The organism is Albimonas sp., assembly GCF_055129145.1.
Genome location: NZ_JBSRTQ010000017.1, coordinates 1 through 47,755 on the forward strand (window position 1 = coordinate 1; position 47,755 = coordinate 47,755).

Annotated in this window: 41 protein-coding genes; 21 read left to right on the forward strand and 20 right to left on the reverse strand. The window is 71.7% G+C overall.

The window, feature by feature from the left end; translation table 11 throughout:
• Nucleotides 1-65 precede the first annotated feature (65 nt).
• Nucleotides 66-3,764, reverse strand: a complete 3,699-nt coding sequence (putA, locus tag ACTB72_RS04895) for a bifunctional proline dehydrogenase/L-glutamate gamma-semialdehyde dehydrogenase PutA (protein WP_463035863.1) — start codon at nucleotides 3,762-3,764, stop codon at nucleotides 66-68.
• A 156-nt stretch (nucleotides 3,765-3,920) separates the two neighbouring features.
• Between putA and ACTB72_RS04900 the strand changes: the two genes are divergently transcribed.
• Nucleotides 3,921-4,391 (forward strand): Lrp/AsnC family transcriptional regulator, encoded by a 471-nt coding sequence (locus ACTB72_RS04900; protein ID WP_463035864.1) that lies wholly within the window; start codon nucleotides 3,921-3,923, stop codon nucleotides 4,389-4,391.
• A gap of 1,637 nt (nucleotides 4,392-6,028) precedes the next feature.
• On the opposite strand, the gene ACTB72_RS04905 is transcribed toward ACTB72_RS04900, so the two are convergent.
• Complete coding sequence (locus ACTB72_RS04905; RefSeq protein WP_463035865.1) at nucleotides 6,029-6,808, reverse strand: FadR/GntR family transcriptional regulator; 780 nt, start codon at nucleotides 6,806-6,808, stop codon at nucleotides 6,029-6,031.
• A 152-nt stretch (nucleotides 6,809-6,960) separates the two neighbouring features.
• On the opposite strand from ACTB72_RS04905, the gene ACTB72_RS04910 reads away from it, so the two are divergent.
• The 11 genes from ACTB72_RS04910 to ACTB72_RS04960 all read left to right on the forward strand — a co-directional run bounded on the left by ACTB72_RS04910 (nucleotide 6,961) and on the right by ACTB72_RS04960 (nucleotide 16,983).
• Nucleotides 6,961-8,133 (forward strand): acyl-CoA dehydrogenase family protein, encoded by a 1,173-nt coding sequence (locus tag ACTB72_RS04910; RefSeq protein ID WP_463035866.1) that lies wholly within the window; start codon nucleotides 6,961-6,963, stop codon nucleotides 8,131-8,133.
• Nucleotides 8,134-8,368: 235 nt separating this feature from the next.
• Nucleotides 8,369-9,217 carry an enoyl-CoA hydratase gene (locus tag ACTB72_RS04915; RefSeq protein WP_463035867.1) on the forward strand — a complete coding sequence of 283 codons (849 nt, stop codon included), beginning with the start codon at nucleotides 8,369-8,371 and terminating at the stop codon, nucleotides 9,215-9,217.
• A gap of 87 nt (nucleotides 9,218-9,304) precedes the next feature.
• On the forward strand, nucleotides 9,305-10,108 hold the full coding sequence (locus ACTB72_RS04920; protein ID WP_463035868.1) for an enoyl-CoA hydratase/isomerase family protein: 804 nt from the start codon (nucleotides 9,305-9,307) through the stop codon (nucleotides 10,106-10,108).
• A 20-nt stretch (nucleotides 10,109-10,128) separates the two neighbouring features.
• Nucleotides 10,129-10,827 carry a GntR family transcriptional regulator gene (locus ACTB72_RS04925; RefSeq protein ID WP_463035869.1) on the forward strand — a complete coding sequence of 233 codons (699 nt, stop codon included), beginning with the start codon at nucleotides 10,129-10,131 and terminating at the stop codon, nucleotides 10,825-10,827.
• Between the two features lie 367 nt (nucleotides 10,828-11,194).
• Complete coding sequence (locus tag ACTB72_RS04930; protein WP_463035870.1) at nucleotides 11,195-11,725, forward strand: hypothetical protein; 531 nt, start codon at nucleotides 11,195-11,197, stop codon at nucleotides 11,723-11,725.
• A complete protein-coding gene (locus ACTB72_RS04935; protein WP_463035871.1) occupies nucleotides 11,698-12,060 on the forward strand; it encodes a hydantoinase/oxoprolinase family protein in 363 nt (120 codons plus the stop codon). Before ACTB72_RS04930 ends, ACTB72_RS04935 begins: the two co-directional genes overlap by 28 nt.
• A gap of 467 nt (nucleotides 12,061-12,527) precedes the next feature.
• Entirely contained in the window at nucleotides 12,528-12,797 is a 270-nt protein-coding gene (locus tag ACTB72_RS04940) for a hypothetical protein (protein WP_463035872.1), read from the forward strand.
• A 130-nt stretch (nucleotides 12,798-12,927) separates the two neighbouring features.
• Entirely contained in the window at nucleotides 12,928-14,124 is a 1,197-nt protein-coding gene (locus tag ACTB72_RS04945) for an acyl-CoA dehydrogenase family protein (RefSeq protein ID WP_463035873.1), read from the forward strand.
• A 10-nt stretch (nucleotides 14,125-14,134) separates the two neighbouring features.
• On the forward strand, nucleotides 14,135-15,304 hold the full coding sequence (locus ACTB72_RS04950) for an acyl-CoA dehydrogenase family protein (protein ID WP_463035874.1): 1,170 nt from the start codon (nucleotides 14,135-14,137) through the stop codon (nucleotides 15,302-15,304).
• Complete coding sequence (locus ACTB72_RS04955) at nucleotides 15,301-16,137, forward strand: enoyl-CoA hydratase (RefSeq protein WP_463035875.1); 837 nt, start codon at nucleotides 15,301-15,303, stop codon at nucleotides 16,135-16,137. Before ACTB72_RS04950 ends, ACTB72_RS04955 begins: the two co-directional genes overlap by 4 nt.
• Nucleotides 16,138-16,164: 27 nt before the next feature.
• A complete protein-coding gene (locus tag ACTB72_RS04960; RefSeq protein ID WP_463035876.1) occupies nucleotides 16,165-16,983 on the forward strand; it encodes an enoyl-CoA hydratase-related protein in 819 nt (272 codons plus the stop codon).
• A 9-nt stretch (nucleotides 16,984-16,992) separates the two neighbouring features.
• Here ACTB72_RS04960 and ACTB72_RS04965 read toward each other — a convergent pair whose 3' ends face one another.
• The 8 genes from ACTB72_RS04965 to ACTB72_RS05000 all read right to left on the reverse strand — a co-directional run bounded on the left by ACTB72_RS04965 (nucleotide 16,993) and on the right by ACTB72_RS05000 (nucleotide 25,091).
• Entirely contained in the window at nucleotides 16,993-17,616 is a 624-nt protein-coding gene (locus ACTB72_RS04965) for a ferric reductase-like transmembrane domain-containing protein (RefSeq protein ID WP_463035877.1), read from the reverse strand.
• Nucleotides 17,617-17,621: 5 nt separating this feature from the next.
• On the reverse strand, nucleotides 17,622-18,101 hold the full coding sequence (locus ACTB72_RS04970; RefSeq protein ID WP_463035878.1) for a twin-arginine translocation signal domain-containing protein: 480 nt from the start codon (nucleotides 18,099-18,101) through the stop codon (nucleotides 17,622-17,624).
• A 241-nt stretch (nucleotides 18,102-18,342) separates the two neighbouring features.
• The gene (locus tag ACTB72_RS04975; RefSeq protein WP_463035879.1) at nucleotides 18,343-18,711 is read right to left on the reverse strand and encodes an AtuA-related protein; all 369 of its coding nucleotides are present in this window, start codon (nucleotides 18,709-18,711) and stop codon (nucleotides 18,343-18,345) included.
• Between the two features lies 1 nt (nucleotide 18,712).
• Nucleotides 18,713-20,062 carry an acyclic terpene utilization AtuA family protein gene (locus tag ACTB72_RS04980; RefSeq protein ID WP_463035880.1) on the reverse strand — a complete coding sequence of 450 codons (1,350 nt, stop codon included), beginning with the start codon at nucleotides 20,060-20,062 and terminating at the stop codon, nucleotides 18,713-18,715.
• Between the two features lie 219 nt (nucleotides 20,063-20,281).
• Nucleotides 20,282-21,067, reverse strand: a complete 786-nt coding sequence (locus tag ACTB72_RS04985) for an IclR family transcriptional regulator (RefSeq protein ID WP_463035881.1) — start codon at nucleotides 21,065-21,067, stop codon at nucleotides 20,282-20,284.
• Nucleotides 21,064-21,840 (reverse strand): IclR family transcriptional regulator, encoded by a 777-nt coding sequence (locus ACTB72_RS04990; RefSeq protein ID WP_463035882.1) that lies wholly within the window; start codon nucleotides 21,838-21,840, stop codon nucleotides 21,064-21,066. The genes ACTB72_RS04985 and ACTB72_RS04990 overlap by 4 nt, the downstream gene beginning before the upstream one ends.
• A gap of 273 nt (nucleotides 21,841-22,113) precedes the next feature.
• Nucleotides 22,114-23,907, reverse strand: a complete 1,794-nt coding sequence (locus ACTB72_RS04995; protein WP_463035883.1) for a gamma-glutamyltransferase family protein — start codon at nucleotides 23,905-23,907, stop codon at nucleotides 22,114-22,116.
• 248 nt (nucleotides 23,908-24,155) lie between these two features.
• Nucleotides 24,156-25,091, reverse strand: a complete 936-nt coding sequence (locus ACTB72_RS05000) for an acetamidase/formamidase family protein (RefSeq protein ID WP_463035884.1) — start codon at nucleotides 25,089-25,091, stop codon at nucleotides 24,156-24,158.
• 147 nt (nucleotides 25,092-25,238) lie between these two features.
• On the opposite strand from ACTB72_RS05000, the gene ACTB72_RS05005 reads away from it, so the two are divergent.
• Nucleotides 25,239-26,630, forward strand: coding sequence for an amidase (locus ACTB72_RS05005; protein ID WP_463035885.1), 1,392 nt, complete (start codon nucleotides 25,239-25,241; stop codon nucleotides 26,628-26,630).
• A gap of 12 nt (nucleotides 26,631-26,642) precedes the next feature.
• On the forward strand, nucleotides 26,643-27,602 hold the full coding sequence (locus ACTB72_RS05010) for a Gfo/Idh/MocA family protein (RefSeq protein ID WP_463035886.1): 960 nt from the start codon (nucleotides 26,643-26,645) through the stop codon (nucleotides 27,600-27,602).
• Between the two features lie 84 nt (nucleotides 27,603-27,686).
• Here the strand turns inward: ACTB72_RS05010 and ACTB72_RS05015 are convergent, their stop codons facing one another.
• Nucleotides 27,687-28,430, reverse strand: a complete 744-nt coding sequence (locus tag ACTB72_RS05015; protein WP_463035887.1) for a CoA-transferase — start codon at nucleotides 28,428-28,430, stop codon at nucleotides 27,687-27,689.
• Between the two features lie 8 nt (nucleotides 28,431-28,438).
• Nucleotides 28,439-29,281, reverse strand: coding sequence for a CoA transferase subunit A (locus tag ACTB72_RS05020; RefSeq protein WP_463035888.1), 843 nt, complete (start codon nucleotides 29,279-29,281; stop codon nucleotides 28,439-28,441).
• Between the two features lie 283 nt (nucleotides 29,282-29,564).
• On the opposite strand from ACTB72_RS05020, the gene ACTB72_RS05025 reads away from it, so the two are divergent.
• From ACTB72_RS05025 to ACTB72_RS05045, 5 genes are all read left to right on the forward strand, one after another.
• On the forward strand, nucleotides 29,565-31,478 hold the full coding sequence (locus ACTB72_RS05025; RefSeq protein WP_463035889.1) for a flavin-containing monooxygenase: 1,914 nt from the start codon (nucleotides 29,565-29,567) through the stop codon (nucleotides 31,476-31,478).
• Between the two features lie 201 nt (nucleotides 31,479-31,679).
• Nucleotides 31,680-32,378, forward strand: coding sequence for a CDP-alcohol phosphatidyltransferase family protein (locus tag ACTB72_RS05030; protein WP_463035890.1), 699 nt, complete (start codon nucleotides 31,680-31,682; stop codon nucleotides 32,376-32,378).
• Between the two features lie 133 nt (nucleotides 32,379-32,511).
• Nucleotides 32,512-32,775 carry a hypothetical protein gene (locus ACTB72_RS05035; protein WP_463035891.1) on the forward strand — a complete coding sequence of 88 codons (264 nt, stop codon included), beginning with the start codon at nucleotides 32,512-32,514 and terminating at the stop codon, nucleotides 32,773-32,775.
• On the forward strand, nucleotides 32,724-33,914 hold the full coding sequence (gene grrM / locus ACTB72_RS05040; protein WP_463035892.1) for a cyclophane-forming radical SAM/SPASM peptide maturase GrrM/OscB: 1,191 nt from the start codon (nucleotides 32,724-32,726) through the stop codon (nucleotides 33,912-33,914). The genes ACTB72_RS05035 and grrM overlap by 52 nt, the downstream gene beginning before the upstream one ends.
• Nucleotides 33,911-36,790 carry a hypothetical protein gene (locus ACTB72_RS05045; RefSeq protein ID WP_463035893.1) on the forward strand — a complete coding sequence of 960 codons (2,880 nt, stop codon included), beginning with the start codon at nucleotides 33,911-33,913 and terminating at the stop codon, nucleotides 36,788-36,790. The genes grrM and ACTB72_RS05045 overlap by 4 nt, the downstream gene beginning before the upstream one ends.
• 66 nt (nucleotides 36,791-36,856) lie before the next feature.
• Here the strand turns inward: ACTB72_RS05045 and ACTB72_RS05050 are convergent, their stop codons facing one another.
• From ACTB72_RS05050 to ACTB72_RS05085, 8 genes are all read right to left on the reverse strand, one after another.
• Nucleotides 36,857-37,252: a Na+/H+ antiporter subunit G gene (locus ACTB72_RS05050; protein ID WP_463035894.1), complete on the reverse strand. Its 396-nt coding sequence runs from the start codon at nucleotides 37,250-37,252 to the stop codon at nucleotides 36,857-36,859.
• Nucleotides 37,249-37,536, reverse strand: a complete 288-nt coding sequence (locus ACTB72_RS05055; RefSeq protein WP_463035895.1) for a K+/H+ antiporter subunit F — start codon at nucleotides 37,534-37,536, stop codon at nucleotides 37,249-37,251. Before ACTB72_RS05055 ends, ACTB72_RS05050 begins: the two co-directional genes overlap by 4 nt.
• Nucleotides 37,533-38,033, reverse strand: coding sequence for a Na+/H+ antiporter subunit E (locus tag ACTB72_RS05060; protein WP_463035896.1), 501 nt, complete (start codon nucleotides 38,031-38,033; stop codon nucleotides 37,533-37,535). The genes ACTB72_RS05055 and ACTB72_RS05060 overlap by 4 nt, the downstream gene beginning before the upstream one ends.
• Before the next feature lies 1 nt (nucleotide 38,034).
• Nucleotides 38,035-39,573 (reverse strand): monovalent cation/H+ antiporter subunit D, encoded by a 1,539-nt coding sequence (locus ACTB72_RS05065; protein WP_463035897.1) that lies wholly within the window; start codon nucleotides 39,571-39,573, stop codon nucleotides 38,035-38,037.
• Nucleotides 39,570-39,950 carry a Na+/H+ antiporter subunit C gene (locus tag ACTB72_RS05070; protein WP_463035898.1) on the reverse strand — a complete coding sequence of 127 codons (381 nt, stop codon included), beginning with the start codon at nucleotides 39,948-39,950 and terminating at the stop codon, nucleotides 39,570-39,572. Before ACTB72_RS05070 ends, ACTB72_RS05065 begins: the two co-directional genes overlap by 4 nt.
• Nucleotide 39,951: 1 nt before the next feature.
• Complete coding sequence (locus ACTB72_RS05075) at nucleotides 39,952-42,828, reverse strand: monovalent cation/H+ antiporter subunit A (protein ID WP_463035899.1); 2,877 nt, start codon at nucleotides 42,826-42,828, stop codon at nucleotides 39,952-39,954.
• Between the two features lie 308 nt (nucleotides 42,829-43,136).
• The gene (locus ACTB72_RS05080) at nucleotides 43,137-44,147 is read right to left on the reverse strand and encodes an NADPH:quinone oxidoreductase family protein (RefSeq protein WP_463035900.1); all 1,011 of its coding nucleotides are present in this window, start codon (nucleotides 44,145-44,147) and stop codon (nucleotides 43,137-43,139) included.
• Nucleotides 44,148-44,157: 10 nt separating this feature from the next.
• Nucleotides 44,158-45,720, reverse strand: coding sequence for an AMP-binding protein (locus tag ACTB72_RS05085; protein ID WP_463035901.1), 1,563 nt, complete (start codon nucleotides 45,718-45,720; stop codon nucleotides 44,158-44,160).
• 163 nt (nucleotides 45,721-45,883) lie between these two features.
• Here ACTB72_RS05085 and ACTB72_RS05090 point away from each other — a divergent pair, with 163 nt between their 5' ends.
• Nucleotides 45,884-47,020: a metallophosphoesterase family protein gene (locus ACTB72_RS05090; RefSeq protein ID WP_463035902.1), complete on the forward strand. Its 1,137-nt coding sequence runs from the start codon at nucleotides 45,884-45,886 to the stop codon at nucleotides 47,018-47,020.
• Nucleotides 47,017-47,755 (forward strand): AAA family ATPase (locus tag ACTB72_RS05095; protein ID WP_463035903.1); only part of this gene is annotated, 739 nt, incomplete at its 3' end. The genes ACTB72_RS05090 and ACTB72_RS05095, both read left to right, overlap by 4 nt.

The following is a 47,755-nucleotide window of genomic DNA, read 5'->3' on the forward strand; positions in this document are numbered from 1 at the left end:
CCAGGCCGCGCCTGCGTAGGGCGGGTGCGAACCCGCCGCGGCGGCGCCTGCGCCCGTCCCCGCCGCTACCCGATCGCCATCAAACTCGCGTTGCCGCCCGCCGCGGCGGTGTTGATCGAGGTCGAGACCTCCTCCAGCAGCCATTCCGGCCGGATCGCCTCGGGCTCGCCCGCCAGCGCCTCCGCCGTCACCGCGTGCAGGGTGACGATGGCGCCCGGCAGCAGGGCGAGCGCCTCCGCCGCGCGGCGCACCGCCTCGTCCGCCCCCCGCTCGATCAACGCCACGTCGCAGGGCCCGGCCTCGACCGGCGAGGCGGCGAAGGCGACCCGCGCCGCGACCGCCGCCGGCAACCCGTCGAGCGCGCCCCGCAAGCCCGGCTCCGCCACCACGCGGACCGCGTTGCCCGCCGCGAGCCCGGCGCCGACCAGCCGCAGCAGCCCCGCCGGACTATCGGCCAGGACCATCACCCGCCCGCGCGGATGCAGGGCGTAGAGGTTGCGCTCCCCCACCGGGCCGGGCAGCTCCACTTCGGCCCCGGGCGCGAGCCGCGCGAGATCGGCCCGCGCGAGGGCCGCGGCCTCGGGCGCCCGACGCTCCAGCCAGCGCGCATAGGCGAGCGCGACGGGGTCGTCCTGCGCCTCCGACACCTTCGCCCCCTCCACCCCGGCGATCCCCGCGCCACGCATCAGACGCGGCAGATACATCGGCCCGCCCGCTTTCGGCCCGGTGCCCGACAGGCCGCGCCCACCAAACGGCTGCACGCCGACCACCGCGCCGATGGTGTTGCGGTTCACGTAGACATTGCCGACCCGCACGCGGCTGCGCACCTGCGCCACCATCCCGTCGAGCCGGGTGTGCAGGCCGAAGGTCAGCCCGTAGCCGAGCGCCTCCAGCCCCGCGAGCAGGTTGTTCAGCCCCGTCCGGGGGAAGCGCACGACGTGCAGGACCGGGCCGAAGACCTCGGCCCCCATCTCGTCGAGCCCCGCGATCTCGATCAGCGCCGGCGGCGCGTAGCAGCCGAAGGCGGCGTCGTCCGACGCCGCGATCCGCGTCACCTTGCGCCCCGCCGCCGCCATCCGCGCCACATGCGCCTCGATGCCTTCGCGGGCCGCGTCCGAGATCACCGGCCCCACATCGGTGCGCAGGAAATCGGCCCGCCCGACCCGCAGCTCGGCCATCGCGCCGCGCAGCATGTTCAGGGTGCGCTCCGCCGTCTCCTCCTGCAGGCAGAGCACGCGGAGCGCCGAGCAGCGCTGCCCGGCGCTGTCGAAGGCCGAGGCCAGCACATCCGCCACCACCTGTTCGGGCAGCGCGGTGGAATCGACGATCATCGCGTTCTGGCCGCCGGTCTCGGCCACCAGCGGGATCGGCGCGCCATCCGCCCCCAGACGCCCGGCGAGCGACCGCTGGATCAGCCGCGCCACCTCGGTCGAGCCGGTGAACATCACGGCCGCGGTCTGCACGCCGTCGACCAGCGCCGCCCCCACCGCGCCGTCGCCGGGCAGCAGCTGCAGGGCCGCGACGGGGACGCCGGCGGCGTGAAGAATCCGCACCGCCTCGGCGGCGATCAGCGGCGTCTCCTCAGCGGGTTTCGCCAGCACCGGATTGCCCGCGGCCAGCGCCGCGGCGACCTGGCCGGTGAAGATCGCCAGGGGAAAATTCCACGGGCTGATGCAGACCACGGGGCCGAGCGGCGTGGCGCCCGCCGCCTTCGCCCGCGCCTCGGCGGCGTAGAAGCGCAGGAAATCCACCGCCTCGCGCACTTCGGCGATGCCGTTCGACATGGTCTTGCCGGCCTCGCGCGCCAGAAGGCCGAGCAGCGAGGGCATGGCGGCCTGCATCGCGTCCGCCGCCCGCTCCAGCGCCTCGGCCCGGGTCTCCGCCCCACCCCAGTCGGCGGAGGCGAGGCCCAGCGCGCGGCTCGCCTCCTCCGCGGTCGCCTCGACCACCTCGCCCACGATATCGCGCCGGTCGCCGGGGTTTTTGGACGCGCGCGCCGCCCCCGCCCCCGCCGAGCCGTCCACCAGCACCGGGGCCGCGCGCCAGACCCGGCCACCCTCCGCCGCCAGCACCGCCGACAACGCCGCCAGCTCGGCCGGGCAGGTCAGATCCCAGCCTTGCGAATTCTCCCGCGCCCCCAGGATCGCCCCCGGCGCCGCGATCCGCTCATGCGGGGCGCCCGGGTCGGCCATGGCGCGCACCCCCTCCACCGGATCCGCCACCAGGTCGTCCAGCGACACCGCCTCGTCCGAAATCCGGTTCACGAAGGAGGAATTCGCCCCGTTCTCCAACAACCGCCGCACCAGATAGGCGAGCAGCGTCTCATGGCTGCCGACGGGCGCGTAGATGCGGCACGGCCGGTTCAGCTTCTCCCGCCCCACCACCTCGTCATAGAGCGGCTCGCCCATGCCATGCAGGCACTGGAACTCGTAATCGTCCTGCGGCGCGTCCACCCCGGCCATGTGATGGATCGCGGCGAGCGTCTGGGCGTTGTGGGTGGCGAATTGCGGATAGACCGCGTCCCGCGCCGCCAACAGCCGCCGCGCGCAGGCGAGATAGGACACATCCGTATGCGCCTTGCGGGTGAACACCGGATAATCCGGGAGCCCGTCGAGCTGCGCCCGCTTGATCTCCGCATCCCAATAGGCGCCCTTGACCAGCCGCACCATGATCCGTCGCCCGGACCGGCGCGCGAGGTCGATGACGTAGTCGATCACCTCCGGACACCGCCGCCCATAGGCCTGCACCACGAAGCCGAGCCCCTGCCAGCCCTTCAGGCGGGGATCGAAGGCCAGCCCCTCCAGCAGATCGAGCGACAGATCCAGCCGGTCCGCCTCCTCCGCGTCGATGTTCAGCCCGATGTCGAGCCGCGCCGCCCGCGCCGCGAGATCCGCCAGCCGGGGCGAGAGCTCGCGCGCCACACGGCCGGCCTGCGCGCGGGAATAGCGCGGGTGCAGCGCGGAAAGCTTGATCGACACCCCCGGCCCCGCCACCGGCCCCGCGCCCCCCGAGGCCGCGCCGATCGCGTCGATCGCGGTTTCGTAGTCGCGCAGATAGCGCGCCGCATCGGCCGCGGTCATCGCCGCCTCGCCCAGCATGTCGTAGGAATGGCGGTAGCCGCGTTTTTCGGGGGCGCGGGCGCGCTTCAGGGCCTCGTCGATGGTCTCGCCGGCCACGAAACGCTCGCCCATCATCCGCATGGCGAGATCGACCGCCGCGCGGATCACGGGTTCGCCCACCCGCCCGATCACCCGCGTCAGCGCGTCGGCGAGCCCCCCGTCGTTGACCGTCGAGACCAGTCGCCCGGTGATGACCAAGCCCCAGGTGGCGGCGTTGACGAAGGCCGAGCGGCCGGCGCCCAGATGCGCGCGCCAGTCGCCTTCCGCGATCTTGTCGCGGATCAGGGCGTCGCGGGTGGCGGCATCCGGCACGCGCAGCAGGGACTCCGCCAGGCACATCAGCGCCACGCCCTCCTGGCTCGACAACGCGTATTCGTGCACCAGCCCGTCAACGCCCGAGCCGCCGCCCCTGGCCCGCATCGCGCGCACCAGGCCCAGCGCCGTGGCGCGGATGGCGGGGGCGAGCGCGCCGGCCTCCGCCTCCGGCAGCAGCGCTGCGACGCAGGACCGCTCGTCCCGGCGCGTGGCCGCCCGGATCGCGGCGCGCCGGGCCTGATCGCCGCGCGCCCCGAAGGCGATGGGGGCGAGATCGGCCAGCATGGCCGGGGCGGGCCGGGCTTCGAAAGCGGTCTGGGGCGCGGACATGCCGGAACTCCTGCGGGTGCGGTCAGGGCGGCGCGCGACCAGGATCGGAGCGCCGCCGTAAGGAGAACTTACCATGTCCGCCCCCGGACGTCGGACTTGATTTGCATGCCCATGCAGGCGATCAGACTTCGAACAGCCTCCAGGAAAGGCGAGATGATGACCGAAAGCGACGCCGACAGGGAACTCGACCCTTTCGACCGCCGTATCGCCGAAGTGCTGGCCGAGGAGGGCCGCTTGCCGGTCACCGCGCTCGCCGCCCGCGTCGGCCTCTCCAAGACCCCGACCCAGGTCCGCCTGCGCCGGCTGATCGAGCGCGGCTACATCACCGGCTTTCGCGCCATGCTCGCGCCCGGCAAGTTCGGCCTCGACCATATCGCCTTCGCCGAAGTCCGCCTTTCGGACACGCGAGAGGCGGCGCTGGAGGCGTTCAACGCCGCCGTCGCCCGGATCCGCGAGGTCGAGGAATGCCACATGATCGCGGGCGGCTTCGACTATCTGCTGAAGGTCCGCACCCGCGACATCGGCCGCTACCGGCGGGTGCTGGGCGAGCGCATCTCCGCCCTGCCCCATGTCGCCAGCACCTCGACCTTCGTGGTGATGCAGTCGGTGAAGGACCGCGGGCTCTGAGGGACGACGGACGCGGCGCGGTCGGCCGGCCGTGATTTCCGAAACGGCGGATATGGCGCGCGATCTCGTCCCGCTCGCGCCACAGCGCGCCCCCTTCGCCGGGATCAAGGGAGTCGCAGGCATCGCGCAGCGCATCGATGGCCTCGATCCGATGGGCGCATCCGACGGCAGCAGCGTCTCCGACACATCGCCGCGCACCGAGCCGATCACCGCCAGCGGGGTCCGCTCGCCCTCCGCGCGTCGCGGCGTCGGCCGCCGATCCCGGGACTCGCAAGGCCAGCGTCACGAAGGCGCCCTGCGCCGCGCCATCGACGCCGGCCCGGTCGAAAGGGTGCTTCGGCACGAAACGCGCCGAGCGGGTCAGCCCCTGCCAGCGCCACGCCGGAGGCGCTGTTCCGCTTGCCGCTGCGCATCCCACGACGACCCTCCCCGTGCGTTGAGCTCAGCGCCACGCCCGGAGAGCCCGCATTCGGGCTCCATTCGTGGCTGGCGTGGCGAAGCTGCAGCCCCTCGCCCGGCCGGCCGCTCGGAAATCTCGGCAAGGCGGTCCGCCGGATGCCGCAGACCTCCTTATCGTCCCGCGTCCGCAATCGTCCTCGCTCTTGAACGGCGCCCGCAGTTCGATGACGTCGAGCGGCGTGGAGACATTCCTCGCGACGTCCAGACGAACCCCGTTGAGCGGCACGTGGCCGACGTCGGTCTCCGGCGGGAGGCGCAGCGCCTGGGGCGGCGCGAGGCGGAGGGTCAGCACCGGATCCTGGCCCGGAAACTCCTCCCGCCTGCAGGCGTGCGGAAGGTCCGGCGAGGGGCAGGTCAGGCCGTTGGTCTCGACGACGCGCCGAAGCGGGCGGGGGCCTGAGCGCGGATGGCCCGGCATTCGAGGTCAGGACCATCAGATCGGCGCCGGCGAAGATCCTGCCCGCCAGCCTCGAGGCGTCCGGGGGTGAGTTCGTCGAACCCAGACGGGATCGTGTCGGCGCGGCGCGACCGAGCGACCGCGGCTCCCCGAGCTTGAGCCACGCCGCTTCGCCGCCGCCGATGGCGAGTCCGACGCCCGCCACGCTGACCGGAACATCGGCCGAAGGCTTGCGCATCTCGGGCAGGATACCCCCGGGGGCCTTGATCCCCCGGCCTTGCGAAATGGATCGACGGCTCGGAAGCGCTTGGATCGGGGCATGGCTTGGGATGCAAGGTCGCCGGGGCGAACAGGCGCCCGTCGCAGCGCCCAGGCCGACCATGCACTGAGATCCCCCCGGACCACGCCATGGGGGCAGGCGGCTGACGACTGCGATATCGGCCTTGTCCCGCACGGCCCGGGCGCCTCGCGCCATGTCTTCGGCCTGCGCGCCGCGCTGGCAGGTCTCGACCAGATCGCAGGGCCGACTGCTCCTCGCGCGAGCGCCTGTCATGACCCGGCGTGTCGAAAACCCGGACATTGGCATACGAACATCACGTTATGCGGGGTCCTCCCATGCGCAGCCAAACTGGCGGAAGCGACGTGGATGAAAGCCGGGCCAAAGCCGATTTCAACTGGGGAGACCCGCCAGGGCCCAGAGAAAGGCCACGCAACAGCGTCGCGACCGACGAGGTCGAAGATCCATGGCCGCCGCGACGCCGGGCGCGCGGTTCCCGTCCCCTCAATCGTCGACGGAGGGCGGGTCGCGGCGGTCCATCGGCATCTCGGCGTCCTCACGCCCCCGCGCCGTCTCGCGATAGGCGCGGATATGGCGTTCCATCCGGCGGAAGGCCGCGGCGCCGTCCTGTTCGGCGATGGCGCGGTTGATCGCCCGATGCGCGGCGTTCGCCTCCGCCCGCAATTCCGGCCGGGCCAGCCCCTCGTCCGAGGTCGAGGCCATCATCCCCCCCGACATCGCCTGCAAAAGCGCGCCGAGCAGCTCGTTGCGGCTCGCGCGCGCCACCGTCTCGTGCCAGCGCAGGTTGAGCCGCGCGAAGCTCGGCTGGTCGAGGCCGGGCGCTTCCATCCCTTCGGCCAGCACTTCCAGATAGGCGAGCTCCGGCGCGCTCCGCCCCGCCGCCGCCAGCCGGGCGAGCGACGGCTCGATGGTCTCGCGCGCCTCCTGGATCACCCGCAGCGGCAGGCGGCGGGAGCGCACGAACCCGTCCACCACCCGCGCCATCGACCGGTCGTCAGGCACGGTCACCACCGCCCCGCCGCCGCGCCCGGGGCGCGGACGCACCAGGCCCTCGACCTCCAGCACACGCAGCGCCTCGCGCACCGAGCCGCGCGAGAGCCCCGAGTCCTCGGCCAGCGCGCGTTCGGGCGGCAGGGTGTCGCCGGCCTCGATCTCCCCGTCCAGGATCGCGGCCCGCAGCCGGTCGGCCAGCAGATCGCCCGAGCGGCGGGTCTCGATGATCTCCACCAGCGGTTTGCGGCGAGGGATGCGGGGCGGCTCCAAGCGGGGTCCTTTTCTCGGCGACGCCCCTTCCCGGGGCAGGTCTTTCCAGACAGTTAACAGCGCATCTCAAAATGGTCCAACCCTTTGACAGTTGGTCCGCAGGGGTTAATGCTTCGCTGAAATCAGGCGATCATCCTCGGGAGGGAGACGGCATGACGGGCATCGGCGAGGGGGGCGAAGACCTCCAGGCGATCCGCGAGGGCGTGGCCGCGGTCTGCGCGCGCTTCGGCGACGACTACTGGGGCAGGTGCGACGACACCGCCACCTTCCCCCACGAATTCCACCGCGCGATGGCCGAGGGCGGCTGGCTCGGCGTCACCATGCCCGAGGCCTATGGCGGCGCCGGCCTCGGCGTCGTCGCCGCCGGCGCGGTGATGCACGAGGTGGCGCGCCATGGCGGCGGCATGGCCGCGGCCTCCTCGATCCACATCAACATGTTCGGCCCCCATCCGCTGGTGGTCCACGGGACGGAAGCGCAGAAATCCCGCTGGATCCCCCGACTGGTCACGGGCGAGGATCAGGTCTGCTTCGGCGTGACCGAGCCCGACGCCGGCCTCGACACCACCAACATCAAGACCTTCGCCAAGAAGGTCGACGGCGGTTATTCGATCACCGGGCGCAAGATCTGGACCTCCACCGCGCAGGTGGCCAACAAGATCCTGATCCTGACCCGCACCACCAAACGCGAGGACTGCAAGAAGCCGACCGAGGGCATCACCGTCTTCTACACCGACCTCGATCGCACCAAGGTCGAGGTCAAGCGGATCCCCAAGCATGGCCGCGCTGCGGTGGACAGCAACCTCACCTATTACGACGAGCTCTTCGTCCCTGACGATCACCGCATCGGCGAAGAGGGGCGTGGCTTCTATTATCTTCTCGACAGCCTCAACCCCGAAAGAATCCTGATCGCGATGGAGGCGATCGGCATCGGCCAGGACGCGCTGGCCCGCGCCTCGAAATACGCCCGCGAGCGGGTCGTGTTCGGCCGGCCCATCGGCCAGAATCAGGCGATCCAGCATCCGCTCGCGGAATGCTGGGCCAAGCTGGAAGCGGCGATGCTGATGGCCGAGAAAGCCGCCGCGCTCTACGACGCCGGAAAGCCCTGCGGGGCGGAGGCGAACGGCGCCAAGCTGCTCGGCGCCCGGGCCGGCTACGACGCCTGCCTTCAGGCGGTGATGACCCATGGCGGCATGGGCTACGCCAAGGAATATGTGGTGGAGCGGCTGCTGCGCGAGGTGCTCATCAACCGCATCGCCCCCGTCTCCGAACAGATGATCCTGTCCTTCATCGCCGAGCGGGTGCTGGGTCAGCCGAAGTCCTACTGAAGCCGGGGGCGGGGAGACCTGCCCGTCCGCGCCCCGGCCCGACCGCCGCGCGGGCGCCCCGCGCCCACCGGCGCTCCGGCCGTCGCGCGGCTCCCACCCCCTGCCTCCGCGCGCCATCAGCCCGCTGCTATCCGTCCCTCGCCGCCCCGCGGGGGCTGGATTCGAATACCTGACCTGTGATCTGATATTTTTCAAACGGGCCGCCCCCGCGCGGCGGCCGTTCCGGGAGGACCGCATGACGCCCAAGGATTTCACCGCCGAGCTCGCCTCCGTCGAACCCCAGCCCGAGGCCGACGGCTACACGCCCCGCATCGTGGCGAGCGTCGAGGACGGCATCGGCTGGATGACCTTTTCCAACCCGCGCCGCCGCAATGCCGTCAGCCTCGGCATGTGGCGCCAGATCCCCGTGGTCTGCGCGGCCTTCGACGCCGACCCCGAGGTCCGCGTCGTGGCGCTGCGGGGCGAGGGGGAGGCGTCCTTCGTCTCGGGCGCCGACATCACCGAATTCGACCGGGTCCGCTCCACCCCCGAGGACGTGGCGAGCTACGACGTGGCCGGCAAGGTGGCCGGCGCCGCGATCCTGAACCTGCGAAAACCCACCGTCGCGGTGATCCGCACCTGGTGCATCGGCGGCGGGCTCGCCACCGCGCTCAACTGCGACCTGCGCTTCGCCGCCGCCAACACCCGTTTCGCGGTGCCCGCCGCGCGCCTCGGCCTCGGCTACCGCTACGCCGGAATCCGCACCCTGGTGGATATCGTCGGCGCGGCGGCCGCCCGCGAGATCTTCTTCACCGCCCGCCAATACGACGCCGAGGAGGCACTGCGCATGGGCCTGATCTCCCGCGTCGCCCCGGTGGAGGGGTTCGAGACGGAGGCGAAGGCCTATCTCGCCCAGATCGCCGGCAACGCGCCGCTGACGGTCCACGCCGCCAAGCTCGCGATCAACGTCGCGCTGCAGGACAAGGCCGAACGGGATCTGGCGGAGGTCGACGCGGCCGTCGCCGCCTGCTTCGCCTCGGACGATTACGAGGAAGGCCGCCGCGCCTTCCGCGAAAAGCGCAAACCGGAATTCAAGGGGCGCTAGGCGCCCGGCAAACCGGATGACCGGGGACCGGCGCCGCCTTCGGTTTCGTCAGGCGCCGACCCTTTCCTCTTCTCCCGGAGTTTCCCCTTGAGCGACGCCACCCGCACCCTTCCCGACCCCGCCCTCGCCGACCCCGTCCTCGAAGCCGGCGTTCCGACGCTGGAGATCTCGGGCCGCATCGCCACGATCACCCTGCGCCGCCCGACCCGCGCCAACGTGCTGCACCCCGAGGATCTCGAGGCGCTCGACGCCCATATCCGGGCGGTGGACGCGACCCCCGAAGTCCTCGCCCTGGTGCTGCGGGCCGAAGGCAAATTCTTCTGCTCGGGCTTCGACATCGGGCGCATCGGCGCCGACCGGAAGGTGGATTTCGGGGCGACCGTCGACCGGCTCGCCGCCGCGCGCCCCGTCACCATCGCCGCCATCCAGGGCGGGGTCTATGGCGGGGCCACGGACCTGGCGCTCGCCTGCGACTTCCGGGTCGGGGCGGAGGGGATCGACATGTTTCTGCCCGCCGCCCGCCTCGGCCTGGTGTTCTACCGCGGCGGGCTCGAGCGCTATGTGCGCCGGCTGGGCGTCGACGCCGCCAAGCGGATTTTCCTGACCTGCGAGCGGCTGGACGCGGCGGAGATGAAGCGCATCGGCTACCTCACCGACCTGGTGGCGGCGGACGCGCTGGAGGGTCGCGTGGCCGAACTGGCCGAGACGCTGGGCGCTTTCGCACCCATCGCGCTGATCGCGATGAAAAAACACCTCAACGCCATCGCCGACGGCGTGTTCGACGCGGCCGATCACAAGGCGGATGCGGCGCGGGCGGGGGCGTCGTCGGACCTGCGCGAAGGGCAGAGCGCGTGGAAGGAGAAACGCGCGCCCCGCTTCACCGGAAGCTGACCCCCGGAGACCCAAGCCTCATGGACGACCTGCTCTCGCGTTCGCCCCAGGCGCCGGCCAGCATCCAGGACCGGGTGCGGCTGGCGGTGGAGGCGGAGATCCTGTCGGGCGCCCGCCCGCCGGGCAGCGTCATCGACGACCGCGACCTCTCGCGCCGCTTCGAGGTCTCACGCACCCCGGTGCGCGAGGCGCTGCAGCGGCTGGCGGCCGAAGGGCTGGTCGACATCGCGCCGCGCGCCGGGATCTTCGTGCATCGGGCAAGCGGGGGGGAGCTGATCGCGCTGCTGGAGGCGCTGTGCGAGACGGAAGCCACCCTCGCCCGGCTCGCCGCCCGGCGCGCAGGGGCCGAGCAGGCCGGGGCGATGGGCGCAGCGCTCGACGGCGGGCGAGCCAGCGCCGCAGCCGGGGACCGCGAGGCCTATGCGTCGGCGAATGCCCGGTTTCACGAGGCGATCTATGCGGCGGGGGGCAACCTCGTGCTGGTGAGCCACGCGCGCGGGGTCCGCAAACGGCTCGCGGCCTACCGGCGCAGGACCTTCGACCTGCCGGGACGGCTGCTGCGCTCGGCCGAGGAGCACGCGCCGGTCGCCGCCGCCATCGTGGCGGGGGACGAGGCGGCGGCGGATGCGGCGATGCGCGCCCATATCGGGGCGGGGGGCGAGGCGATGGCGGCCCTGGTGCTCGCGGCCGAACAGGACGCGGCGCGGCGACAGGGCTGAAGGTCTCGCAACGGCGGGACCGTCGGCGAGGGAGAGAGAGCGGAGGGCGGCGATGCTGCGCGCCCGGCCGATGCCGACGGCGCCGGGATGGATGCGGATCGCCGGCCGGGGCGGTCGGCTGGGCGCCGGATTGCGGTGGGGCGCCTTACGTTCGCGTCTGACGTTCGCGCAAAGCACGGTCGAACCCGGGCCTCCGGAGCTCCGCCCCAGACGCTGACGCGCTGCGGAACTTGAAATATGCCGCTGGGACTTCGGCCGGGCGCGAAGTCCGGAAAGGCGCGGCTGCGCGCCCGGCGGGCGATGCGGCGGCGCGGCCCGCGGACGGATCGAGGCGCTGGGGCTGGCGGGCGCGCGGCTGGGTTTCGAGATGGGCGAGATCGGGCTGATCCTGCACGCGCCCCCCATCGCCACCAATGCCGTCCTGACCGACGACCTGCCCGAGGGCGCCCGGATCGCAACCGCCAGCTTCGAGGACGTGCTGGAGATCGGACGCCATGCGCGCACCGACATGGACGCGGCGGCGGCGAAACTGGCTGCGACCGGCGTCCCCGCCTGCGCCATCGCCTGCCTCAACGCCGGCGTCAATCCCGACCACGAACGCGCCATGGCCGCACGCCTGCGCGTCCCGGTCCCGGGCCCCGCCATCTCCTGCTCGCACGAGGTCTCGCCCGAGATCCACGAGCTCGAGCGGACCGCCGCCACCGCGCTCAACGCCCTGCCGATGCCGGTGATCGCGGCCTATGGCGCGAACCTCCGCCGCCGGCTGGCGGATGCCGGGATCGGAGCGCCGGCGGAACGGCTGGCGGGGCGGCTCGACCTCGCGGACGTGGTCGGCGCGGACATGGGGGAACGTCCTGCGACGTCTCGGTCGTGGCCGAGGGGCGGCGCACGGTGGTGACGCAAGGCGAGATCGACGGACTGCCGGTGCGCGCCCCGAGGGTGGAGATGCGGGCGGCGGCGCGGGCGGCGCTGGAGGAGAAGGCCGCGGCCCCGCTGGGGATGGACGCCGACCGGGCGAGGGCGGGGGCGCTGGCGGTGCTGAACGCAACGCTGACGACGGCGATAAAGTTCGCGCTGTTCCAGCGGGGGCTCGATCCGCGGGACTTCGCGCCGATGTCTTTCGGCGGGGCCGGCGGCCTCCATGCCTGCGAGGTGGCGGATGGGATGGGGATGACGACGGCGGCCTTGCCGCACGACCCCTCGACCTCTCTCGGCCCACGGCATCCTGCATGACCTCTCGGTCGCCGCGATCACGCCGCCGACCGGGGACGCCGCCCCCCGGATTGCGGAGATGGCGGCGCGGGGCCATGCGGCGTTGGACGTCGACGCCCTGCCCGCCAACCGCCGCGCGTCGGCGCTTTCGGCCGACCTGCGCTATCGCGGCCAGGCGTTCGAACTGGCGACCCTGCGCCTAACCGCCGCCGTCGCGCTGGACCAGGCTGCCGCCGCCGTAGCCCTGGACGAGCCGCATCCTCCGCCTGCTCGCCTGGAGGGCGGGGGGCGGGAGGCGGGGCGCAAGATGCGGGCATCGGGCGCCTCGCAGCAGGCTTTCGTCGGCTTCCTCGGGGGGTTCCGGCGTCCATCGCCTTCGCCGAGGTGCAGCCGGCGCTGGCCCTTCCTGGGCCCTGGATTGCGCCATCACCGGGGCGCGGTCGGGCTGCAGGGCCAAGTGGCGCGAAAGCGCCAGGTTCATCTCGCCGATGCCGATCGCCTTCGGGCTGGCCGGGCAACTGGCGAACCTGCACTGGTGGAGCGGGTTGGCCCCCGCGGTTCAGACGTTCCTTCAGGACAAGCCGGCCGGGCCGGAGAGCTCGATCTTCGACCTCGCGGCCACGGAGACCTCGGCGTCCATCGTCTCCCCCGCCGAGGCGTCGGCCAGCGCGTCCGCGGCGGCTGCAGCCCCGCCGCGCCGCTTCCTGCCAGCAGCGCGGCCATGCCTGATGCTCCAGTGGCTTCGCGCGTCCTGCTGAGGTGGAACGCGAAGCGGCGCCGACAACCGGGGCCGGTGGTTCGCGCAAGTTGCGCGCCCCCCCGCCGGCTATGCTGCGCCCGACCTCATCCCCGCGCGCCCGCCGCGCCCGGCCCGCAGGAGCCCCGCCGATGTTCATCAACTCCATCGCCCGCGACCCCGACCTCGAGTGCTTCCGTCAGGAGGTCCGCGACTTCTGCCGGACCGAGATCAGCCCCGAGCTGCGCCGCATCCTCGACCTCGGGCAGCACGTCCCAAAGGACATGCACGACGCCTGGCTGAAGGCGCTGGGGCGCAAGGGCTGGCTCGCCGGCAACTGGCCCAAGGAGCATGGCGGCCTGGGCTGGAGCGCCGAGCAGTCGGCGATCTTCCGCGACGAGACCGACGGCGCCGGCGCGCCCTGGCTCTCGCCCTTCGGGGTCACCATGGTCGGTCCGGTGATCTACACCTTCGGCTCGGCGGAGCAGAAGGCGCGCCACCTGCCCGGGATCGTGAAGAACGAGACCTGGTGGTGTCAGGGCTATTCGGAGCCGGGCTCGGGCTCCGACCTCGCCAGCCTCAAGACCCGCGCGGTGCGCGACGGCGACGATTACGTAGTGAACGGTCAGAAAATCTGGACCACGCTCGCCCATTGGGCTGACTGGATCTTTTGCCTGGTGCGCACCGATCCGGATGTGAAGAAACAGGCCGGGATCTCGTTCCTGCTGATCGACATGAAGACCCCCGGCATCACCGTGCGCCCGCTGATCACGCTCGATCTGGGCCATCACCTCAACGAAGTGTTCTTCGAGAATGTGCGCGTGCCGGCCGAGAACCTGGTGGGCGAGGAGAACAAGGGCTGGGACTACGCCAAGTTCCTGCTGGCCAACGAACGCGTCGGCGTGGCCGAGATCGGAAAATTCGGACGCTATCTCAGCCAGCTGCGCGACCTTCTTGGCAAGACGCATGAGGGCGGGCGGCCGCTCTCCCAGGACCTCGGCTTCCGCCGCAAGCTGGCCGAGCTGGAGATGAGCCTCTCCACCCTCAAGGCCATGCATTCCGACGCTCTGGCGGCGGGGACGCCCGGCCTGATCTCGGCCGCGGCGCTGAAGCTGCGCGGCTCGGAGCTGCAGCAGGCGATCCTTCAGACCATGACCGACGTGCTCGGCCGCCACGGGCTCGCCTACCAGGCCGACGCGCTGATGGCGGGCTGGAACGGCGAGCTGGTGGGCCCGGAGGAGAGCGCCGGAATCCTCGCCGAACATCTGCACCGCCGCGCCGCGACCATCTATGGCGGGTCTTCCGAGATCCAGCGCAACATCATCGCCAAGGGCGCCCTGGGGCTCTGAGGAAACCAACATGACCGCTTTTTCCGCCGAGGAGCGTCAGCTCCTGCACGACAGCGCCACCAAGTATTTCACCGACCGCTACGGGGCCGCGCGCGCGCGGGAGCTGACCCGCGACGAGGGACCCGACGGGTTCGGGCGGACCGAATGGAAGAGCTACGCCGACCAGGGCTGGCTTGGCCTGATGCTGCCTGAAGACGCCGGGGGCTCCGAAGGGGGCCTGACCGAGGCTGCGATCCTGTTCGCCGCCGCCGGCGCCGAACTGGCGGCCGAACCGCTGATCCCCTGCATGGTGCTCGGCGCCGGCGCGGTGACGGGGCTGGGGACCGAGGCGCAGCAGGCGGCGCTGGAAGGGGTGGCCGAGGGCCGGAAGATCCTCGGCTTCCTGCATTACGAGCCGGGCTCGGGCTATGCCCGCGACCACGTCGCCACGGTGGCGCGCCCGACCGCAGGCGGCTATGCGCTGACCGGCGACAAGGCGTTTTCGCTGGGCGCGCATGCGGCGGACCTGCTGGTGGTCTCGGCCCGCATCGGCGGCCCGGACGGGCCGGTGGGGCTGTTCCTGATCCCGGGCGACGCCGAGGGACTGCACCGCACGTCTGCGCCCGCGATGGACGGACGGCGGGGCGCGGCCGCGGCGCTCGACGGCGTGACGGTCGGGGCGGAGGCGCTGCTGGGCGGGACCACGGAGGACCGGCTGGCGGCGATCGACATGCTGCTCGACCACGCGGCGCTCGCCACCTGCGCCGATGCGCTGGGCGCGATGATGCGCGCCGCGGCGATCACCACCGACTATCTCAAGACCCGCGAGCAGTTCGGGCAGAAGTTGTCGTCTTTCCAGGTGCTTCAGCACCGTCTCGTCGACATGCGGGTCTGCTGCGAGGAGACCCGCGCCGCCATCCACGCCGCCCTGACCGCGGTGGACGAGGGTCGGCCCGACGCCGCCATCGCCGCCTGGCGGGCCAAGGCCGAGACCGCGCGGGCGGCCCGTTTCGTCGGCGCCCAGGGGGTGCAGCTGCATGGCGGCATGGGGATGACCGACGATCTGGGGATCGGGCACTACTACAAGCGCCTCTCGATCGACGAGGCGCTTTTCGGGGACGCGGACTGGCACTTGAACCGTTTGGTTGCGGCGCAGGATGAGCGCGCCGCCGTGCCCGCGCCGGAGATGGCCGGGGCATGAGCGCCCCCGCCATCCGCACCGAGCGGCCGGCCGAGGGGGTGTTGCGCATCACCCTCGCCCGGCCGGAGATGCGCAACGCCCAGAACCTTGCGATGCTCTATGAGCTGAACGCGGCCTTCGACACAGGCGCGCATGACCCGTCGGTCAAGGTGATCGTGCTGGCGGCGGACGGCCCGCATTTTTCGTCCGGCCACGACCTCGCCGCCGACCGGACCATGCCCGACGCCCCCACGGTCACCCCCTGGGGCGGCTTCGACGCGCCCGGCGCGGAGGGGCGGCAGGCGCGGGAGGAGGAGTATTACCTCGGCTTCTGCCAGCGCTGGCGGGACCTTCCCAAACCCACCATCGCGCAGGTGCATGGCAAAGCCATCGCCGGCGGGTTGATGCTGGCGGCGGTCTGCGACCTGATCGTGGCCTCCGAGGACGCCACCTTCTCCGACCCCACCGTCGCCTTCGGGGTCAACGGGGTGGAGTGGTTCTCCCACCCCTGGGATTTCGGGCTGCGCAAGGCCAAGGAGCTGCTGTTCACCGGCGGCATGCTGGGCGCGGCGGAGGCGCGGGCCATCGGCTTCGTCAATCACGTGGTCGCGCGCGAGGAGCTGGAGGGCTTCACGCTCGCGCTCGCCTCCCGCATCGCCTCGCGCCCCGCGATGGGGCTCAGGCTCGCCAAGCAGTCGGTGAACGCGGCGCAGGACGCGCAGGGGTTCCGGACCGCGATGGCGACCGCGATGGCCCTGCATCACGTGGGCCATTCCAACAACATGGAAGTGCACGGCCAAAGCGTCGACCCTGCCGGCATGGCGGTGATCCGGCGCGACGCCAAGGGGGGCTGAGGCCTCCCGCCACCCGAAGGAAACCCGATGACCGAAGACATCCTGCTGGTCGACACGCCGCGCCCCGGCGTGCGGCGTCTGACGCTGAACCGCCCGGAAAAGCGCAACGCCCTGTCGAACGCGCTCCGCGGTCGGCTGATGGCGGAACTTGAGGCGGCGGATCTGGATGACGCCGTCCGGGTGACGGTGATCCGCGGGGCGGGGCCGTCGTTCTGCTCGGGCTACGACCTCTCGGCGAACAACGACGAGGGCCGCCCCTATCACACCGCCAGGGGCCACCAGAACTGGAGCCGGCATGTGGTGGAGGGGTGGTTCCGGGTCTGGGATCTGGCCAAGCCCGTGATCGCGCAGGTGCACGGGCATTGCCTGGCGGGCGGGTCGGAGCTCGCGACCGCCTGCGACGTGGTCTACGTGGCCGAGGACGCCCAGATCGGCTATCCGCCGACAAGGCTGATGAGCCCGCCCGACATGCAGTTTCATCCCTGGCTGATGGGGATGCGGCGGGCGATGGAGATGTATCTGACCGGAGATTCCATCTCCGGAACCCAGGCCGCCCTGGACGGGTTCGCCACGCGCGCCTTCCCCGCCGACCGGCTGGAGGCCGAAGTGCTCGACTTCGCCGAGCGCGTCGCGAAAGTTCCCACCGACCTCCAACAGATCAACAAGCGCGCCGTGCACCGGGCGATGGAGATCATGGGGATGCGCGACGGGCTGCGGGCGGGGGCCGAGATCCAGGCGCTCGCCTTCACCACCGAGCCGAGCCGCGCCTATCGCGACCGCTTCCGCCGCGACGGGACCAGCGTGAAGGGCCTGCTGACCGAGCGGGACAAGCCTTTCGAGGGCTGAGCGCCCCCCTCAGGCCCGACGGCGCTTCAGCAGGAGCCAGGCCCGGAGATCGGCCACCGTCTTCGCCGTCGCGCCGACGGCGAGGGCGCAGAGCGCGGCCTTCGACACGGTCCCCATCGTGCCGTCGATCAGCATGGCATGGACCACGCTGGCCCCCACCACCACGATGACCAGCGCGGTATGGCCGATGCGCCAGGCGCGCGGCCGGAGCCGGCGACGCAAGCCCGCCAACAGCGCGGCGGCGAACACAGCCCACATGGCGATCACGCCCCAGACGGAGAACGCCGTGGGCGAGGCGAAGGTCAGCGCGTCGATCACGTCGGGCGGGCTGGTGAGCCATAGCGCGCCGACATGGACCGCGACCGCCACGACCAGCGTGATCCCGGCCGCGCGATGCACGCGTCGCCCGGGGCGGACGGGCAGGCCCGGAAGCCGGCCCCCCGCCAGCAGCGGCTGGACCAGCAGCAGCGCCATCGCGATCACCCCGGCGAAGCCGGCGACGATGTAGACCGGGTCTCGCCACGCGAGCAGCGGGCTGTCGGCGGCGACCCCTAAGGGCACGACGATGGCGAGCGCGAGCCCGCCCCAGATCAGGATCGCGCGGAGGCGGAATTGACCGGCAAGGCGGGACATGAAGGTCAGGCGGGGGCCAGCACGAAGTCGGCGGTCAGGCTTGTGTCGCTCGCGTCGCGCAGGACCGGCCGCAGGAACACGGTCCTGAACGCGTCGTCGTCATAGGCGAGATGGGCATGCGCCTGGCCGAAGGCGGGGATGATCTGCGGCATCTCCAGCCGGAAGATCCCGTCGGCGTCGGTCAGGGTGGCGCCGTGGCTCCGCGGGTCGCGCTCCGCGCCTTCGGTGGTGTGCGCCCAGATCTGGATGCGCTGGCCCGCCAGCGGCGCGCCGTCGCCGGCGCGGCGCACCGTGCCGCTCATCCAGAAGCCGCCGCCGCCGATGCGCTCCACGATCGGGGCGCCGGGGCGGTAGTTGTTGGAACCGCCCCGCATCGATGGCGTCGGCGCGACGCCATCGGCCCGGGCGGGCAGGAGCAGGCCGGAGGCGCCCGTCGCGAGGACGGCGCCGAGGAAGCTGCGGCGGGAGGACGAGGCTGAAGTCATGTCGGGCGCTCCTGTCGGTCGTCGTGCCATGGGACCGCGCCGGAGGACGCGGCGAGGCGGGCGGCCCGCCTCCCCACGGAACCTAGGGGCGCGACGCGCAGGGAGAACCTCGCCCACGGCTAAGTGAAGGCGGGCGACCGCTGCGGAGGACGGAGGGGCGACGCGGAGCAACCCTCGCCGACCCTTCTCCTGACGCGCGCCCGGCGGGCATGGCCGGCCGGGCGCGCGTGACCTCCCCCGTTCAGGCCTGCGTCGCGACGGGCGCGGCGTAGTTGACCAGCTGGTTCGCCACCCGCTCCGGCGTTTCGACCTGAAAGCCCAGCACCGCCGAGCAGAGCGCCTTGCCGAAATTGTCCATGGCGAGGCTGCGCGACACGCCGCCCCCCAGCGCGCCCTCGCACACGAATTGCAGGGCGCCGAGATTGTCGAGCCGGTGGCGGGTGACCGTGCCGGTGATCGCGCCCCGGTAATGGGCCTTGAAGGCTTCGGGGGTCAGCTGCTCGCACAGCAGTTCGAACAGCGGATCCGAATAGGCGATGACCGAGATCAGCGCGGTGTTCCCCTTGTCGCCGGAACGGACATGGGCGAGGTGGCGCAGCGGGACCAGCATCTCAGACCTCCAGCATGGTGATTTCAGGGACGACGGCGTCGCGGTCGATCATCGCCGACCAGACGCCGACCACCTCGCGCACCCGCTGACGGTGACCGCCGCGCTTGCCGGTCATGGCGACGCCGGAGACGGCCATGCCGTCGACCTCGCGCCCGACCTTGAACGCCTCGGCATAGGTCTGGGTCCGGGCGGCGACGCGGACCGCGACCTCGTAGGGTTCGGGCGCATCGGCGGGGGTGGCGGCGCCGTGGACGGAGTTGTAGCCGACGAAATCGATGCGGACCTCCTCCGACTTCAGGCCGACGATCCTGAAGCGTTCTTCGAGGATGCGTTTCGCCAGCTTCGCCCGGTCCAGCGCCCCGGGGCCGGCATAGAGGAACATGTCCTCGCCGATATAGCCCTCTCGGCAGCCGATGGAGACTTTCAGCCGTTCGGGGCGGGGCTTGCCGGACACGCCTTCGATCCGCACCCTTCCGTCATTCAGCTCCGTCAGCTTGGCCGTCGAAAAATCCACCACCACGTCGGGGGTGATGTAGTTGCGCGGGTCGTGGACCTCGTAGAGCATCTGCTCCTTCACCGACCGCAGCGAGATGCCGCCCCCGGTTCCCTCCAGCTTGCCCAGCACGCAGGCGCCGTCTTCGGTCACATCGGCGATCGGAAAACCGAGGTTCCACGGCTCGGGCACGTCCTTGAAGCCGGGGTCGGAGAAATAGCCGCCGGTGATCTGGGCGGCGCATTCCATCAGGTGCCCGATGGCGGCGCCGGCGCCGAGGCGCTCGTGGTCGAGCGGATCCCAGCCGAATTCGTGCAGCATCGGCCCGAGGAAGAGCGACGGGTCGGCGCAGCGGCCGGTGATGACGATGTCGGCCCCCTCCGCCAGCGCCTGGGCGATGGGCTCGGCCCCGAGATAGGCCTCGGCCGAGAGCAGCGCCTCGCCGAAGGACGTCGGGTCGGCCCCCGTCTCCAGGATCGGACCGCAGAGGTTCATGCGGTCGGTGACCACGCCCCCGGTGACGAAGGCGACCTTCTTGCCGGTCGCGCCGAGCTGGCGCAGATGCCAGCGCACCCGGTCCGCGGCCCCTTCCGGGTCCACCCAGCCCTGGTTCGACACGATGCGGGTGCCGGCCTTCAGACAGCCGGGCAGCACAGCGGTCATGCGGTCGTCGAGATAGGGGTCCCAGCCGATGGCGTTCGGGTCCTCGTTGCGGCGGACCTGGGCCATGGAGACGGTGACCTCGGCCATCGTCTCGAAACACAGATAGTCGAGGCGGCCGCGCTCGGCGTTCCAGCGGGCGGGCTCGACCCGGTCGCCCATCCAGGCGGAGCCGGAGCCGATGCGGATGGACTTCATCGCGGGGCCCTCGGGGGGGTGCGGCGGGTGGTCATGGCGTTCTCCCAGGCGGTTCGGTCGCGCCCTTCAGGACGGGGCGTCTGGCGCGCATCATGGAACGGAACAGGGGCAAGGCGCCAATCGCAGGCGGCTAAATTTCGTGAGATGGAATTTTATATCACTGGGAAGATGGTCAGAGCGCCTGCGCGCTCAAAAGATGCTTGCAGGATGGAAGAAGCGTCAGGGCGGCGCGAGCAGGCGCGCGCGCACCTGGTCGACCTCGGCGCGCAGCAGGTCGGCCAGGCGCTCCTCCCGCGCCAGGATCCGCGCCGTGGGGCCGACGATGCTGAGCGCGCCGGTGACGCCGATCTCGGGCGCATCCACCGTCGCCGCGATGCCGCCGCCGCCGACATTGATCAGGTCCGCGACCATCGCGTAGCCGCGGAGGCGGGCGCGGGCGGCGGCCTCTTCGATCAGCGCACGGTTCAGGCGCGGGAAGCGGACCAGCGCCGGCGTCACCCGGTCGAGCGCCGCCGCGGCCTCGGCCGGCGGCAGCGCGGCGAGCAGCGCAAGCGCGCCCACGCCCACCCCCAGCGGCCGGCGCCGCCCAATGCCCAGCGTATCCACCCGGATCGGGTGGCGACCGAATTCATGGGCCACGTAAAGCGCCTCGTCGCCGCAATGCACCGACAGCATCACCGTATCCTCGGACAGCACCGAGAGGCGGAGCACCGAGGCCAGCGCCGCCTCGCGCAGGCGCCCTGCCCGGCTGGCCTCGCCCAGCGTCCCGGCGGCGGGGGCGAGCGCATAGAGCCTTCGGCGCGCGTGGCGGCGCACCAGGCCGTTCTCGGCCAGGTTCTCCAGGATGCGCGACGCGGTGGCCTGGTGCAGGTTGGCCGCGGCGGCGATGTCGACAAGGCGCAAAGGCGCGTCGAAGCCGGCGAGCGCACGCAGCACGGCGCAGACCTTCTCGATGGAGCTGCTGGCGCGGGTTTCGCCCGGGCCCGGACCCGGCGGCGCGGTCATCCGGCGCCGCCGGCGGAGGCGCGGGCGAGGGGGCCGCCGATCCGCTCGGCCTCGGCCAGCATCGCCTGGGCCAGCGCCTCGCGCCGCGGCAGCAGCCGCTCGCTGAGCGCGACGAGGCTGATCGCAGCCACCGTCTCGCCGTCCGGGCCGCGGACCGGGACGCCGATGGAGCTGACATGATCGTCCACATGCTCATGCGCGAATGCGTAGCCGTCGCGCCGGGCGGCCTCGACCTCGGCCCTGAGCCGCGCCAGCGTCAGGCGCGGGAAGTCGCCGAGGCGCAGGGGCAGCACTTCCAGATAGGCCTCGGCCCGGGCGGGCGGCGCGAAGGCGAGCAGCGCCAGCCCGGCGCCGCCGACGCCCAGCAGCCGTCGGACGCCGGGCTGGACGCTGACCGGGCTGATGGGAAAGCCGCCGTTGGCGCGGTCGAGATAGAGGGCGTCGAGCCCGCTGGCCACGGTCAGCAGCACCGCGTCGCCGGACGCCTCGGCGAGCCGGGCGAGGCCGGGGGCGGCGGCGGCGCGCAGGTCGTCGGCGGGGGGGCGACGGGCGAAGGCCGCGGTCTCGGGCCCGGGGATGTAGGTCTTGCCGGGCTCGATCCGCTCCACGAAGCGCTCGCGCGACAGCGCCTCCAGCACGCGCAGCGCAGTGCCGGGCGGCAGCTCTGTGGCGGCGGCGATCTCGGTCAGCCGCCCGCCGGGCGCGTCGCCCAGATGGCGCAGCACGCGGCAGACCTTGTCGATGGCGCTGGTGTCGGAGGTCTTGCGCGGCAAAGGAGGCGTTCCCGTCTGGGGCGAATGCGACGACTATCTTGCAAGCTGAGAGAAGAGGAAAGGGGGACGCGGCCCGGTCAGGGCGCGGAGGTTTCGAGGGATTCGGGGGCCGGCGATCCGGGGGAAGGCCGTCGCGGCATGCCGAGGCCGGAACGGGGGCGCCGCCGAACCACGGGCGCCTGTCCGGACGGCGGCCCCGCCCCGGTCCCCATCGCCGGCGAAAGCCGCGCGCCACCAAGCCCGCACGCCGGCGCCGAGGGCACGGCCGACCGTTCAGCGGCCTATCGCATAGGCCTGCATCAGGCGGGGGGTGGCGGCGGCGCGCAGCCAGCCGTCGGACCCGCGCGAGGCGGCGGTGAGGCGCCCGACGCTCCAGTCCGGGGCGACGGCGACCTCGTGGCCGCGGGCGCGCAGCGCGGCGATGACCGGCGCGCCGGCGGCGGCCTCGATCATCATCGCGCCCGGCGCGGCCTCGCGCGGGTAGAACGACCCGGTGAAATGGCGGGAATGGAAGAGCGGCGCGTCGATGGCCTGCTGCAGGTTCTGGCCGTGCAGCGCGTGGCGCAGGAAGAACGCCAGCTGCCACTGATCCTGCTGGTCGCCGCCGGGCGTGCCGAAGACGAGGCGGGGCTCGCCGTCCTGCAGGGCGAGGCTGGGGGTCAGCGTGGTGCGCGGGCGTTTGCCGGGGGCGAGGGTTCCGGGCAGCCCCTCCTCCAGCCAGAACATCTGGGCGCGGGAGTTCAGCGCGAAACCGAGCGAGGGGATCACCGGCGAGGATTGCAGCCAGCCGCCGGAGGGCGTGGCCGCGACCATGTTCCCCCAGCGGTCGATGACGTCGAGATGCACCGTGTCGCCCTTCTTTTGCGACAGATGCGCCATGGTCGGCTCGCCGCCCCCTGCGCCGGCGCCCTTCGGGGCCTTGCGGGCGGCCAGGGCGATGGCGGCGTCGGCGAGGTGCTCGAGCCCGGGCAGCCGGCCCGGGCGTTGTTCGAGCGACGCCGTCTCTTCGATCAACCCGCGGCGCGCGTCGGCGTAGTCGCGCGAGAGCAGGGTTTCGAGCGGCACATCGGTGAAATCGGGGTCGCCGTAAAAAGCCTCGCGGTCGGCGAAGGCGAGTTTGATGGCCTCGATGGTGGTGTGGATGAAGTCGGGGCCGAGCGGGTCCATCGCCTCGATCCCCGTGCCGTCGAGAAGGCGAAGCGCCTGGAGGAGCGCAGGTCCCTGGCTCCACGCCCCGCATTTGGCGACGGTCCAGGCGCCGATATCGACCTGGGCGGGGGCCTCGTAGCGCGAGGCGTGACCGGCGAGGTCGGCGCCGGTCAGCACGCCCCGGCGGCGCTCGCCGCCGCCGTCCATCAGTTCCTGCGTGGCGAAGAAGGCGTTGATTTCGCCGGCGATGAAGCCGCGGTAGAAGGCGTCGCGGGCGGCGTCGATTTTCGCCTCGCGGCCCGTCGCCCGGTCGGCCTCGTCCAGCATCCGGGTCCACGTGGCGGCGAGGGCCGGGTTGCGGAAACGCTCGCCGCCGGTGGGGACGACGTCGCCGGGCAGCCAGGTGGCGGCCGACGTCGGCCATTCGGCGCGGAAGAAATCGGCGAGGCCGGCGATGTCGGCGGCGGCGCGGGCGAGGATCGGGTGGCCGTTCGCGGCGTAGGTCAGCGCGGGTTCCATGACCTCGCGCAGGGACATCGTGCCGTGGTCGCGCAGCAGCACCGCCCAGGCGTCGAAGGCGCCGGGGATGACGGTGGCGAGCAGGCCGGAGCCGGGGATCAGGTCGAGCCCCTGCCCCCGGTAATGCGCGACGGTCGCGCCGGCGGGCGCCGCGCCCTGCCCGCACAGCACCTGCGGACCGGCGGCGCCTGCGGCGTGGAAGATCAGCGAGATATCTCCGGCGGGGCCGTTCAGATGCGGCTCCACCACTTGCAGGACGAACCCCATGGCAGCGGCGGCGTCGAAGGCGTTGCCGCCCTTTTCCAGCACGCCGAAACCCACGGCGGAGGCGAGCCAGTGGGTCGAGGTCGCGACCCCGAAGTCGCCGGTGATCTCAGGGCGGGTGGTGAAGACGGGCATGGGCGTTCCTCGGGGAGCGTAGGCGTCGGACGGGGCGGAAGGTAGCGGGCGCGGTCGGACGGGGGAAGGGCGTGGCGCGCAGCCCCGAAGGGGGCCGCGCGACGGCCGGACCGCCGGTGGGGCCGAAGCGCCCGCGCGGCCGGGCGGGCGGGGCGCGGATGGTGACGGGCGCCGGCGGGAGAGGGCGCGCGGACGATCATGGCGAGGGCGCGCGAGGGGGGCGAAGGCCGCCCCCCCCAAAAAAAACATCAGGGCAGGACGCTGCGCGCGATCATGCAGTGAACACCCTTGGTCTGGTTCACCACCTGGGTGATGCGCAGATCGGCGGCGAGGGAGCAGAGCGAATAGGCGTCCTCGGGCGCCATCCCCGCCACCTCTCCCAGCCAGCGGATCATCACCCGCAGCGCCTTTTCGGCGGCCCGGTCGAGGTCGGGGTCGAGGCCCATGGCGATGAGATGGGTCGCGGTCTCGGCGCGGGGGGCCTCGAGGGTCAGGTCGCGGCGCAGGATGAATTCGAAGGTCCCGGTCAGCGAGGTCTCGATGGCAGTCACGCAGACCTCGCCGTCGCCCTGCACCGCATGGCCGTCGCCGCAGGAGAAATTGCCGCCCGGCACGAAGACCGGCAGGAACAGGGTGGCGCCCGGGACCAGCTCCTTCAGGTCGAGATTGCCGCCGAAGGCGCGGGGCACGAGGCTCGACACCCGCCCCCAGTTCGGCGGCGGGGCGACCCCCATCACCCCGAAGAACGGCGCGAGGGGCAGCTCTCCCCCCCAGGGCAGCGGCGCGATGCGGTTGTCCAGATCAAGCGGCATGTTCAGCACGCGCCCGGTCTGGAAATCGTCGGGCAGCGCGCCGGAGAGCGGGCGGATCATGTTCCAGCCCCAGTCGGTGCGCAGCTCGATCTCGCGGATCCGGATCTCCAGCACGTCGCCGGGCGCCGCCCCCTCCACCGCCACCGGGCCGGTGAGAATATGGCCGGGCAGCATCCGCTCGGCCCGCTCATGGATCGCGTGCATCTCGGGGGGGATGATGAACCCCTCGGGGGGGAGGTGGTCCGGACCGCCGGAGACGGTCTCGATGGTCACGATGTCGCCGGACGCGACGGTCAGCGCGGGGGGCGTGGTCGCATCCAGAAACCCCCAATGCACGGTTTCGGGCGTGGCGGTCAGGCGGTGTTCGGCCATGGGGAGCTCCGGCGGTTGGGGGGCGGTTGCGGAAAGGTCCGGACATCAGGCCCCGGCCCGCCCCCCGCGGTCAAGGCGCGCGGTTGACCCGGGGCCCGGGCGCGGGAAAGGGTGTGCGCGGAACAACATGCGAAGGGGACTTCCGGCATGACGGAGCTTTGGCAGGCGTCGGCCGCGGTGATCGCGGCGCGGGTGAAGGCGCGCGACACCAGCGCGCGCGAAGAGTGCGAGGCGGCGATCGCCCGGATGGCGGCGGCGAACCCCGCGCTGAACGCCGTGGTGGACGAGACCGCCGAGGCCGCGCTGGCCGAAGCCGACGCGGTGGATGCGCGGCTCGCGCGCGGCGAGGATCCGGGCCCGCTGGCGGGCGTGCCCTGCACGGTCAAGATGAACGTGGACTACAAGGGCCGGGCCACCACCAACGGGCTGCGCGTGCAGAAGGAGCTGATCGCGGGGCAGGACAACCCGGTGGTGGCGAACCTGCGCCGCGCGGGCGGGGTGGTGATCGGGCGGACCAACACGCCCGCCTTCTCGCTGCGCTGGTTCGCGAGGAATTCCCTGCACGGCACCACGCTGAACCCCCATGACCGGACCCTGACTCCGGGCGGATCCTCGGGCGGGGCCGGCTCGGCGGTCGCGGCCGGCATCGGCGCGGTGGCGCATGGTACGGACATTGCGGGTTCGATCCGCTACCCGGCCTATGCCTGCGGCGTGCACGGGCTGCGTCCGACGCTGGGGCGGGTGCCGGCGGCGAACCTGTCGGGGTCGGACCGCTCGGCCGGCGCGCAGCTGAACGCGGTCTCGGGGCCGCTCGCCCGGCGGATCGAGGACCTCCGGATCTCGCTCGCCGCCATGTCGGCCGAGGATCCGCGCGACCCGTGGTGGATGCCCGCGCCCCTGACCGGGGCGCCCGTGGCGAAGCGCGTGGCGCTCTGCCTCGCGCCCGACGGCATGAAGGTGGCGCCCGAGGTGACCGAGGCGCTGTTGGACGCCGCCAAGGCGCTGGAGGGCGCGGGCTATGTGGTCGAGGAGGTCGCGCCCCCGTCGATGGAGGACGCGGCGCGGGTCAACCTGACGCTGTGGATGCTGGATTTCTCGGTCGCGGCCACCCCGAAGCTGATGGCCGAGAACGACCCCGATTCGATCTTCGTCTCGACCCAGCTGATGAAGATCATCGCCGGCCAGGACCCGTTGAAGGCGTTGCAGGAGCGGATGACCCTGGTCCGCGCCTGGCAGCTCTGGCAGGAGGACTGGCCGCTACTCCTTTGCCCCATGTCGGGCGAGGCGCCGTTCGAAAACAACTCGGATGTGAAGTCCGAGGCCGATTTCGCCCGGATCCATGCCGCGCAGCTGACCCAGCTGGGGCTGCCCGCGATCGGCGTTCCGGCGCTCAGCGTCTCCACCGGGCGGCCGGGCAAGCCGATGGGCGTGCAGCTGGTGGGGCGGAAATACCGCGAGGACACGCTGCTCGACGCCGGCGCGGTGATCGAGGCGGCGCATCCGCCGATCCTGCCCGTCGATCCGTTCGCGGCCGGCTGAGGGGGCGCGGAGATGGCCGCCAAAACCGCGATCATCGGGCTCGGCATCATGGGCCGGCGGATGCTGGAGCATATGCGCCTGCACCCCGACTACGCCCCCGATTTCCTGTGGGACCCCTCGGCGGAGGCCTGCGCGGCCGCCGCCGAAATCCATCCGGAAGGGACGATCTTCGCCACCGCGCAGGAGGCGATGGCGGGGGCGGACCTCGTCTACCTCGCCTGCCCGCCCGCCCCGCGAAAAGCGCTGGCGCTGGAGGCGGCGGAGGCCGGGCGCGCGGTGTTTCTGGAGAAGCCGCTGGGGGTCGACGTGGCCGAAAGCGAGGATCTGGTCGCCCGGCTCGACGCGCTGGGAGCCCGGGCGGCGGTGAATTTCACCCAGGCCGCAGGCGCGGCGCTGACCGGGGTGGTCGCTTCGGCCCGGGCCGGGGAGCTCGGCCGGCTCGAGGGCGTCGACATCGTGGTCACCTACCCCGCCTGGCCGCGCGCCTGGCAGGTCGCCGCCGACTGGCTGCGCTTCCGGGCCGAAGGCGGCTATGTGCGCGAGGTGATCTCGCATTTCCTGTTCTTCTCGGAGCGGGTCCTGGGACCGCTGACGCTTGAGAGGGCGGTTCCGTCCTACCCCGCCGACCCCGAGCTCTGCGAAACGCATATGCTGGCCCGCCTGACCTCGGCGGATGGCGCCGTGGTGTCGGTGCTCGGCTCGGTCGGAGGCGCGCAGCCGGACCGGCAGCAGCTGACGGTAAAGGGGACCAAGGCCAGCCGGCGGATCGAGGATTTCTACCGGGATTCGGTCTCCACCGGCGGCGCGTTCGTCCCGGTGGGCGAGGAACCGGCGGACCCGCGGGCTTCGAGCCTCAAGGCCCAGCTCGACGATCTGTCGCGGATGATGAAGGGCGAGGCGCACCGGCTGGCGACCCCAGCCGAAGCGCTGCGGGTTCAGAAGCTGGTCGAGGCGATGCTGGCGGGAAAATAGGGGAGGGGGGGAAGGCGGGTTTGCACCCGCCCTACCTTCGCGGCGCTGAGGGGAGAGCGGGTGACCGCCCGCCCCCCCAAAAAATCACGCGGCGGCGGGTTCCATTCCGAAAACCTGACGGGCGAAGACCGGGTAGACGTCGGCGATGCGGCGCGCGACCGGGCCTCGGATCAGCGACAGGGTGTCGGCGTCGGGCGTCGGGGTCTCGGCCAGATGCGCGGGCATGTCGAACGCGAAGCCGGTGTTGTCGCGCACCTCCTCCAAAGTCACGCCGGGGTGGAGCGATTTCAGACGAAACCGCCCCGCCTCGCGCTGAAAGTCGAAGAGGCAGAGATTTGTAATGAGCGCGATCGGCCCGCCGGGGCGATGCACGCCGGGCTCGGACGTGCCGGGGGCGGAGATGAAGTCGACCTTCTCCACCAGCGTGCGGCGCGTGTGCTCCCACCGGAACAGGATCACCCGGGGCACGACGAAATAGAGATAGGCCGACCCGAAGGAGCCGGACCAGCGGACCTTCGTCTCCGGGTAGTCGCCGACGCCCACGAGGTTCACGTTGGCTCCGCCGTCGATCTGCCCGCCCGACAGGAAGAAGGCGTCCAGCCGCCCGCGGCCGGCGAGGTCGAAGAGCTCCCCCCCGCCATTGGTCCAGAACGTGGTCTTCCTGCTGCCGAGGATCGAGATTTTCGTGGCGCCCTTCGAGCGCTCATTGGCCAGCAGCGCCCCGGTCCCGGGAATCGGCGAGACCATGCCGACCGCCACATGGCGCGCCCCTTCCAGGAGGCCCGCGATGGCGGCGGCCTGGATTTCCTCGGGGCGGACGGGGGTCATTTCCGCGCTCATTCCGCCGCCTCCGCCCGGGCGCCGAGATGGGCCGAAAGCCAGTCCCGAAAACCCTCCTCGGTCCTCGCGGCGGCCATGTAGGCGCGCACGGCGTCGAGATCCGTCGGGCCATCGGCGGATTGCGGCCAGCAGGCGCCAGGTGCCTCGGCGATGGCGGCGACGTAGAAACCGGGGATGACGGCGGGGGCGAGGCTCTCGTCCTCCATCAGGTCGCCGTCGACGATGCGGTCCACGGTGGCGATGGTGATGTCCGCGGCGTGCGCCATGGTCAGCAGGTCGCGGTTGCGCCCGATCCAGATGTTGCCGTGACGGTCGGCCATGGGGGCGTGGAACATGGCGACGTCGGGATTGATCGCCTTGAGCAGGACCACCGGGTCGGCGCCGTCGGCGAAGGGATTTTCGATCACCTTCCAGTCGTCGCGATGGGTGATCAGGTCCGACCCGATGATGCCGCGCAGCGGCGCGAAGGGCTGGCCCTTGGCCCCGGCCTGAAGCGCCGCGTAGACCGCCGGGCAGGTCGCGTCGAGCACCTTGAGCGTGCCCGCCTTCACCGCCGCCGAAAAGCGCGGCGCGGCGCCGAGCTCGGACATGGACACGCCCGACGTCTCCACCGACGCCACGCAGCCGGCGCCCACCAGAATGTCGAGCATCATGCCCGAGGCCGGAAAGGCGCAGGTCGGAATGGTGACCATGCGCAGGCCGCGCACGCCGCGACGGACGAGTTCGAGGGTGACGGCCATCGGCACGTCGGTCTGCTCGCCCTTGGTGACGGCGATCCGGGCGCCGTCGGGGATCAGGGCCGCGAGGGCGGCGGGGTCGGCGAGTTGCTGAGCGGTCAAGGCGGATCCTCCGGGGCGTGTTTTCGAAGGCGCGGTTCCGGGCGCGCCGATTGGCGTCATCATAGCGCCGTTCGTCGGGGAACGCAGCGAAATCCTTCGCGCGTCCCTCGGGCCCGCGCATCGCATATGCGATGATCGCGGCGCCGGGGCGCGGCGGAAGCGGACCCGGCCCCCCTCGCGCTGCCCCTCGCGCCGCTTGCCAGTCCGGCCCGGCTGGGCTCTGCTGCCCGCAAAACAGCGGCGTGGCGAGCGGCCGGGCCCACAAGACCGGGGAGGAAACCGCATGAAAGACTATCGCGCCCGCGTCGCCGAGGCGGTGGCCGACGCCAATATCCCGAGCCTGCTGGCGATGCTGGTCCAGATGTCCGGCGAGCTGCGCTGGATGGAAGCGCCGTTCGCCGTCTCGCGCGGCTACGGCATCGACGAGAACGACGGCGGCGGGCTGGCGCCCGAAGCGGCGGCGGAGGTGCGCGCCGCGGCGGTGGAGGCGATCCTCGCCTGGAAGCGGACCGGCGCCGTCGCCCTCGAAACACCGGACGAGGCGATGCTGGTGCGGATGCTCTCCGCCTCGATGGGCGACCGGGTGCCGACGGAATACGGGCCGATGCTGGCCTATGACCTCGACATGGTGACGCGCTCCGCGGTCAGCCCCGAGCCGATGCGGCTGGATCCGCCCGCGGGGTTCCGCGTGCTGGTGATCGGCGCGGGCGCCGGGGGGATCTGCGCGGCGATCCGGCTGAAGGACGCGGGCGTGCCCTTCACCCTGGTCGAGCAGGCGGCGCGGGTCGGCGGCGTCTGGCAGGCCAACCGCTATCCGGGCGTGGGCGTCGACACCCCCAATCACCTCTATTCCTTCACCTTTGCAAATCATGACTGGACCCGCTGGTTCGTCTCGGGCGAAGAGCTGCGCGACTATCTGGAGGCGGTGGCGGACCGTTTCGCCCTCGCCCCCCACATGCGCCTGCGGACCCGGGTGCGGACCGCGCGCTGGGATGAGGCACGCCAGGTCTGGGATGTGGAGGTCGAAGGCCCGGACGGGATCGAGACCCTGACCGCCAATGTGGTCATCGCCGGGTCGGGCCTGTTCAATCCCCCGAAGAAGCCCGAGATCGAGGGATTGGAGACCTTCGGCGGCCCCTGCTTCCACACCGCCGAATGGCCCGAGGGAATCGACCTGAAGGGCAAGCGGGTCGCCGTCGTCGGCTCGGGCGCCAGCGCCATGCAGACCGTGCCGGCCATCGCGCCGGAGGTCGCGGCGCTCACCGTCTTCCAGCGCTCCCCCACCTGGGCGGTTCCGTTCGAAAAACTGGGGAAGGCCGCGCCCGAAAGCCAGCGGTTCCTTTTCGCCGAGGTGCCGCTCTACCGCGCCTGGTATCGGCTGCGGCTGAACTGGATCTGGTCGGACCGGCTGTTGCCGACGCTTCATGTCGACCCCGACTGGCCGCATCCGGAACGCTCGCTCAACCGCACCAACGACCGCTATCGACAGGTGTTCACCGACTACATCCTCGGCCAGATCGGCGACCGCCCGGACCTGATCCCGAAACTGGTCCCCACCTATCCGCCCTACGGAAAGCGCATCCTGCTAGACAACGGCTGGTATCGCACCGCGACCCGCGACAATGTGCGGATCGTGGACAATCCCATCGAAGCCATCGAGCCCGGCGCGGTGCGCGCCGCGGATGGCGAGCGGCACGAGGCCGACGTCCTGATCCTCGCCACCGGCTTCGACGTGCAGCGTTTCGTCTCGACATTCGAGACCTACGGGACGGGGGGCGTCTCGCTCCGCGACGCGTGGGGGGCGGACGAGGCGCGGGCCTATCTGGGCATGGCCGTGCCGGGATTCCCGAATTTCTTCTGCCTCTACGGCCCGAATTCCCAGACCGGCGCAGGCGGCAGCATCATCGCCATGCTTGAGAACCAGGTGCATTACGTGATGGAGGTGCTGTCGGCGATGCTGGCGGACGGCGTCGGCGCGGTGGAGTGCCGGCGGGAGGTGCATGACCGCTACAACGCCATGCTGGACGAGACGTTGCGCGACATGGTGTGGACCCATCCGGGCGTGAGCACCTATTACCGCAACGCCCGAGGCCGGGTGACGGTGAATTCCGGGATCCGCAAGCTGGATTACTGGGCGATGACGCGGACGGCCGACCTTGGCGACTACCATGTCGCCAGGCGGGCCGGGGCGGGCTGAGCCGCCGCAGGACGGCGGCGCGGCGGAGAAGGGGGGCGAATGATCGGCGGAGGACGGCGCAGAGGCGGCCGCGAGGCGGGTCCGCAAAAGGGTCCGCAAAAGGGTCCGCCGACGGGTCCGCCGACGGGGCGCGAAGACGCGCGTCCCCCGCGCCGCCGCGCCGCGCCTTACATTCCGCTTCCCATGCGGTATAAAAGCGGGATGAGCACCGTCGCGCTGCGCGCCTTCTCCGTCCATCTGCTGACCGCCACCGGGGCGGTGTTCGCCATGCTGGCGCTGCTCGCCGCGGTCGACGGGGCATGGAGCCGGATGTTCCTGTGGCTGGTGGTGGCCTTCGCGGTGGACGGAATCGACGGGCCGCTCGCGCGCAAATACGACGTGCGGACCCATGCGCCGCATATCGACGGCGCGACGCTCGACCTGATCATCGACTATCTGACTTACGTGTTCATCCCGGCCTACGCGCTCTTCCAGTCGGGGATCCTGCCCGGGGTCTGGGCCTGGGTGGCGCTGCTGGGAATCACCTTCTCCAGCGGGCTCTATTTCGCGGGCTCGTGGATGAAGACCGGGGACAACAGTTTTCAGGGCTTTCCGGGCTGCTGGAACATGGTGGTGCTGGTGCTGTTCGCGCTGACCCCCTCCACCGGCGTGATCATGGCGGTGATCACCGTGCTGGCCGCGGCGATGTTCGCGCCGCTGAAGTTCATCCACCCGGTGCGCACGGTGCGCTGGCGCCGGGCGTCGCTGACGGTGGCGGTGCTGTGGACCGGCTTCGCCGCCTGGGCCGCGCTCGCCGATTTCGCGCCGGGCGCTTTCGCCCAGGCGGGGATCGTGGCGACCAGCCTCTATCTGCTCGGCGCGGGCCTCGCCCAGCAGGTCACCGACCGCTTCCGGCGCTGAGCACGGGGGCGGACCGGGCGGCCGCCCGGCGTCCGAACTCAGCTTCAAAGTGACAATTGTCGCTGCGTCACCTCCCGCCAAAGATGTATGGAATCGGCTGTGCCAGCCCTGCGCCGGACCGGAGGCCGCGACCATGATCAGATTGAGCGCCACCCTCGGCGCGGTTCTTCTCGCCACCAGCGCCGCCTCCTCGGTCGAGGCGGCGATCTTTCCGTCCTTCGCCCCGCAGATGACCGCCCTGCGCACGACGCCGGCGGTGGCGCAGGCGCGCGCGGTTCTGGCGGAACGGCTCGACGCGCTCGCGGCCGGCGAGGGTGAGGCCGGAGTGGAGGGAGGGCTGGCCCAGTGGGGGAACTGGAACAACTGGACCAACTGGGGGAACTGGGGGAACTACTGACCCCGGCCGCCCACAGCCTTCGCCCCGCCGCGCGCATCGGGCTCGCGGTGCTGCAGCCGACGCCCTACTGCAACCTCGACTGCGCCTATTGCTACTTGCCCCACCGCGACGACCGCCGCGCGATGCGCGACGAGACGCTCGACGCCATCGGCCGCAACCTGCTGGCGAGCCCGCGCGCCGGCGGGCGGATCGATGTGGTGTGGCATGGCGGCGAGCCGATGACCCTGCGCCCCGCATGGTATGACCGCGCCTTCGCCCGGCTTGCCGCCGCGGCGCCCGGCGTCGCGATCCGGCACCGCTTCCAGACCAACGCGCTCGGGGTGAACGACGCCTGGATCGACCTCTGGCGACGCTGGGACGTGGCGCTCGGCGTCAGCCTCGATGGCCCGCAGGACCTGCATGACGCAGGGCGGCGCACCCGCGGCGGCGGCGGCAGCTTCGCGCCGGCGATGCGCGGGATCGCCCGGCTGCAGGCGGCGGGGTTGCGGTTCCAGGTCATCTGCGTGCTGGGCGCGCAGGCGCTGGGGCAACCGGACCGGATGCTGGACTTTTTCCTCGCCCACGACCTGCGCGATGTGGCGTTCAACGTGGAGGAGACGGAGGGCGCGCATCCGACCTCCAGCCTCGATACCCCCGACGCGCCCGCGGCTTACGCCCGCTTCCTCGCGCGCATCGCCCGCCGGATCCGGGCCGAGCGGCTGCGCTTCGCCTGCCGGGAGATCGAGGCGGTGCGCGGGCTCGCCGCCGCGACCCCGGAGGCGCGACGGGCGAACCCGCAGGCCGAGCCGCTGGCGATCGTGACGGTGGGGGTGGATGGGCGCATGTCCACCTTCTCGCCCGAACTGCTGGGCGCCCACGCGCCTGATTTCGACGATTTCGCCTTCGCCGACGTGCATCGCGACGGGCCGGACGCGATGCTCGCGAGCCCCGCCTACCGCCGCGCCGCCGCGCGGATCGAAGCGGGGATCGAGGCCTGCGCCCGCGGCTGCGCCTATTTCGACGTCTGCGGCGGCGGTGCGCCGGCCAACAAGTTCTTCGAGCTCGGCGCGATGGAGGGAACCGAGACGCTCTATTGCCGCCTCACACGCCAGGCGGCGCTCGACGGCGTGCTGGGCGCGCTGGAGGGCGCGGAGGCATGAGCCCGCCGGCCGAAAAGCTCCTGCGGATCTTGCGCATCGGCGTCGCCCTGCTGGCCGGCGCGGCGATCCTCGCGACGCTGCTGGTCGGCGCGGGCGGCGGCGGCGGCGAGGCGCTGACCGCGTTGCAGCGCGGGCTGATCCGCATCCCCGCCTGGGTGGTCGCCAGTTCGACCGGTCAGGACGCCGACGCCCTGCTGCGGGAGGGCGATCCGCCCGGCTTCCTCTATATCGAGACCCCGCAGCTCTACACGCGCGAGCGGCTGGTGAACGACCGGTTCCGGCAGGCGAACTGGCTGCGCGCCGTGCTCGACGAGACCGAGCGCGACGACGCCCGCTTCGCCGCCGCCACCGCGCGGGTGCGCCGCGCCACCGACGTGACCCTCGCCGCGGAGGCCGGGGCGAACGCGCCCGACGGGTCTGCCGCCACGCCGGGAGAACCCGCGCCGCCGGGCGCCCTCTCCCCGCGCGACCAGTTCCGAAATGTCTTCGATTTCCGCAGCGAGGTGCGCAACGAGCTGATGGACGCGCAGCTCGACGACGGCCATGACCTGGAGGGCAACACGCTCTACCGCCTGAATTTCAACGCGGTGGCGATGCCCTGGTCGGACCGGCGCGAGCCTCCGGGCTCCGCGGTCTTCATCGTCGAGGCGCGCAGCCCCCGGGCCCCGGAGGGGGCCGAGGCGCGGCTCGCCCATGCCCGCCAGAACCTGACCGACGACGCCCAGCTGCTGGAGGACTGGCGGCGCGAGATGCAGATCTTCCTGACCAACGTGGTCGATCTGCGCAGCGACGAATTCCGCCGCAGCGGGGCGCTGTTCAATCCGACCGATCCCAAGGAGGACGTGGCGCTCGACGTCTATCTGCGCCGCGAACTGATCGTGACCTTCCTCGACCTCGTCGCGGCGCAGATCGCTTTCGAGAACCCGCAGGCGTTCGCGCCGACGACGGCGCCCGGCCGCTGCGCGACCTGGCCCGAGAGCCTCGACGAGCGGCGGCAGTGCATCGCGGGCTGGGTGGACGAGCGCTGGGTGCTGGGGACCGAGGTGGTGAACCTGCCGCCGACGCTGCAGGGGGGGCTGCGCAAGGCGCTGGGGCAGGCGGACCGGATCAATCGAAAACTGTGGGCGCTCGACAACCCGCCGCGCGGCCCCGGGCCGGGACCCGGCGGGCCGCCCTCGCCGCCGGGGAACGCGGCGGGGACCGACGGCCAACCGCCCGATCCTGCGTCCGCGCCGCCCGGCCAGAGTTCGCCGGGATCCTCCGACGCGGAGCCTCCCCCGCCCGAATATCACGACCCGGGCATGAAACGCGCGCTGATCCGCCTGTTGCTGACCTATGAGGCGATCCGCGACGCCTGGGGCGACGACCTGCCCAAGGCCATGCTCCGCTTTCGCGAGGACGGCCGCCAACCCGACGCCATGGGCGCCGTCTTCGCCCGCTATGGCTCGCTGCTGTTCGGTCCCGAGGACGATGTGGAGGCCGCGCTCGTCGCCGGAGAGACGCGCCCGGGCTGCGGCGACCGGATCGGCGACCCCTGGGCCTACGGCGCCTGCGTCTTCCGCCATGAGCGGCTGGAGGACGATCTGCACGAGCTGATGACCCGTTTCATCCATGCGCGGGTCGGCGGCAGGCTGCAGGTCTACGGCGCGGGCTCTGCCAAGATCCTGGATTTTCTCGACGTCAGCCTGCGCGGCTGCAACCTGACCCGCTGTTCGCTCGTGGTCGACGCGCGGCGCCAGGCGCCGGCGGCGAAATCCGACCGCGACCGGCTCTGCGAGACGGAGGTCGACCGGATCCAGCCGGTCACCCCGGATTTCACCGAGCGCCGCACCGACATGATCCTCGGCTGCCGCCTGCGCGCCTGGCTCGACGACAACCGCAACGACCTGGCCGTCTACGCCATCGACCCGCGCGCCAGCGGCGAGGCGACCGCGCGCCAGGAGACCCGGTCGAGCGATCTCGCGGCGGGACTGGGGCGGGACGGCGTAGGGGTTGGGATCGGACGTCGCGACGTCGCCGACCGCGAAGCCACCCGGCTCGAGGCCTCGGTGATCGGCTTCTCCGAGATCGTGAGCGAGGGCGCGCCGCTGCCCAGCCCGAAATCGAGCGTCGTCTTCGGCTGGGTGGTGCGTCCGCTCAAGGCGGGCGACCAGTGGCAGCCGGCGTTCGAGCGGCTGTCGGCGGTGCTCTCGGCGCCGAGCTGGTGGAAACGCCTGGAATTCGAGGTCACCGCCTGCTGGGCGAAACCCGCGGTCGCGCGCGAGATGCAGGGGGCGCTGTTCGAAGCGCCCCGCGCGATCTGCGGGGAGGCCGCGCCGGGCGCCGAAGGGCTCGGCGGCGCGCGGCCGGCCCTGCGCCGCACGCTGCGCATCCAGCTGCCGCGGCGGGTCGAGGATGTGACCGACCGCTTCTCCTTCGACTTCATCAAGGCGCCCTATTTCGACAGCGCCTGGAACCGGAAGATCTCCAACCGCGCGCCGACCGGGCTCGAGGCCGGACGGCCCGGCGAGCTGGTGCTGCCGGGCGAACGGCTCTGGCGCGGAACGGTGGTCACGCTCGGCCAGCGCCCGGCCGAGAGCGTGCTGGTGCTGCCCAACATGAAGGGCGTGATCGCGCGCTTCGACTGCGTGCCGTTTCCGGCGGGCGAGGTCTCGTTCATTCCGCTCGCCGACCGGACGGCGCAGGTCGCCGACCGGACGGCGCAGGGCGAGGCGGCGCGCGATCGCGGGTCGGGCCGCGGCGGCCCGCCGCCGGTTCCCCATGCGATGGTGACCGTCTGGACGTCGGAGGGCAACACCGTGGAGGTTCCGGTGCTGATCCATCCCTTCGTGCAGCGGACGCCGGACGACATGCCATGCCGGATCGGGTCTCCCTGATCCCCGGATCCTCATCGCCAGGACCAACCTGCCCGACCGGCTGAGCGCGGGCGGCGGCAGGCGAGCCTACGTCCTGGGCGGCTCGGCGAGTTCGCGGTCCTGCTCGGGCACGTCGAGCGTGGACCACATCGCATCGCCCGAGGGCGGCGGCGGGGCCGCGCAGGCCCGGCGGTGAAGGTTCACCTTGGCGATGAAATGGGCGGAGATCGGCGCGGTCACGAACAGGAACGCCATGATCAGCAGCTCATGCAACGAGCCGTCGCCGAAGATGTAGCTGTGGATCATCGAGCCCAGCAACAGCGCCCCCACGCCGATGGTGCCGACCTTGGTCGGCGCATGCAGCCGGGTCATCGGATCGGCGAACTTCAAGAGCCCGATGGACGACACCAGCGCGAAGATCGCGCCGACCAGCAGGCACAGGGCGACGACGAGGACGCCGATGATTTCGAGATCGACGCTCATTCGATGATGTCTCCGCGCAGCACGAACCGGGCGTAGGCCACGGTCGACACGAAGCCGAGCATCGCGACCAGCAGCGAGACCTCGAAATAGATCTGCGTGCCCTGATGGACGCCCAGCAGCACGACAAGCCCGATCGAGTTGATCACCATGGTGTCGAGCGCGAGGATCCGGTCCCCGGTCGACGGGCCGATGACCAGCCGGATCATGGCCAGGATCTGGGCGATGGCGACGGCGGCGAAGGCCGCGACGAGGCTGATGTTCATGAGATCGACGGCGAGGCTCATAGGAAGATCTCCTTCAGACGGCGCTCATAGCGCTGTTTGATGTCGTCGCGCACCGCGTCGGCATCCTCGGCGTCGAGCGCATGGACCAGCAACGACCGGCCCCCGTCCGACAGATCCGCCGACACCGTCCCCGGCGTCAGCGTGATGGTGCCGGCGAGCACGGTGATCGCCTCGGGCTGCCGCAGATCGAGCGGCACCACCACCCAGATCGGGCGCAGGTTGGCGTTGGACCGGGTCAGAACGATCCAGGCGACCTGGATGTTCGCCACCATGATGTCCCAGATCACCAGCGCGACATAGGCGGCGAGCCGCGGCAGGTGAATGCGCTGCGGCCGGTCGGGCCACCAGCCGACGGTCATCCGCGGGATGACGATGCCGAGGATCAGCCCGAACACCGCCATTCCGGCGGTGAGGTCGTTCTGCAGCACGATCCACACCAGCGCGAGGATCAGCGTCAGGAGCGGGTGAGGCAGCAGCCGTCGCAGGAGCCTGCCCATGTCAGTGACCCTCCTCGGGTTCGCTCAGCTTGCCGGGCGTGTCCAGCACGGTCGCATAATACGGGGCCGGCGCGAAGAGCTGGGCGGCGGTGGCGGCCATGTAGGACTGGGCCGGTCCCGCGAAGACGGTATGCGCCGCGATCAGCGCCAGCAGCCCGCCGACCGCCACGTAGGAGAGCGCTGCGGGACGCGGCGGGGCCTCGCCCGACGCCGGCGCGAGGCTTTCGGCCTTCCAGAACACCACGCTGCCGGCGCGCGAGAAGCCCACGATGGCGACCAGGCTGGAGCAGAGCACGACCGCCCAGATCCAGACCGCGTGGGGCGAGGCGAAGGCGGCGTCGAGGATCAGCAGCTTGCCCACGAAGCCCGACAGCGGCGGCAGCCCCACCATGGCGATGGCGGCGGCGAAGAACAGCCCCGCGGTCATCGCCGCGCCCGCGACGGGCGGCTGGGCGGTCAGCGCCAGATCGGCCCGCGCGCCGCGCACCAGGTCGACGATCAGGAACAGCGCGCCGGCCGCCAGCGTCGAATGCACGACGTAATAAAGCGCCGCGGTGATCCCGGCTTCGGTGAACAGCGACGTCGCCACCATCACCATGCCCATCGAACCGATGACCGAGAACGCCGCCAGCCGGTTCAGCCGCCGCGCCGCCAGCACGCCGACCATGCCCACCGCGAGCGAGACCAGCGCGAAGGGCAGCAGCCAGGCGCCATGCAGGCCCGCGGTGGCCTCGAGATCGACCGGGAAGATCATCGTGTAGACCCGGATGATCGCGTAGGCGCCGACCTTGGTCATGATGGCGAAGAGGGCCGCGACCGGGCCCGGCGCTTCGGCGTAGCTCGACGGCAGCCAGAAATGCAGCGGGACGACGGCGGCCTTGATCGCGAAGACCAGCAGCAGCAGCACCGAGGCGATGCGGATCCCGGTGGTCGCATCCGCCCCGATCATCGCCGCCCGCTGCGCCAGATCGGCCATGTTGAGCGTGCCGGTCTCGGCGTAGATCGAGCCCAGCGCGAAGAGAAAGAGGGTCGAGCCCAGCAGGTTGAACAGCACGTATTGCACGCCGGCCCTGAGCCGCGGATTGCCGCCCGCATGAATCATCAACCCGTAGGACGCGATCAGCAGCACCTCGAAGAACACGAAGAGGTTGAAGAGGTCCCCGGTCAGGAACGCCCCCATGATGCCCATCAGCTGGAACTGGTAGAGCGCGTGGAAATGCTGCCCCCGCCGGTCCCAGCCCGAGCCGATGGCGTAGAGCAGCACGAAGAAGGCCAGCACCGAGGTCAGCAGCACCATCAGCGTCGACAGTCGGTCCGCCACCAGCACGATGCCGAAGGGCGCCGCCCAGTCGCTGAGCTGATAGAGCGTGATCGCGCCGTCCGACGCGGTCCAGGCGAGCCCGGCCGCCACCGCCATCAGCGCCACGACGCCCGCGACCGACAGCACCCGCTGGATGCCCGGATGATGCCGGGCCGCCAGCACGATGAACGGGGCCAGCATCGCGGGCAGCACGATCGGAACGATGATCCAGTGATTCATGCCGCGTCGCTCCGGGCCTTGCGCGCATCGCCTTCGTTGGGGTCTTCGGGGGGGTCTTCGGGGTCGTCCACGCGGTCGTCGGACCCGCCGAGGTAAGCGCCCAGCGCGATCATCACCACCACCGCGGTCATCCCGAAGGAGATCACGATGGCGGTCAGCACCAGCGCCTGCGGCAGCGGATCGGTATAGGTCTCGACACCGTCGAGCAGGATGGGCGAGGCGCCGACGGTCAGCCCGCCCGAGGCGAAGAGGAACACGTTCACCGCATAGGTGAGCATCGACATGCCCAGGATCACCGGGAAGGTGCGCTGGCGCAGCATCAGGTAAAGTCCGCCGGCGGTCAGGACGCCGATGGCCGTGGCGACGAGCAGTTCCATATCACGCCCCTCCCTGCGCTGCGCCCGGGACGGACGGCGAAGGCTCGCGGGACGGGTCGATATCCATGGGATGCTCGCTTTCAGGCATGTTGGCGCGCCGGGCCAGCCGCGAGAAGCTCTCCAGCGACAGCATCACCGCGCCCACCACCGCCAGGAACACGCCGAGATCGAAGGCCGCGGCGGTCGCCAGCTCGAATTTATGGAAGGGCGGGATCCGGACATAGGCGAAGGCCGAGGTCAGGAACGGCTTGTCGGCGAACCACGCCCCGATCCCGGTGAGGCCCGCCACCAGCACGCCCGCGCCGATGATGGCGTGATAGGGATAGCGCTGACGCTCCGACGCCCAGGCGAAGCCGCTCGCCATATACTGCATCACCACGCCGATGGAGACGACGAGCCCGGCGATGAAGCCGCCGCCCGGCTCGTTATGCCCGCGCAGGAAGATGTAGAAGCCGACCATCAGCACCACCGGCATCATCACCCGGGTCAGCACCACCATCATCGTGGGATGCATGTCGCCGGCCCGCGGCTGGTCGGGCTTGCGGTTGAGCAGGCGCGCGCGCACCGGGCCCGACAGCAGCGTCTCGGTCAGCGCGTAGATCAGCAGGGCTGCGATGCCGAGCACGATGATCTCGCCGAACGTGTCGAAGCCGCGGAAGTCGACCAGGATCACGTTGACCACATTGGTCCCGCCGCCGCCCGCATAGGAATTGGCGAGGTGGAACTCGGAGATCGACGGCGCCACCGCATCGCGCATCAGGTAGTGATAGGCGAGCCCGGTGGTCGCGAGCCCGCCCAGCGCGGCGACGCCCGCGTCGCGGGTCCGGCGCAGGGACGTGCTTTCCCTGGGCGTCCGGTTGGGCAGGAAGTTCAGCGCCAGCAGCAGCAGGATGATCGACACCACCTCCACCGTGATCTGCGTCATCGCGAGATCCGGGGCGCTGAGGAACACGAAGCCGATGGAGACCATCAGCCCGATGATCGCGATCAGGATCAGCGACAAGAGCCGGTCGCGATGCAGCGCCACCAGCGCGCAGGCGGCGACGATCAGCATCAGCCAGCCGGCGATGAAGGCCGGTCCCGCCGACTGCATCGCCCTGGTGGCGCCCGCATCGGCGCCGGTGGCCCATGCATAGAGCCCCGCCGCGACGATGACGACGGTGGCGATGGCCGCGTAGCGGGTGAAGGCGCCGTTATGGACCGGGTGGATGGCGCCGCGCGCCAGCGACGCCACGCCCGCGACGATCGCGTCGAAGATCACCTTCGCGTCCGGCCGCGGGGTCGCGTCCCAGAGGCGCAGCAACGGCTTGAACAGCGCGAGCATCAGCAGCCCGCCGGCGCCCGCGGCCATCGACATGTAAAGCGCGGGGACGACCCCATGCCAGATCTTGATATGCACGTCGGGCAGCGTCGCGGACTGCCCCAGCACCGCGCCGGTCACAAGCATCACCAGCGGCTCGGCCAGGAACGGCGCGACGCCGACCGCGACCACGATCGCCACCAGGATCGCGGGCGGCAGCCACATCCCCGCCCCCGGATCGTGGGGCCTGGCGGGATAGTCGTCGCGCACCGGGCCGAGGAACACATGCCCGATCAGCCGGAAGGAATAGGCGGCCGAGAACAGCGAGCCCAGAACCGCCAGCGCCGGGACCAGCAGCGGCCAGTCGAAGAGGAGGGTCCGGGTCGCTTCCTCCAGCATCATCTCCTTGGAGAGGAACCCGTTCAGCAGCGGAATGCCGGCCATCGACAGGGCGGCGAGCGTCGCGACCCCGAAGGTGATCGGCATCAGCCTGCGCAGGCCGCCCAGGCGGCGGATGTCGCGGGTATGCGCCTCGTGGTCGACGATCCCGGCCGACATGAACAGCGCCGCCTTGAAGGTGGCGTGGTTGAGGATGTGGAACACCGCCGCCATCGCCCCGAAGGCGGTGCCGGTTCCGAGCAGCATGGTGATCAGCCCCAGATGGCTGACGGTGGAGAAGGCCAGCAGCGCCTTCAGGTCATGCTTGAAGAAGGCGATGAACGCGCCCAGCACCATGGTGATCAGACCGGCGGTGGTGACGATGACGAACCATTCCGGCGTCCCCGCCAGCACCGGCCACATCCGCGCCATCAGGAAGATGCCCGCCTTCACCATGGTGGCGGAGTGCAGATAGGCCGAGACCGGCGTCGGCGCGGCCATCGCGCGCGGCAGCCAGAAGTGGAACGGGAACTGCGCCGATTTGGTGAAGCAGCCGAGCAGGATCAGGATCAGCGCCGGCAGGTAGAGCGGCGAGGCCTGGATCAGCGCGCGGTTTTGCAGGATCACGCTGAGATCGTAGCTGCCCGCGATATTGCCGAGGATCAGCATGCCGGCGATCATCGCGAGCCCGCCCAGCCCGGTGACGGTCAGCGCCATGCGCGCGCCCTGCCGCCCCTCGGGCAGGTGCTTCCAGTAGCCGATCAGCAGGAAGGACGAGAGCGAGGTCAGCTCCCAGAACACCAGCAGCAGCAAGATGTTGTCGCTCAGCACGATCCCCACCATCGCGCCCTGGAACAGGAGCAGATAGGTGAAGAACTCGCCCATGTTGTCTTCGCGCGAGAGATAGGCGCGGGCATAGGCGATGATCAGCAGCCCGATGCCGAGGATCAGCGTGGCGAAGAAGAACCCCAGCCCGTCGAGCATCAGGGTGACGTTGAGCCCGAGCAGCGGGATCCAGTCCAGCCGCGCGGTCAGCACCTCTCCGGCGAAGACCGCGGGAGCGTTGGTCATCAGGCCGATGAAGGCGGCGAGGGTGACGGTGAAGGTGACCCCGGCGCAGGCGCTGCGCCCGGCGGCGTTCATCAGGCCGGGCAGCAGCGCGCCGAGGAACGGCAGGAGGACGACGATGAAAAGGGACAAGGGCGCTCCTGAACTGCTGCCGCGACGGTCGGGTCCTATGTGCGGGAAAGCGCGTCGCGGCTCAAGAGTGACCGACCCGATCCTTCGGGGCGCCGCTCACGTCCCGATCAACTTTTCCTCAGCGCGGCGCGGTTCCGGAGCGCGGCGCGGTCCGGTTCGCCTGCAGACCGCCCCGGGCGAGCCTGCGGTTCGACGGACATCGTTCGTGACCCTCGCGCCGGCGTAGGGCGTGCGAAAGATGCGCCGGGATCCGCCCTCGCCCGGCCCGAGGGCGGCGGGCGGGGGGCGGCGGGCGGGGGCGCGCCGGCTCAGAGGGTCAGCGCCACCCGGCCGATGGCCTCGCGCCCGGTGACCAGTGCCATCGCCTCGCGGAACTGCGCGAGCGGCAGGGTCGCGTGCATCCGCGGCTTGATCCGGTCCTCGCCCCACCACGCGATCAGCTGGGCCACGCCCGAGCGGTAGAGCGGCGCGAAGCGGGCGCGCTCATCGACCACGCCCCAGCCGACATACTGGCCCATGTTCAGCCCGCAGACCGAAATGTTCTTGAGCAGCAGGATGTTGGACGGCACCTGCGCGATGTCGCCGCCCACGAAGCCGATCACCACCAGCCGCCCGTCATCCGCAAGGCAGCGCAAGCTCTGATGCAGCACGTCGCCGCCGACGGTGTCGTAGACCACGTCGACGCCCCGCCCGGCGGTCGCCTCGGCCACGTAGTCGCGGAAATTCACCTGGGTCGAGTCGATCACATGATCCGCGCCATTGGCCCGCCAATAGGCGGCCTTGGCCTCGCCGCGGACCACGGCGAAGGTCTCGCAGCCCATGACGCGGGCGATCTCCATCGCCGGCAACCCGACCCCGCCGGCGGCGCCGTGGACCATGACCTTGTCGCCGGGCCTGATCTTCGCCCGCCAGACCAGCCCGCCATAGGCGGTCATCCACGACATCGGGATCGGCACGCCCTCTTCCATCGGCTTGCCCCCGGGGATCTCGAACACATGGCGGGCATGGACCACCACCTGCTCGGCATAGCCGCCGAAATCGAGCACCGCGCAGACCCGCTGCCCGGGGCGGAAGCCCGATTCCGCGCCCGCCTCCAGCACCTCGCCCGCCACTTCGGCGCCCGGCGCGAAGGGGACGGACAACTTGCGCTGGTATTTTCCCGCCACCATCAGCGTCGTCGCCCAGCTGACGCCCGACACCTTGATGCCGATCCGCACCTCCTCCGGTCCCGGGGCGCCGGGGACGGGAACCTGCTTCAGCTCGAGGTCGTCATAGTCGCGATAGCTCTCGCAGATCACCGCGCGCATGGTCTCGGTCATCGTCTCACCCTCAGATCGCACGGTCGCGGCCTTCCCAGAAACGGTCGCGGATCACGCGCTTCAGCACCTTGCCGACCGGACTGCGCGGCAGATCTTCCCAGAACTCGTAGCGTTTGGGGGTGTTGACGCCCGACAGCCGCTCCCGCGCCCAGCCCCGCAGGGTTTCCGCATCGAGCGCGGCCCCTGGGGCGAGCTGGATCACCGCGGTCAGCGCCTCGCCCCAACGTTCGTCCGGCGTGCCGATCACCGCGCAATCCTGGATGGCGGGGTGGCCGAGCAGCACTTTCTCGACCTCGCCGGGATAGATGTTGAACCCGCCCGAGATCACCATGTCCCGCTTGCGGTCCACCAGATAGTAGAACCCGTCCGCGTCGCGCCGCCCCAGATCGCCGGTATGGTGCCAGCCATGGGCGAAGGTCTCGGCGGTCGCCTCGGGGTTGTCGAGATAGCCGTCCATCACCTGGTTGGAGCGGACCACGATCTCGCCGATCTCGTCGTCGGGCAGCAGCGTCCCGTCCGGCCCCATGATCGCCAGCAGCGTGAACGGCCCCGGCCGCCCCGCGGCGGCGAGGCGATGGGCGAGCGCGGGGTCGCGGGCGGCCTCCGCATAATCCTTCGGCCCCATCCAGGTGACCGACATGGCGACCTCGGACTGGGCGTAGAACTGGGCGAAGCAGGGGCCGAAGATATCGATGGCCCGCCTGATCTTTTCCGGCGACATCGGCGCCGCGGCGAACATGAAGTGGCGCAGGCTGGCATAGTCGAAGTAGCGGACCTTGGGGTGGTCCAGCATCGCGTAGATCACCGTCGGCGGCAGCATCAGCTCGGTGATCCGCTCGGCCTCGATCAGCTCCATGATCCGCTCGGGGTCCGCCTTGCGGATCAGCCGGACCGACCCGCCGAGCAGCATCACCGGCGGGATCAGCCCCCCCGCCGCATGGGTCATGGGCGCGGCCAGCAGATAGCGCGGCGGGGTCTGCGCGGCCCAGAGCACCGCATAGGCGGCGGCGTTGATCTCATGCGAGAGATACGTGTGCGGCACCCCCTTGGGCCGCCCCGTGGTGCCGCCGGTGAAGGCGAGCCGGTAGCCGGCGCCGCGGTCGTTCATCGCCGCGGGCGGGGGGATCGGGGCGCCGTCGTCGCCCTCGATCAGCGCGGGCAGGCCCGGGCGCCCCGCGTCGTCGCGGTCGATGCAAAGGCCCGCCTCCAGCGTCGCCCCCTGCGCGATCCACGCCGCCGCTTCGTCCGCATGGTCGGAATGGTAGAGCAGCAGCTTCGGCCGGGTCAGATCGAGGTTCCCGAGGTTCTCCTCGAAGGTCGAGCGGGGGTTGAGCGGCGCCCACACCGCCTCCGCCCGGCCGAGGCCGAGGCAGGCGACATAGCCCCAGGCGTCGTTGGGCGTGATCACCGCCACCGGGTCGCCGGGGGCCACGCCCAGCGCCTTCAGGGCGCGCGCGATGGCATGGGTCGCCGCCTGCGCCTCGCGATAGGTGATCGTGCGGTCGTCGTCCGACAGGCACGGGGCGTGAGGCGCGAGCATCGCCCCACGGTCGAGGAAATCGATCACGCGCATGATGCCGCTTCCACCCTGGTGTTTTTTCGTGTTCCGCTGTGCAGCACTAAGGACCGCATAGGCTCCGGTCAATTGGACTCTCGGGCGGCGGTCGGCTGGCCCCTGCGCCGCCGATGCTCTATCCGGGGGCGGAGCGCCGCTTCCGCGGGGCCCGAGGGATTTCATGCTGCGCATCCTGCACACCTCCGACCTGCATCTGGGAAAGCGCTTCGGGCGGATGCCCGAGGCGCTGCGCGGACGGCTGACCGAAGCGCGGCATGGCGCGCTGGAACGCCTCGCCGCCGCCGCGCGGGCGTCGGGGGCGGCGCATGTGCTGGTGGCGGGGGATCTGTTCGACGCCGAGACCCCCGCCCCCGCCACGCTCCGCCAGGGCTTCCAGGCCATGGCGGCGGACCCCGCGATCGCTTGGGTGATCCTGCCGGGCAATCATGACTCGCTGGCCGCCGACGAACTCTGGACCCGCGCCGCCGCCGAGGCGCCGCCCAATGTCCGCCTGGCGCTGCGCCCCGAACCCATCGCGCTTGCGCCTGGCGTGGTGGTCCTGCCCGCCCCCTGCCCCTCCCGCCGCCCCGGCCGGGATCTGGCGGAGTGGATGGATGGCGCGGCGACGCCGCCGGGCGCGCTGCGGATCGGGCTTGCCCATGGCGCGGTGAACGCGTTCGGCGAAGAAGGCGCGACCGACGTGCTGGCCCCGGACCGGGCGCGCCGCGCGGGGCTCGACTACCTCGCGCTCGGCGACTGGCACGGCCAGGTCCGCATCGACGCCCGCACCTGGTATTCCGGCGCGCCCGAGCCCGACCGGTTTCTGCATCGCGGGCCCGGGCAGGCGCTGGCCGTCGCCCTGCCCGGCCCCGGCGCCGAGCCGCAGGTCGCCCCGGTGGAGACCGGAGAATTCGCCTGGTCGACGGTCGAGCTGGGCTTGCTCCCCGGCGAGGATTTCGCCGCCCGCCTCCTCGCCGCCCTGCCCGAGCCCGCGCGCCGCCGCCGGACCCTGCTGCGCGTCGAGGCCTCGGGCCGCGCCCGCCTGCCCGAACGCGCGGCCCTGCTCGCCGCCGCCGAGCATGCCGCGCCCGACTTCGCCTTCGCCGAGATCCGGGCCGAGGGCCTGGCATTGGAGCCCGAAGTCGCCGACCTCGACGCCATCGACCGCGCCGGCGCGCTTCGCGACGCGGCCGAGTTGTTGTTGGATGAGGCCCGCGACCCGGCCCGGCCGGCGCCCGAGCGCGCCGCGGCCGCCACGGCGCTCGCCCGCCTGCACGCCTACGCCACCGAAGACGCCGGGTCGGAGGACGCCGCATGATCCTGCGCGCGCTTCGGCTGGGAAATGTGCGCCGCTTCGCCGGGCGCGGCGTGGCGATCGAGGGGATCGGCGACGGGGTCAACGTGCTTGCGGCGCCGAACGAGGAGGGGAAATCCACCTGCTTCGACGCCCTGCAGGCGCTGATTTTTCAGGCCCATACCGGGCAGCCGGCGGCGGTGAAGTCGTTGCGCCCCCATTCGGGCGGAAACCCATTGGTCGAGGCGGATCTGGAATTTTCGGACGGGACCTTCCGGGTGACGAAACGCTGGCTCGGCGCGAAACGGGCGCTGATCCATGACGCGGGAACCGGCCGGCTGGTGGCGCAAGGCGATGACGCGGAGGCCTGGCTCGCCGCCCGCCTGCCCGGCGGCGCGCGGGGCCCGGCGGGGCTTTTGTGGGTGGCGCAGGGCGCCGCGGAGATGGGGAGCGCGGATCGCGGGGCGCGCGAGGACGCGCTCGCCGCCGTCGCCGGAGAGGTCGAGGCGCTGACCGGCGGACGCCGCATGGTCCGCGCGCTGGCCCGCTGCGAGGCCGAGCTGAGCGCGCTGGTCACCGCCACCGGCCGCCCCAAGGCCGGGGGCGACTACGCCCGCGCGCTGGAAGCGGCGGACCGCCATGAGGCGGAGGCGGAGGCGCTGTCGGCCCGCGTCGCGGCCCTGCGCGACACGCTCGCCCGGCGCCGTGCGGACCGCGCCCGGCTCGCCGCGCTGCTCGACCCCGAAGCCGCGGCCCGGC

Coding starts and splice junctions, on each gene's coding strand:
- ACTB72_RS04940 (WP_463035872.1), top strand. CDS start 12,528: ATGCCGATCGCCTTCGGGCTGGCCGGGCAACTGGCGAACCTGCACTGG.
- ACTB72_RS04915 (WP_463035867.1), top strand. CDS start 8,369: ATGACGCCCAAGGATTTCACCGCCGAGCTCGCCTCCGTCGAACCCCAG.
- ACTB72_RS05050 (WP_463035894.1), bottom strand. CDS start 37,252: ATGAGCGTCGATCTCGAAATCATCGGCGTCCTCGTCGTCGCCCTGTGC.
- ACTB72_RS04960 (WP_463035876.1), top strand. CDS start 16,165: ATGACCGAAGACATCCTGCTGGTCGACACGCCGCGCCCCGGCGTGCGG.
- ACTB72_RS04900 (WP_463035864.1), top strand. CDS start 3,921: ATGACCGAAAGCGACGCCGACAGGGAACTCGACCCTTTCGACCGCCGT.
- ACTB72_RS04950 (WP_463035874.1), top strand. CDS start 14,135: ATGACCGCTTTTTCCGCCGAGGAGCGTCAGCTCCTGCACGACAGCGCC.
- ACTB72_RS05000 (WP_463035884.1), bottom strand. CDS start 25,091: ATGGCCGAACACCGCCTGACCGCCACGCCCGAAACCGTGCATTGGGGG.
- ACTB72_RS05065 (WP_463035897.1), bottom strand. CDS start 39,573: ATGAATCACTGGATCATCGTTCCGATCGTGCTGCCCGCGATGCTGGCC.
- ACTB72_RS05070 (WP_463035898.1), bottom strand. CDS start 39,950: ATGGAACTGCTCGTCGCCACGGCCATCGGCGTCCTGACCGCCGGCGGA.
- ACTB72_RS04975 (WP_463035879.1), bottom strand. CDS start 18,711: ATGCTGGTCCCGCTGCGCCACCTCGCCCATGTCCGTTCCGGCGACAAG.
- ACTB72_RS04965 (WP_463035877.1), bottom strand. CDS start 17,616: ATGTCCCGCCTTGCCGGTCAATTCCGCCTCCGCGCGATCCTGATCTGG.
- ACTB72_RS04985 (WP_463035881.1), bottom strand. CDS start 21,067: ATGACCGCGCCGCCGGGTCCGGGCCCGGGCGAAACCCGCGCCAGCAGC.
- ACTB72_RS04980 (WP_463035880.1), bottom strand. CDS start 20,062: ATGAAGTCCATCCGCATCGGCTCCGGCTCCGCCTGGATGGGCGACCGG.
- ACTB72_RS05035 (WP_463035891.1), top strand. CDS start 32,512: ATGATCAGATTGAGCGCCACCCTCGGCGCGGTTCTTCTCGCCACCAGC.
- ACTB72_RS05045 (WP_463035893.1), top strand. CDS start 33,911: ATGAGCCCGCCGGCCGAAAAGCTCCTGCGGATCTTGCGCATCGGCGTC.
- ACTB72_RS04925 (WP_463035869.1), top strand. CDS start 10,129: ATGGACGACCTGCTCTCGCGTTCGCCCCAGGCGCCGGCCAGCATCCAG.
- ACTB72_RS04955 (WP_463035875.1), top strand. CDS start 15,301: ATGAGCGCCCCCGCCATCCGCACCGAGCGGCCGGCCGAGGGGGTGTTG.
- ACTB72_RS05060 (WP_463035896.1), bottom strand. CDS start 38,033: ATGGGCAGGCTCCTGCGACGGCTGCTGCCTCACCCGCTCCTGACGCTG.
- ACTB72_RS04945 (WP_463035873.1), top strand. CDS start 12,928: ATGTTCATCAACTCCATCGCCCGCGACCCCGACCTCGAGTGCTTCCGT.
- ACTB72_RS05085 (WP_463035901.1), bottom strand. CDS start 45,720: ATGCGCGTGATCGATTTCCTCGACCGTGGGGCGATGCTCGCGCCTCAC.
- ACTB72_RS04930 (WP_463035870.1), top strand. CDS start 11,195: ATGGGCGAGATCGGGCTGATCCTGCACGCGCCCCCCATCGCCACCAAT.
- ACTB72_RS05080 (WP_463035900.1), bottom strand. CDS start 44,147: ATGACCGAGACCATGCGCGCGGTGATCTGCGAGAGCTATCGCGACTAT.
- ACTB72_RS05055 (WP_463035895.1), bottom strand. CDS start 37,536: ATGAGCCTCGCCGTCGATCTCATGAACATCAGCCTCGTCGCGGCCTTC.
- ACTB72_RS05030 (WP_463035890.1), top strand. CDS start 31,680: ATGAGCACCGTCGCGCTGCGCGCCTTCTCCGTCCATCTGCTGACCGCC.
- ACTB72_RS04910 (WP_463035866.1), top strand. CDS start 6,961: ATGACGGGCATCGGCGAGGGGGGCGAAGACCTCCAGGCGATCCGCGAG.
- ACTB72_RS05025 (WP_463035889.1), top strand. CDS start 29,565: ATGAAAGACTATCGCGCCCGCGTCGCCGAGGCGGTGGCCGACGCCAAT.
- putA (WP_463035863.1), bottom strand. CDS start 3,764: ATGTCCGCGCCCCAGACCGCTTTCGAAGCCCGGCCCGCCCCGGCCATG.
- ACTB72_RS04995 (WP_463035883.1), bottom strand. CDS start 23,907: ATGCCCGTCTTCACCACCCGCCCTGAGATCACCGGCGACTTCGGGGTC.
- ACTB72_RS05090 (WP_463035902.1), top strand. CDS start 45,884: ATGCTGCGCATCCTGCACACCTCCGACCTGCATCTGGGAAAGCGCTTC.
- ACTB72_RS04970 (WP_463035878.1), bottom strand. CDS start 18,101: ATGACTTCAGCCTCGTCCTCCCGCCGCAGCTTCCTCGGCGCCGTCCTC.
- ACTB72_RS05010 (WP_463035886.1), top strand. CDS start 26,643: ATGGCCGCCAAAACCGCGATCATCGGGCTCGGCATCATGGGCCGGCGG.
- ACTB72_RS05015 (WP_463035887.1), bottom strand. CDS start 28,430: ATGACCCCCGTCCGCCCCGAGGAAATCCAGGCCGCCGCCATCGCGGGC.
- ACTB72_RS05005 (WP_463035885.1), top strand. CDS start 25,239: ATGACGGAGCTTTGGCAGGCGTCGGCCGCGGTGATCGCGGCGCGGGTG.